Consider the following 53,937-nt stretch of genomic DNA (forward strand, 5'->3'; position numbering starts at 1 on the left):
CGACAGGGGCCTCGACGACGGAGGTCTCCGCGGCGGGGGCTTCCTCGGCCTCTTCCTCGGCCGGGGCGGTCTCGACGACCGGCTCCACGACCTCGGCGGCCCGCGGCGCACCCGCCGGAGCGGTCGCCTTACGCACCGCACGGCGACGGGCGCGCGCCGGGGGCGCGGCCTCGGCGGCGGGTTCGGGGGCTTCGTCGGCCGCGGCCGGTACGGCCGCCGTCACGTCCTCGGCGGCGACCGCGTCCGGCGCGCCGGACGGCGGGCCGGCGGGACGGGAAGCGGCGCGGCGCCTGCGGCGCGGCGGCAGCTTGTCCCCGGGGGCGTTGTTCTCTTCGGCGTTTCCGGTCGTGCCGGATTCGTTCTCGTGCATGCGGGCGGTTCTCCCGTCGCGCTCCCGGGCGCCACGCCTGATTCCGGTCCGACGCGATTCACACGATGTGCGCGAACCGCCGTCCGGGGCGCGGGCGCCGCACGGGAGCTGATGTCTGGCTCGCCGGTTCCGTACGCTCTGGGCACGGCCTGGCGAAAGTCTTATGGGGCGGTGCGCTGCCCGACCCAGGTGGCTCCCGAGTCCGAGGGCTGCGCTACGACGACCGCCTTACGCGGAACCTGCACCTTCAGGCGCCGTCGCGGCGGCGGCCGGATCGGCCGTGGAAACGGCCGGGGCTGCCTCGCGGTCGGGCCCGAGCGGGTCGGTCACCGTGCCGGACTCCTCGTCGAAGAGCCCCTGCGCCAGCCTGGTCACCGCTGCGGGGACCGGCGGCGTTAGGTCGGCCACAGCTCGGAGACCGGACAAGACGTCGTCGGGTCGCACGGCAGGTGTCACGTGCCGCACTACCAGCCGCAGTATCGCACAGGGCCGGTCCCCGGACCTATCAGGCTGTGGATCAAGGGCCTCCAGGCCGGCCACGGCCGCACGGGCGTCGAAGGTCCGCATGCCGTTCTTCGCACGGCGCTGGACCTCGACCACCTCGGCGTCCAGGAAGGCTGCCACGGCCTTCTCGGCGTCCTGCACGGCGACCCCGTCCAGCCGCATCTCCCATACGGAGGCGGTCAGCCGGTCGGCGAGGCCCGACGTGCGGGCCTCCACCGCGTCGATGACGTCGAGGCCCTCGGGCATCGACGCGTCGAGCAGTTCGCGCAGGGTGTCGGGGTCCCGCGCCTCGGTGAGGGCGATCTCGAGGAACTCGGCCTCGCTGCCCGTGCCCGTCGGGGCGGCGTTGGCGTACGACACCTTCGGGTGAGGGGTGAATCCCGCCGAGTAGGCCATGGGTACCTCGGAGCGGCGCAGCGCCCGCTCGAAGGCACGCTGGAAGTCACGGTGACTGGTGAACCGGAGGCGGCCCCGCTTGGTGTAGCGCAGTCGGATGCGCTGCACCGCCGGTGCGGGCGGCGGGCCTTCGGGCTGTCGCTTGCCCAGTGGTTCTTCTCCTCGGTGCGGGGCGGCCGCGGTGGCGGACCGCCCACGAAGTACAGGGGGTGCCCCGGGGTGCCCCTCCGGCTCACCCCCGTTCGACGTTTTCGACGTCGAGCAGGGAGATCTCGGATACGGGCGCCACGCTGGGGACAGTCGTTGTCCTACCCAGGGTACGCGCAGCGGACCCTTCGAGTTCCCGCGCGTCCGCGACCTGGGGCCTTCCCAGCAGGGCACGCCATGCGTCCCTGCGCGCCGCACGGAAGGTCTCGCGGGCCGAGGCCAGGGCGCCGCGGGCCGCGCGCCCCGCCTCGAGCGCGGCCTGCCTGGTGGGAGCCCAGACCGCGTCACGCAGGAAGTGCCCCACCGGGGTGCACACCGCGCGGTAGACCCAGGTCACCGGCGCACCGGCCAGGTGCCACGCCAGCCAGGCCAGCACGCGGCCGACGGCGCGCGAGATGAACCCGGCGATCCGCCAGGCGACACCGACGGCAGCCACGATTTCCCGCCCCAACGGGGCCAGGACACACCGGTACACCCACCCGAGAGGCAGCACGAACAGCGTCATGACCAGCCACACGACACCGGACCGGAGCCCCCGCCCGGCCGTCCGGAGCGTCCACGTGACGCCGTGCCCCACCGGCGTCAGCACATACCGGTACACCCACACGCCGGGCAGTACGAGGAGGTGCGTGACGAGCCAGTGCGCTCCGGTCCCGACCGGTTTCAGAAGGTACCGCCACACGCCGGCCGCCGGCCACACCAGGAGGACGGTGACGAGCGCGGTCACCGCGGGGACGAGCAGCCTGTCGTACAGCCACCGCAGACCGTGTCCGGCCGGGGTCAGCAGTGCCCGGTGGAGCCACACCAGCGGGACGACGACGCCGTAGCGGGCGACCGGGACGGCCACGTAGCGCCAGAGGCCCACCCAGGGCCGGACCAGGAGGGCCAAGGCCAGCCACACCAGAGCCCGTCCGACCGGGGCCAGCACCTGGTCGTACACCCACTGCAGCGCCCTCCCCAGGGGACGCAGCAGCACCCGCTCCAGGGCGCGGCCTCCCACGACGAGGAGATCCCACAGCATGCGGACCGGCAGGACGAGCACCAGCACCACGATCCGCACCGGCATCCTGACGAGGGTGGTCACGCAGCCCTCCCCGCCCTCGTGGGGCGGGGGCGGGCCGTGCTTCTCGAGGTCCATGCCTCCAACGACGCGGAACGCCCGGCCCGGAGTTGACCGGACCGGGCGTTCGTCACCGGGCTGTTACGCGGAAGGTCTACTTCACGACCGTCAGCGGGAGGAGCTTCTTGCCGGTCGGGCCGATCTGGATGTCCAGGTCCAGTTGCGGGCACACGCCGCAGTCGAAGCACGGAGTCCAGCGGCAGTCCTCCACCTCGGTCTCGTCGAGCGAGTCCTGCCAGTCCTCCCAGAGCCAGTCCTTGTCGAGGCCGGAGTCCAGGTGGTCCCAGGGCAGGACCTCCTCGTACGTCCGCTCACGGGTGGTGTACCAGTCGACGTCGACACCGAAGGCGGGGAGCGTCTTCTCCGCGCTCTTCATCCAGAGGTCGTAGCTGAAGTGCTCACGCCAGCCGTCGAAGCGGCCGCCGGACTCGTAGACCTCGCGGATGACCGCGCCGACCCGGCGGTCACCGCGCGAGAGCAGGCCCTCGACGATGCCGGGCTTGCCGTCGTGGTAGCGGAAGCCGATGGAGCGGCCGTACTTCTTGTCGTCGCGGATCTTGTCCCGGAGCTTCTTCAGCCGGGCGTCGGTGTCCTCGGCGCTGAGCTGCGGGGCCCACTGGAAGGGCGTGTGCGGCTTGGGCACGAAGCCGCCGATGGAGACGGTGCAGCGGATGTCGTTCTGCCCGGAGACCTCACGGCCCTTGGCGATCACGTTGACCGCCATGTCACCGATCTGGAGGACGTCCTCGTCGGTCTCGGTGGGCAGGCCGCACATGAAGTACAGCTTCACCTGTCGCCAGCCGTTGCCGTACGCGGTCGCGACCGTGCGGATCAGGTCCTCCTCCGAGACCATCTTGTTGATGACCTTGCGCATGCGCTCGGAGCCGCCCTCGGGGGCGAAGGTGAGACCGGACCTGCGGCCGTTGCGGGTCAGCTCGTTGGCCAGGTCCACGTTGAACGCGTCGACGCGGGTGGAGGGCAGCGAGAGACCGATCTTGTCCTCGGTGTACCGGTCGGCGAGGCCCTTCGCGATGTCGCCGATCTCGCTGTGGTCCGCGGAGGAGAGCGACAGCAGGCCGACCTCCTCGAAGCCCGTGGCCTTGAGCCCCTTCTCGACCATCTCGCCGATACCGGTGATGCTCCGCTCCCGCACCGGGCGCGTGATCATGCCGGCCTGGCAGAAGCGGCAGCCGCGGGTGCAGCCGCGGAAGATCTCCACGGACATCCGTTCGTGGACGGTCTCGGCGAGGGGGACGAGCGGCTGCTTGGGGTAGGGCCATTCGTCGAGGTCCATGACGGTGTGCTTGGACACCCGCCACGGGACACCGGACCTGTTGGGCACGACGCGGCCGATGCGGCCGTCGGGGAGGTACTCGACGTCGTAGAACCCGGGGACGTAGACGCCGCCCGTCCTCGCGAGGCGGAACAGCACCTCCTCGCGGCCGCCGGGCCGGCCCTCGGCCTTCCAGGCGCGGATGATCTCGGTGATCTCCAGGACCGCCTGCTCGCCGTCGCCGATGACCGCGCAGTCGATGAAGTCCGCGATCGGCTCGGGGTTGAACGCGGCGTGGCCGCCGGCAAGCACGATCGGGTGGTCGACGGTGCGGTCCTTGGCCTCCAGCGGGATGCCCGCGAGGTCCAGGGCCGTGAACATGTTGGTGTAGCCGAGCTCGGTGGAGAAGCTCAGGCCGAACACGTCGAAGGCTCCGACGGGGCGGTGGCTGTCCACGGTGAACTGGGGCACCTTGTGCTCGCGCATCAGCTCCTCGAGGTCCGGCCACACGCTGTACGTGCGCTCGGCGAGGACGCCCTCGCGCTCGTTGAGCACCTCATAAAGGATCATGACGCCCTGGTTGGGCAGCCCGACCTCGTAGGCGTCCGGGTACATGAGTGCCCAGCGGACGTCGCATTCGTCCCACGGTTTGACGGTGGAGTTCAGCTCACCGCCGACGTACTGGATGGGCTTCTGCACATGCGGGAGCAGAGCTTCGAGCTGTGGGAAGACCGACTCGGCAGACATCTGAGGACCTTCGTAGCTGGCAGGGGTGACCACCAAGCGTAACCCGGTGCTCAGCCCTTCAGTGCCGCGCGCAGTCCGGGGCGCGACGCCCGCGCCCAGACATCGGGCAGTTCGCGCTCCCGCGCCTCCGCCGCCGCTTCCTCCCGGCCGTACAGGAGTCCCCAGGTGAACGCGGACTCCCCCGCGCCGTGTGCCTGGACCGCCAGGGTGCGCAGGGCGTCCCGTGCGACGACGCTGTCCTGGTGGTCGCCGAGGAGCGACTGCACGGACTTCATCCGCTTGGCGAACCTCTTGGCGGGCTTCCCCAGGGCCGGCCTGGCGGCCTCGGCGGCGTAACGGACGCGTTTGGCGGCCTTGCGCGCCTCGTGCATGGCCGTGTCGCGCTCCTCGCCCGGCGGCTGTTCCAGGGCGTGGGAGACACGGGTGGCCAGGCGGTCGTAGTCCTTGAGCACGGCGCCGGCCAGGGTGTCCCGCGGTGCCCGCTTCGCGGCGGGGCGAAGGGGCGGCTCGGCGAGGAGGGCGTCCAGGGAGTCCAGCAGGGCCAGATAGCGCCCCCCGTCGAGCACGGAGACGACCCGCCGTCGCGATCCGGTGCGCCCGGCCACGGAGGTGAGCTGCAGCCGTGCGCTCACGGGGCCGAGCAGCAGGGTGTCGGGCAGTCCGGCGACGTGGGCGCGGAGCCGTGCGTCGAGGACCTCCCGGTCGCGCTCGACCCCGAGCTCGGCGGCGAGCCACTTCAGCTCGTCCCGGAGCGGGTCGGTGGCGGTCCGGTCGAGTATCGCGCGGTACGTCCTGAAGGCGCTGCGCAGCCGTCGGGTGGCGACCCGCATACGGTGCACGCTGTCGGGCAGGTCCCGGCGTACGGCGGGGTCGAGCTCGACGAGGGCCGCGACCTGGCGGCGCAGGTAGGCGAGTACGTGGTCACCCGCGGTGCGCGGCGGAGGTTCTTCCTTCTTCGTCCGCCGGCGCTTTTCCGGGGCGGTCTCGGCCAGGGCCCTGGAGAGCTTGGACGGCGCGGCCGAGGGCCGGACCCCGGCCTTGCGCAGCCGGCGTTCGACGGTGTCGAGGAAGGCGGGGTCGCCGTCGTCGGCCAGCTCGACCTCCATCTCCGTCCATGCCGAGGTCGTGCCGTGCCCGTCCTCGGTGAGGCGCTCCGCGAGGACCTCGTCGACGCTCAGCTCGGCGAGGAGTTCCCCGTCCTCGTCGAGGAGGTGGTGGACGTCCCGGGAGGAGAGGATCCGCACGACGGGGATCACCGGGGTGTCCCGTACTCGGGAACGGAGCAGCTCGCCGAGGGCCGGCGGCAGGGTGTCGGTGAGGGGGGCCTGGATCTCGTCGCGGACGCCGGCGGAGACCGGGATCTTGAGGTGCCATCCGGCGTCGTCCCCGCCCGTTCTGCGGCGGAGCGTGAGGGAGTCGGCGGCCAGCCGGAAATCCTCGGTGTCGTAGTAGACGGCGTCGAGCTCTCTGAGGCCGCGGTGGACGACGGCCGAGACCCCGGCCGCGCGGGTCAGGTCGGGCAGCCGGGTTTCGGGAGTCGCTTCGTACTTTCGCTCGACCTCACGTTTGGAGTCCGCCATAGGACGAATCTATCCGCGATGGGCGCGGATATGCAGGGCGGAGCGAAGTCCTCAGGCGGACATCGGGCGTTGGACCTTGATCGACTGCAGCAGTCCGACCGCCACCCACACGGCGAACATCGACGAGCCTCCGTACGACACGAACGGCAGCGGGAGTCCGGCCACCGGCATGATCCCGAGGGTCATCCCGATGTTCTCGAAGGACTGGAAGGCGAACCAGGCGATGATGCCGCTGGCCACGACCGTCCCGTACAGCTCGGTCGTCCCGTGGGCGATTCGGCAGGCGCGCCACATGACCACGCCGAGCAGGACGATGATCAGCCCGGCTCCGAGGAAGCCGAGCTCCTCGCCCGCGACGGTGAAGACGAAGTCGGTCTGCTGTTCGGGGACGAACTGGCCGGTCGTCTGGGATCCGTTGAAGAGCCCGGTGCCCGTGAGTCCGCCGGAGCCGATGGCGATACGCGCCTGGTTGGTGTTGTAGCCGACGCCTGCCGGGTCGAGTGCCGGGTTGGCGAAGGCCGCGAAGCGGGCGATCTGGTAGTCGTCGAGCACACCGAGCTGCCATACGGCCACCGCACCGGCCGTGCCCGCGCCGAGGAGCCCGAAGACCCACCGGTTGGACGCGCCGGAGGCGAGGAGGACACCGAGGACGATCACGGCCATGACCATGACGGAACCGAGGTCGGGCATGAGCATGACGACGGCCATGGGGACGACCGCGAGGCCCAGCGCCTTGGCGACGGTGCGATGGTCGGGATGGGGCTGGTCGCCCGCGTCCACTCGGGCGGCGAGCAGCATCGCCATGCCGAGGATGATCGTGATCTTGGTGAACTCGGAGGGCTGGATCGAGAAGCCGGCCGGAAGCTTGATCCACGCGTGGGCACCGTTGATCGTGGTGCCGAGCGGAGTGAGGACGGCCATGACCAGCAGCACCGAGATGCCGTAGAGGATCGGGACGGCACCGCGCAGCGTGCGGTGTCCGAGCCAGATCGTGCCGATCATCAGGGCGAGGCCGATGCCGGTGTTCATGGCGTGCCGGAAGAGGAAGAAGTACGGGTCGCCCTGGGTGAGGTGGTCGCGGTTGCGGGTCGCGGACCAGACGAGCAGCGAGCCGAGGAAGGAGAGCGCGAGAGCTGCTCCGAGCAGCGGCCAGTCCAGCCGCCGGGCGACGGAGTCGCGGGCGGTCAGTTTGGCCCAGGAGCCCTGCTCGGGGGCGTAGCGGGATACGGAGAATCCGCCTGCCATCAGGGCCGCCTCCCTGTCGTCGCCGGTGAACCGGTGAGCCCCGGCTGACCCGAGGGCTGCGGCAGCACGAACTCGGGACCGGCCTCCTGGCCTTCGGGCTGCGCCGGCCGCGGGTCGTAGGGCCTGACCTTCGGTGCGTAGATCGAGCCGTCGGGCTGGATCGTCGGCAGCGCCTTCTGGGGCTTGGGGAGCAGGGCCTTCTTCACATCCTGGTTCCCCTCTGCGTCGAGCCCGTAGATCGCGTCGTAGATCTTGCGGACGGCGGGCCCGGAGGCGCCCGACCCGGTGCCGCCCTGGGAGATCGTCATGACGATGGTGTAGTCGTCGGTGTAGGTCGCGAACCACGAGGTGGTCTGCTTGCCGTAGACCTGCGCGGTACCGGTCTTGGCGTGCATCGGGATCTTGTCCTGCGGCCAGCCGCCGAACCGCCAGGCTGCGGTGCCTCCGGGCTCGACGACCGAGCGCAGACCCTTGTCAAGGTCCTTGACGGTCTGGGCGTCGACCGGCAGCTTCCCCCGGGCCTTGGGCTTGATCTCCTGGACTGTCTTGCCGTCCGGGCTGATCACGGCCTTGCCGACGGTGGGCTCGTAGAGGGTGCCGCCGTTGCTGATCGCGGCGTAGGCGGTGGCCATCTGGATGGGGGTGACGAGGACGTCACCCTGGCCGATGGCGTAGTTGATGCTGTCGTACGCCTTCAACTGGTTGCCTTCGAGGCAGCTCTCATAGGCGATCTGCTGCACGTAGGTGCCTCCCTTCTTGCCCTCCTTGCACCAGGCGTCCTTGTTCGCCTTCCAGAAGTCCTGCTTCCAGTTCCGGTCGGGGATGCGGCCCTTGACCTCGTTCGGCAGGTCGATGCCGGTCTCGGCGCCCAGCCCGAAGTCACGGGCGGTCCGGTAGAACCAGTCCTTGGCGTCCTTCTTCGGCTTCATACCGCCGTCACGCGCCCACTGCTCGTGGCCGAGACGGTAGAAGACGGTATTGCAGGAGTACTTGAGCGCGTCGCCGAGGGTGATGGGGCCGTGTCCCTGGGACTCGAAGTTGGCGAAGGTCTGGCTGCCGAGGCTGTAGGAACTGCTGCAGTCGTAGAGGTCGTCGAAGTCGTGGCCGGCCCGCACGGCGGCGCTCGCCGAGACGACCTTGAAGATGGAACCGGCGGGTGCCTGACCCTGGATGCCCCGGTTGAGCAGCGGGTAGTTGGACTTCTTGCTGGTGAGCTTGGCGTACTGCTTGCCGGAGATGCCGCCGACCCAGTCGTTGGGGTCGTAGTCGGGCTGCGAGGCCATGGAGACGACGCGGCCGGTCTTCGACTCCATCACGACGACGGCACCGGAGTCGGCCTCGTACTTACGGCCGGTGATCTTGTCGGTCTCCTGGCGGACGGTCTTCATCGCCTGGGCGAGTTCGTACTCGGCCACCGCCTGGATCCGGGCGTCGAGGCTGGTGACGAGGTTGGAGCCGGGCACCGCCGGGTCGTTCTCCGCCTCACCCATGACGCGGCCGAGGTTGTCGACCTCGTAGCGGGTGACGCCGGCCTTGCCGCGCAGCTCCTTGTCGTACGTGCGCTCGAGGCCCGAGCGGCCGACCTGGTCGGAGCGCAGGTAGGGCGACGGGCCGTCCTGCGCCTTCTGGATCTCGTCGTCGGTGACGGGCGAGAGGTAGCCGAGGACCTGTGCGGTCTTCGCCTTGCCGGGTGCTGCGTAGCGGCGTACGGCGGTGGGTTCGGCGGTGATGCCTGGGAAGTCCTCGGCACGCTCCCGGATCGTGAGGGCCTGCTGGGTCGTGGCCTCGTCAGTGACCGGGATCGGCTGGTAGGGCGAGCCGTTCCAGCAGGGCTGGGGGGTCTTGGCGTCGCAGAGCCGGACCTTGTCCCGGACGTCCTGCGCCTTCATGTCCAGGACGTCGGCGAGCCGGGCCAGGACACCGACGCCGTCGTCCTTCATCTTCAGCAGCTCGGTGCGGCTGGCGGAGACGACGAGCCGGGTCTCGTTGTCGGCGAGCGGCACGCCCCGGGCGTCGAGGATCGAGCCTCGCACGGCGGGCTGGACGACCTGCTGCACTCCGTTGCCCGCCGCTTCGGCGGTGTACTCGTCGCCGTTGCGGATCTGGAGGTACCAGAGCCGGCCACCGAGCGTCAGGAGCAGGGAGAAGACGAGGACCTGGATGACGACGAGCCGGATCTGGACCCGCTGGGTCCGCCCCGTCTCCGGAATGTTGCTCACAGTCGCTTGACCCCCTTGATCCTTCCCGCGCGTGCCGCGCGGCTGCGGGCCGCCCTCAGGCGCATCCCGCCCCGCTGGCTGCCGATCCGCAGCCCGGTGCCGGAGGCCAGCCAGCCGGCGGCGACGTCACCGCCGGTGGAGCTCTCGGCGACCGGGTCGTTCTCGGTGCGTCTGGCGAGCGCCATGATCAGCGGGACGGTGAACGGCGCGAGGAGCAGGTCGTACACCACCGCGGTGAACAGCAGGCTGCCCAGCCCCACATGGCGTGCGGCCGTGTCGCCGACGAGGGAGCCGACACCGGCGTACAGCAGGGTCGATCCGACCGCCGCGGCGAAGACGAAGGCCATCGGGGTGAACGCCGACTTCAGCCGGCCGTTCTCGGGGCGGGCCATACCGGCGAGGTAGCCGATCAGGCAGAGCACCAGGGCGTAGCGCCCGGCGGCGTGGTCGGCGGGCGGGGCCAGGTCGGCGAGGAGCCCCGCGCAGAAGCCGATGAGGGCGCCGCTGACGGGCCCGTACACGAAGGCGAGTCCGAGGACGACGAGGAGCAGCAGGTCGGGGGTGGCGCCCGGGAGCTGGAGGCGGGCGAGGACGGAGACCTGGATGACGAGGGCGACCACGACGAGGGTGGCGGAGAGCAGAGTCCGGTTGAAGGGCATGGGGATCAGCTCAATTCCTGCTCGTTCGCCGCGTCACCGGCGGCCGTGTCGGCGTTGCCGGAGGCGTCCGGTGAGGCACCCGGGGAGGCGGATGCGCCGGGCTTCTCGTTGATGTTCCCGACGACCTTTCCGCTGCCGTCGACGAGGTCGCCGTTCGGCTGGACCATGACGGTGACGGTCGGAGTCGGCTTGGGCTTCTCGGGCTTCTTGGCCTGCTTCGGCAGGACCATGTCACGGGGGTCCTCGCGGGGCGCCTGGACGACGATGCCCACGATGTCCAGCTTGGTGAAACCGACGTACGGCCGGACGTGGACCGTCCGGGTCAGGTCGCCGCCGGACGGGTCGACGCGGACGACCTCGCCGACCGGCACGCCGGGGACGAAGGGTTTGTCCCCGCTGGAGCCGAAGGTGACCAGCCGGTCGCCCTTCTTCACGTCGGCCTTGCCGTTGAGGAACTGCACCGAGAGCGGCCGGGACCCCTGTCCGGTGGCGAAGCCGAGCTCGTCGGTCTTCTCCATCCGGGTGCCGACGGTGAAGTCGGGGTCGTTGGCCAGCAGGACGGTCGCGGTGTTCGGGCCAACGGTGGTGACGCGGCCGACGAGCCCCTCGCCGTTCAGTACGGTCATGTCGCGCTTGAGGCCGTCGTGGGCCCCCGCGTCGATCGTGATGGTCCAGGAGAAACCCTGGGCCGCTCCTATGGCGATGACTTCGGCACCCTTGATGCCGTACTGGCCGGCTCCGGCGCTCCTCAGCATGGTGTCGAGCTGACGGACCTTGCTGGCGTTGCGGTCGTCGCTGCCGAGCTTCGTCTTCAGCGCGGCGTTCTCCTGCTCCAGGGCCGCGATCCGGTCGTGCCGGTCACCGGAGTCCCGCACGGCGCCGATGGCGTTGCCCACCGGGTCCACCGCCGCCGCGACGCCGTTCTCGACCGGTCCGAGGACCGTGGCCGCTGCCTGCCGTGCTCCGTCCACCGGCGACTCCTCGCCGCCACGGATATCAACCGTGATCAGGGCGAATGCGATGGCGATCAGCAGCACCAGGAGCAGCCGGCTCTCTCGTGTGTCCCTCACGTGCGGCGGCCGTGCCTTCCTCGTCGGAATGTTCGTGCCTGTATACCAACGTTCCGCCGTACGGGACGGCAGTGCCCGTACGGCGGAACATCGTGTTCTACCGTCGGGGCTGGGCGTCCAGTACCTGCTGGAGTGCCTCGAACTCCTCGACGCACTTCCCGGATCCGAGCGCCACCGAGTCCAGCGGGTCCTCGGCGATGTGGATCGGCATGCCCGTCTCGTGGCGGAGCCGCTCGTCGAGTCCGCGCAGGAGCGCGCCGCCGCCGGTGAGGACGATGCCGCGGTCCATGACGTCGCCGGAGAGCTCCGGCGGGCACTTGTCGAGCGTCGTCTTCACGGCGTCGACGATCGCGTTGACCGGTTCCTCGATGGCCTTGCGGACCTCGGTCGCGGAGATGACGACGGTCTTGGGCAGGCCGGAGACCAGGTCTCGTCCGCGGATCTCCGTGTGCTCGTCCTTCTCCATCTCGAACGCAGAGCCGATCGTGATCTTGATCTGTTCGGCGGTGCGCTCACCGAGGAGGAGGGAGTACTCCTTCTTGATGTGCTGGATGATCGCGTTGTCCAGTTCGTCACCGGCGACCCGGATCGACTGGGCAGTGACGATTCCGCCGAGGGAGATCACGGCGACCTCGGTGGTGCCGCCACCGATGTCGACGACCATGTTGCCGGTGGCCTCGTGGACGGGCAGGCCGGAGCCGATGGCCGCGGCCATGGGCTCTTCGATGATGTGCACCTGGCGCGCGCCCGCCTGCGTCGACGCCTCGATGACGGCGCGTCGCTCGACCCCTGTGATGCCGGAGGGCACACAGACGACGACCCGCGGGCGGGCCAGGTAGCGACGCTTGTGGATCTTGAGGATGAAGTAGCGGAGCATGCGCTCCGTGATCTCGAAGTCGGCGATCACGCCGTCCTTCAGCGGCCGCACGGCAACGATGTTGCCGGGCGTACGCCCGATCATCTTCTTGGCCTCGGAGCCGACCGCCAGGATTCCGCCGGTGTTGGTGTTGATGGCCACGACGGACGGCTCGTTCAGAACGATGCCGCGCCCCCTGACGTACACCAGCGTGTTGGCAGTCCCGAGGTCGATAGCCATGTCACGGCCGATGAACGACATTGAGTTCCCCTTGTTCCCCATGAGGATGCGTCGGGCCTTCCCAAGAAGCGAAGAATGGCTTGTTTTGAGTAGGCGAGGTTGGCGCTGCGGGCGTGGAAGCTTCCATCGTAGTGCCGTATTCACCGACACAGCGCGAGGGTCCTTCGCCAGGCGGGCGGAACGGCTGCCCGTTCCACCCATGGTGACGTTACGTCGGAAGGATGGGTTCCCGCGATACGGAACCCTATGCCGAAGGGCGACCGAATTACTTCGGTCGCCCCAGGTCATGAGCGCTGTTTGGCGGAGCCGAAGTCAGGAGAGCCCGGGAAAGAAAAGCTTGATTTCTCGCTCTGCGGACTCCTCGGAGTCCGAGGCGTGGATGAGGTTCTCCCGGGTGATCGTGCCGAAGTCGCCGCGGATCGAGCCGGGCGCGGCGGCGATCGGGTCGGTGGGGCCGGCGAGGGCGCGGACGCCCTCGATGACCCGCTCGCCTTCGGCCACCAGAGCGACGACGGGGCCGGAGGCCATGAACTCGACGAGCGGCTCGTAGAACGGACGGCCCTTGTGCTCGCCGTAGTGCTGCTCCAGGGTCTCCTGGTCGAGCGTGCGCAGCTCCAGCGCGGTGATCGTCCAGCCGGCCTTGCGTTCGATGCGGCTGACGATCTCGCCGATCAGCCCACGCCGGACGGCGTCGGGCTTGAGAAGGACGAGGGTGCGCTGGGTCATGTGCGGCTCCTTGCAGACTTCCGGTGCGGGTGAGGGCGAGATTACAGGGACGGGCGGGCGGTCATGCGGCCGGGCTTACGCTGCGTCATCCCTGCGCCTGGACCTGGGCGCCGTCCTGCGCCTCGGCCTGGGCCGCCCATCGCGCCTTGGCCTCGTCGATCCGGCGGCCGTAGTGCACCGAGGCCCACCACAGGGCAGCGAAGGCCACGCCGAGGATGAACATCATCGGGACGAAGAAGCCGCTCAGCAACAGCATGACCTGGAGCACCCAGCCGAGCTGGATACCACCCGGTCGGGTGATCACACCGCAGAGCAGTACGGACAACAGCATGCCGATGCCGCAGACCGTCCAGACCGTGGCCATGGACATGTCCTCGGACTTCATGGCCACGAGTCCGGCGAAGCCGATGACGAAGAACTCGCCGATCAGCGTGGATGCACAGAGCGTACGCACAGGTCAGCGCCTTCCCAGGAGCAGCCGGGCCTCGCCGACCGTGATCACGGATCCGGTCACCAGGACTCCGGCGCCCGCGTATTCGGCCTCTTCCTCGGCGAGGGTGATCGCCGCCTCCAGCGCGTCGTCCAGGCGGGGCTCGACCTGGACCCGGTCGTTGCCGAAGACCTCGACGGCGACCGCGGCGAGCGCGTCCGCGTCCATGGCACGCGGGCTGGAGTTCTGGGTGACGACGACCTCGGCGAAGATCGGTTCGAAGGCTTCGAGGAGCCCGCGGACGTCCTTGCCGTCACTCGCGCCGACGACCCCGATCAGCCGGGAGAAGCTGAACGCCTCGGAGATCCCCTCGGAGGCGGCCAGACCTCCGGCCGGGTTGTGCGCCGCGTCCAGGACGACCGTCGGGCTGGACCGGACGACCTCCAGACGGCCCGGCGAGAGCACCGAGAGGAATGCCTTGCGGACCACTTCGACGTCGAGGCTGCGGGCCTGCTCCGCGCCGATGCCGAAGAACGCCTCGACGGCCGCGAGCGCCACCGCCGCGTTGTGCGCCTGGTGCGCCCCGTAGAGCGGAAGGAAGATGTTGTCGTACTCGCCGCCCAGTCCCCTCAGGGTCAGCAGCTGGCCGCCGACCGCGATCTCGCGGGAGACGATGCCGAACTCCATGCCCTCGCGGGCGACCGTGGCATCGACCTCGACCGCCTTCTTCAGCATGACCTGCGCGGCGTCGACCGGCTGCTGGGCGAGGATCACCGTCGCGCCCTCCTTGATGACGCCGGCTTTCTCCCCGGCGATCTCGGCGGCGGTGGAGCCCAGGCGGTCGGTGTGGTCCAGCGAGATGGGGGTGACCACGGCGACCGAGGCGTCGATGACGTTCGTAGCGTCCCAGGTGCCGCCCATGCCCACCTCGACGACCGCGACGTCGACCGGCGCGTCGGCGAAGGCCGCGTACGCCATGCCCGTCAGCACCTCGAAGAACGAGAGCCGGTAGGGCTGCTGGGCATCGACCATCTCGACGTACGGCTTGATGTCGTTGTACGTCTCGATGAAGCGCTCGGCCTCGATCGGGGCGCCGTCCAGGCTGATCCGCTCGGTGATCGACTGGACGTGCGGGGAGGTGTAGCGGCCGGTACGGAGCTCGAAGGCGCTCAGCAGCGCCTCGATCATGCGGGCCGTACTGGTCTTGCCGTTCGTCCCCGTGATGTGGATCGAGGGGTAGGCGCGCTGGGGCTCACCCAGCACGTCCATCAGGGCGGCGATACGGGTCACCGAGGGCTCGAGCTTGGTCTCGCCCCAGCGTCCGGCGAGCTCCTGCTCCACCTCGCGCAGCGCACGGTCGGTCTCGGGGTCGGCGGGGCGGTCGGGGACCGCCTCACCCTGGGGCGGACCCGACTGGGTGCGCAGCGTCCGGCTCCCGGCCTCGATCACCGCCAGGTCGGGGTCGCGGTGGGTCTCCTCGTCGACGATCTCCGCGAAGGTGTCGTCGGGATCGGACGCGTCGTGCCGGTCTGAAGGGCGGGGCTCACTCACAGGGCCAGTCTACGGATGGCCACGGACACCGCGCGCAGCGCCCGGCCCGGCGCCGGCCCCGGCACGGCGAAGCCCCCGCGCTCCCGGTCGGTCGGGGGGCGGGGGCTCCGGCTTCAGGCCATCAGCCCTTCGGCAGGTTCGCCAGCTGGGCGGTGATCCGTTCGATGTCGGTCTCCGCCTTGGCGAGGCGGCCACGGATCTTGTCGACCACGTTGTCCGGTGCCTTCCCCAGGAAGGCCTCGTTGCCGAGCTTCCCGTTGGCCTGGGCCTTCTCCTTCTCGGCGGCGCCCAGGTCCTTCGTGAGGCGCTTGCGCTCGGCCTCCACGTCGATGGTGCCGGAGAGGTCCAGCGCGACGGTGGCCCCGGCGACCGGGAGGGACGCGGTGGCGTGGAAGCCGTCCCCGGCGGGCTGGAGCCGCAGCAGCTGGCGGATGGCCGACTCGTGCGGGGCGAGCGCCGTGCCGGTCAGGGTCAGCTCGGCCGGGACCTTCTGGCCGGGCTGGAGGCCCTGGTCGTTGCGGAAGCGGCGGACCTCGGTGACGACCTGCTGGACGAGCTCGATCTCCTTCTCGGCAGCGTCGTCGCGGAAGCCGGAGTCGCCCGGCCACTCCGCGATGACGATGGACTCGCGCCCGGTGAGCGCGGTCCACAGCGCCTCCGTGACGAACGGGACGATCGGGTGCAGCAGTCGCAGCATCACGTCGAGGACCTCACCGAGGACCCGGCCCGAGATCTCGGCCGGACGGCCGCCCGCGAAGAAGGTGGTCTTGGAGAGCTCGACGTACCAGTCGAAGACCTCGTCCCACGCGAAGTGGCGCAGGGACTCACTGATCCTGGCGAACTGGAAGTCGTCGTAGAACGCGTCGACGTCCGCGACCGTCTTGTTGAGCCGGGACAGGATCCAGCGGTCGGTGACCGACATCTCCTCGACCGGGGGCAGTTCACCCTCGATCGTGGCGCCGTTCATCAGGGCGAAGCGGGTGGCGTTCCAGATCTTGTTGGAGAACTTCGCCGAGCCCTGGACCCACTCCTCCCCGATCGGCACGTCGGTGCCCGGGTTGGCGCCGCGCGCGAGGGTGAAGCGCAGGGCGTCGGAGCCGTACTTGTCCATCCAGTCCAGCGGATTGACCACGTTGCCGAAGGACTTCGACATCTTCTTGCCGTGCTCGTCGCGGACCATGCCGTGCAGGACGATGGTTCCGAACGGCGGGACGCCGTCGTTGACGTACAGGCCGAACATCATCATCCGGGCGACCCAGAAGAAGAGGATGTCGTAGCCGGTGACCAGGACGGAGTTCGGGTAGAACTTCGCGAGGCTGTCGGTCTGTTCGGGCCAGCCGAGCGTCGAGAACGGCCAGAGGCCCGAGGAGAACCAGGTGTCCAGGACGTCACTGTCCTGGGTCCAGCCCTCACCGGTGGGCGCCTCGTCGTCCGGTCCGACGCAGACGACCTCGCCGTTCGGCCCGTACCAGACGGGGATGCGGTGACCCCACCAGAGCTGGCGCGAGATCGTCCAGTCGTGGAGGTTGTCGACCCAGTCGAAGTACCGCTTCTCCATCTCCTGCGGGTGGATCTTGACGCTGCCGTCGCGGACGGCGTCACCGGCCGCCTTGGCGAGCGGGGCGACCTTGACCCACCACTGGAGGGACAGGCGCGGCTCGATGGTCGTCTTGCAGCGCGAGCAGTGGCCCACCGAGTGGACGTACGGGCGCTTCTCGGCGACGATCCGGCCCTCGGCACGCAGGGCGGCGACGATGGCGGAGCGCGCCTCCAGGCGGTCCAGGCCCTCGAAGGGGCCGGGGACGGTGATGACGGCCCGCTCGTCCATGACCGTGAGGAACGGCAGGTCGTGGCGCTTGCCGATCTCGAAGTCGTTCGGGTCGTGGGCGGGCGTCACCTTGACGGCGCCGGTGCCGAACTCCGGGTCGACGTGGTGATCGGCGACGACCGGGATCGTGCGGTCGGTGAGCGGCAGCCTGATCTGCCTGCCGACCAGGTGCTTGTAGCGCTCGTCGTCCGGGTGGACCGCGACCGCCGTGTCGCCGAGCATCGTCTCGGCGCGGGTGGTGGCGACCACGATCGTCTCGTCGCCCTCGCCGTACGTCATGGAGACGAGCTCGCCGTCGTCCTCCTGGTACTCGACCTCGATGTCGGAGATCGCGGTGAGGCAGCGGGGGCACCAGTTGATGATGCGCTCGGCGCGGTAGATCAGCCCGTCGTCGTACATCTGCTTGAAGACGGTCTGGACGGCCTTGGACAGGCCCTCGTCCATCGTGAAGCGCTCACGGGACCAGGCGACGCCCTCGCCGAGACGGCGCATCTGTCCGGCGATCTGGCCACCGGACTCGTTCTTCCACTGCCAGACGCGCTCGACGAATGCCTCGCGGCCCAGGTCGTGGCGGGACTTGCCCTCCTTGCCCAGCTCGCGCTCGACGACGTTCTGTGTGGCGATGCCGGCGTGGTCCATGCCCGGCTGGTAGAGCGCCTCGAAACCCTGCATCCGCTTACGGCGGACCAGGGCGTCGATCAGGGTGTGCTCGAAGGCATGGCCCAGGTGGAGCGATCCGGTGACGTTCGGCGGCGGGATGACGATGCTGTAGGGCGGCTTGTCGCTGTGCTCGTCGACTTCGAAGTACCCGCGCTCCACCCAGCGCTCGTACAGCTTCCCCTCTACCTCGGCCGGCGCGTACTGGGTCGGCAGTTCGGGGGTGCTGGCTGGCTGCTGCGCTGCGTTCTCGGTCACGGCACACAGTTTAGGGGCGTCACGGTCGTGCACTGAAACCGGTTTGCCTAGTAACGGTCTACGCCCGGATGCCCGGCGTGGACGCCGCTTCCGTCAGGATGTCGGCAACGCATAAGCATTCTGGAGGGGACAGCGCCATGAGCTACAACCAGCCGGGCCCGTACGGCGGGCAGCCGCCGCAGGGACAGCCCGGACCTTACGGGCAGCAGCCGGGCCCGTACGGCCAGCAGCCGGGGCCGTACGGCGGTCCGCCGCCGCAGGGCCAGCCCGGCTACGGCTACCCGCAGCAGGCCCCCCAGGGTGTCCCGCCGCAGCAGCAGCCCCCGCAGGGCTACGGATACCCGCAGGGCCAGCCGGGGCCGTACGCCCAGCAGCCGGGTCCGTACGGCCAGCAGCCCTACGGCGGCCAGGTCCCACCGCACCCGGGCGCCCCGAAGAAGAAGACGGGCCTGATCATCGGCGCGGCCGTGGTGGCGCTGGCGGTCGTCGCGGGAGGGGTCTACTTCCTGACGGCGGGCGGCGGCAGCGGCGACGTCGCCGACTCCACGAAGGGGTACAAGCTCACGCCTGCCGCCTCGGTGGACGACTACAAGCGGGCCACGCCGGCGAAGTCGACCGCCCTGACCGGCACGGCGAAGACCCAGGCAGAGGCCATGGGCATCCAGAACGCGAACAGGGTGAGCACCTCCTACCTGAGCGGTGACGCCCAGGAGGTGGAGAAGGCGCTCGGCTTCACGGGCTACTGGGGCGAGGTGAGCGACCCGGCGAAGACTCTCGACCTCGCCCTCTCCGATCCCAAGCAGACCGGGCAGGGCGATGACTTCACGTACGTCGGCGACGCCGAGGCCGTCGAGCCCGAGGGGTTCGAAGGCGCGCTGATGAAGTGCCGGACCGCCAAGGCGGTCAACAAGGCCGCCGACGGTTCGCCGGAGAACGGGCCCAAGGAGATCGTCACACCCGTCTGCGTGTGGGCCGACCACAGCACACTGGCCATCGTCGTGGGCGCCGACCGCGGCGCGATGATGGTCAACAAGTCCATGCCGCAGGACGAGTTGGCCCCCCTCGCCGCCAAGCTGTACAACACCTCGCGCACCAAGATCTGACCCGCACACACGTGAAGGGGCGCCCGGTGGCCGGGCGCCCCTTCGCGTGTGTGCCGCCTGCCGCTACGCGGACTTCTCGTGGCGGCCGCCGTCGTTCTTGCCGATCGTGCGCGGCTCGCGCGGGACCAGCGTCGGGTTGACGTTGTTGCGGACGACGTCCGGGGTGATGACGACGCGGGCCACGTCCTTGCGGGACGGGACTTCGTACATCACGGACTGCAGGACCTCTTCCATGATGGCGCGCAGACCGCGCGCGCCCGTCTGGCGGAGGATCGCCTGGTCGGCGATGGCTTCGAGCGCCTCGCGCTCGAACTCCAGCTCCACACCGTCGAGTTCGAACAGGCGCTGGTACTGCTTCACCAGTGCGTTGCGCGGCTCGATCAGGATCTGGAGCAGCGCCTCGCGGTCCAGGTTGTGGACCGAGGTCAGCACCGGGAGGCGGCCGATGAACTCGGGGATCATCCCGAACTTCACCAGGTCCTCCGGCATGACCTCCTGGAACTGGTCGCTCGCCTGGATCTCCAGCTTCGACCGGATCGTCGCGCCGAAGCCGATGCCCTTGGCGCCGGCCCGCGACTCGATGATCTTCTCCAGGCCCGAGAAGGCGCCGCCCACGATGAACAGGACGTTCGTCGTGTCGATCTGGATGAACTCCTGGTGCGGGTGCTTCCGTCCGCCCTGCGGCGGCACGGAGGCGGTGGTGCCCTCCAGGATCTTCAGCAGGGCCTGCTGGACGCCCTCGCCGGAGACATCGCGGGTGATCGACGGGTTCTCGCTCTTGCGGGCGACCTTGTCGATCTCGTCGATGTAGATGATCCCGGTCTCGGCCTTCTTGACGTCGTAGTCCGCGGCCTGGATCAGCTTCAGCAGGATGTTCTCGACGTCTTCGCCGACGTAGCCGGCCTCCGTCAGCGCCGTCGCGTCGGCGATGGCGAACGGGACGTTGAGCATGCGGGCCAGCGTCTGCGCGAGGAGCGTCTTGCCCGAGCCCGTGGGGCCCAGCAGCAGGATGTTCGACTTGGCGAGCTCGATCGCGTCGTCGCGATTCGCTCCGCCGCCGTTCTCTCCGGCCTGGACCCGCTTGTAGTGGTTGTACACAGCGACCGAGAGGGCCTTCTTCGCGGGCTCCTGCCCGACGACGTACCCCTCGAGGAACTCGTAGATCTCGCGCGGCTTGGGGAGCTCCTCCCACCGCACCTCGGAGGTCTCCGCGAGCTCCTCCTCGATGATCTCGTTGCAGAGATCGATGCACTCGTCGCAGATGTACACACCGGGTCCTGCGATGAGCTTCTTCACCTGCTTCTGGCTCTTTCCGCAGAACGAGCACTTGAGCAGGTCGCCGCCATCACCGATGCGTGCCACGAGGTGCTTCCCCTTCGCCTGGGAGCAGCCTGGTTCAGCGGCTCCTGGTGCCTCTATCCGACGGTACCTTGCCTGGCCCCCCGTTCGGGCCCCCCTTGGCACGGTTCACACGGCCGTGGCCGTGCTGATGGAATGTGCCAAGGGGAAAGACCGACGTCAGACGGACGCGCCGGCTGTGGTCTTACGGGTGGAGACAATCTGGTCCACCAGACCGTACGCGAGTGCGTCGTCGGCGGTAAGGATCTTGTCGCGCTCGATGTCCTCGCTGATCTTCTCCAGCGGGGTGGTGGAGTGCTTGGCCAGCATCTCCTCGAGCTGGGTGCGCATCCGCAGGATCTCGTTGGCCGCGATCTCCAGGTCGGAGAGCTGCTCACGGCCCGTCTGCGAGGACGGCTGGTGGATCAGGACACGGGCGTGCGGGAGCGCCATGCGCTTGCCCGGGGTGCCCGCGGCCAGCAGGACGGCGGCGGCGGAGGCGGCCTGGCCCATGCAGACCGTCTGGATGTCCGGCTTCACGAACTGCATCGTGTCGTAGATCGCGGTGAGCGCGGTGAACGAGCCGCCGGGGCTGTTGATGTAGATCGAGATGTCACGGTCCGGGTCCATCGACTCCAGGCACAGGAGCTGCGCCATGACGTCGTTGGCCGAGGCGTCGTCGATCTGGACGCCGAGGAAGATCACGCGCTCCTCGAAGAGCTTCGCGTAGGGGTCGTACTCACGCACACCCTGCGAGGTGCGCTCCACGAAGCGCGGGACGACGTAGCGGTTGTCCACCTGCGGGCCGGTGTAGAGGCCGCTCGCGGAGGCGCCGGAGAAGTTGTTCATGTGGGTGTTCACCATCCTGGTGGCGTATCTGTGGGCTGGAGGTCTCGGCGTACGAGAGGGTGCGGGGTGGTGCACGCCCGGATCAGGCGCCGGTGCCGCCGCCGCCCGGGATGCCCGACGCGACCGAGATGATCTCGTCGATGAGGCCGTAGTCCTTGGCCTCCTCGGCGGTGTACCAGCGGTCGCGGTCGCCGTCGCGGATGATCGTCTCCACGGTCTGGCCGGAGTGGTGGGCGGTGATCTCCGCCATCCGCGTCTTCGTGCGGAGCAGGTACTGCGCCTGGATCTTGATGTCCGAGGCGGTACCGCCGATGCCGGCCGAACCCTGGTGCATGAGGATGTCGGTGTTCGGGAGCGCGAAGCGCTTGCCCGCCGTGCCACCGGTGAGCAGGAACTGGCCCATCGAGGCCGCCATGCCCATACCGATGGTGACCACGTCGTTCGGGATGTACTGCATGGTGTCGTAGACCGCCATGCCTGCCGTCACCGAGCCGCCGGGGCTGTTGATGTAGAGGTAGATGTCCTTGTCGGGTTCCGCGGCAAGGAGCAGGAGCTGTGCGGTGATCTTGTTGGCGATGTCATCGTCGACCTGCTGACCGAGGAAGATGATGCGCTCGCCGAGCAGTCGGCTGTAGACCTGGTCACCGAGGCCTCCACCGAGGGACGGCTCTCCGGCGGCGTAGGGCATCAGATTCGTCACGTATCCACCTGCTCGTCTCTGACGGCTCCGGCCGTCTCAGCGTCTTCGTACCGGGTGGGCCGGGACTACCCGACCCTTCCTCTTCATGGACCCTAACGCGCAGGTGGGACAACGCCATCCCGGTTCCCCAACTGTTCGCTGGGAGCGCAAGGTGAGCAGTCCCCACAAGGGTTCCCGGGGGGTGCCGCCGGGGCGCGGGCCGATACGACGGCGGGCCCCGGACGCGATACGTCCGGGGCCCGCCGTGCGGATCAGATCAGCGATCGGAACGGGGCTCAGGCCTCGTTCTTCTCGTCCTTCTTCTCGTCGGTCGCCTCGGTGTCACCCTCGGCGGCCTCGACCGTCTCGGTGGCCTCTTCCACGACGTCCTCGTCGTCCTCGAGATCCACGACCTCACCGTTGGTGTCGATGACCTTGGCGGCCTCGACGACGACGGCGAGCGCCTTGCCGCGGGCGACCTCGCCGACGAGCATCGGCACCTGGCCGCCTTCGACGACGGCCTGGGCGAACTGGTCGGGGCTCATGCCGGAGGACTGCGCACGCCGCATGAGGTGCTCGGTGAGCTCCTCCTGGTTGACGTTCAGCTTCTCCTTGTTGACGAGCTCGTCAAGGATGAACTGGGTCTTGATGCCCTTGACGGCCTGCTCGGAGGTCTCGTTCTCGAACTCCTCCAGGGTCTTGCCCTGGATCTCGAGGTACTTCTCGAGGTCGAGACCCATCTGGCCGAGCTGGTGGTGCTCGAGGTTGTGCTTGCGGGTCTGGACCTCGTCCGCGAGAAGCTTCTCGGGGATCGGGACCTCGGCCAGCTTCAGCAGCTCCTCGAGGACGCGCTCCTGGGCCTGGGTGGCCTGGTCGTACTGCTTGGTGTTCTCGAGGCGCTTGCGGCTGTCCTCGCGGAGCTCGGCGAGCGTGTCGAACTCGCTCGCCATCTGCGCGAAGTCGTCGTCCAGCTCGGGCAGTTCGCGGGAGGCGACAGCGGTGACCTTGACGGTGACCTCCGCTTCCTTGCCCTCGGCGGAGCCGCCCTTCAGCTCGGAGGTGAAGGTGGCCTCGCCACCCGCCTCCAGGCCGGTCACGGCCTCGTCGATGCCTTCGAGGAGCTCGCCGGAGCCGATGGTGTACGAGACACCGGCGGCCACGCCGTCCTCGAGGACCTCTCCGTCGACCTTGGCCTCCAGGTCGATCGTCACGACGTCGCCCTCGGCGGCGGCACGCTCGACCGGGTTCGTCGAGGCGAAGCGCTCGCGGAGCTGCTCCACGGCCTTGTCGATTTCCTCGTCGGTGACTTCGAGTGCGTCCACGGTGACCTCGATGCCGGAGTAGTCCGGGATCTCGATCTCGGGACGGACATCCACCTCGGCGGTGAAGGCCAGCAGTTCGCCGTCCTTGAGCTCGGTGATGTCAACCTCGGGCTGGCCCAGAACGTTGAGCTCACCCTCGTTGACAGCCTCGGTGTAGAACTTCGGAAGGGCGTCGTTGACGGCCTCCTCCAGCACAGCACCACGGCCGAACCGCTGGTCGATGACGCGGTTGGGGATCTTGCCCTTACGGAAGCCCTTCACCGTGACCTGCTGGTTGATCTTCTTGTACGCCGCGTCGAGGCTGTCCTTGAGCTCCTCGAAGGGCACCTCAATGCTGAGCCGAACCCGGGTCGGGTTCAGGGTCTCCACGGCGCTCTTCACGGTTCGGTCTCCTTGGTGGCTGACTTCTTGGGGTTCTGCTGGGCCGCCGAGAGGCGGCTTCGCGGATCGAGCCCGGTACATCAGACACACGGGCACGCAATTTGCATAGTAACGGCAAGGTGGAGGACTCCCACAATGCGATCTTGCCGGTGGTCGGGGTGGCCGGATTCGAACCGACGACCTTCCGCTCCCAAAGCGGACGCGCTACCAAGCTGCGCCACACCCCGTCGGTGCGACACGTAGGGTACATGCACACGGGCGCCGCGTCGGCCGCTTTGCCCGTGCCGTCACCGAGGTCGCCCCGGGGGCGCGTCACAACGGGTGTGCGCGCACGCCCTCCGACCCGCTACGATGCTTCCCGTACCGCGGTCCACCGGACATGCGGTGCGGTGCTTGCGGGCGTAGCTCAATGGTAGAGCCCTAGTCTTCCAAACTAGCTACGCGGGTTCGATTCCCGTCGCCCGCTCCAACGGCTCAGGGCCGGGCGGAGGTTTCCCCTCCGCCCGGCCCTGACGTCTTTCGTGCGGCACCCCACCGTGCGCGCAGTGATCATTCGCCGCCCTGCGGCAGCGCGTCCCGCATGGCCTTCGCCGTGACCGCCGGGTCGTACCCCGCGGGGACGCCCTCGACCAGGATCACGTTGCCCTCGATGTGCCGCGAGCGCAGCGGCGCGATCTCCCGGTAGGCCGTCGAGTCCCACCAGGCCCGCGCCTCGCCGATCCCGGGGAAGCCGATCATCACGACGTGCCCGGGCCAGCTGCCCTCCTTCACCTCGTGCGGCGTCGCGTGGACGAGGTAGCGCCCGCCGTGCGCCTCGAAGGTGGCGGGGAGCCGCTCCACGTACTCGGCGATGTCCGGGTGCGGGGCGGCCTCTTGAAGGTGCGCTACGGCATAGGCGGGCATGGCGTCCTTCCGGTACGTGGAGTTCCGTTTGCCGGGAGCATCGCACGCCCGCGCACCGGGGGCGGTCACCTCCGGCCGGACGGCCGTGTCGGCCCGCGCTCCACGCCGAGGGCCCGGCCGGCGGTCAGCCTGCCGGGCCGGGCTCGCAGGTGCGGCCTCAGAAGCTGATCTGGTTGATCGTGTCAGCTATCGAGTTCATGAATCTGTTGATCGACGGCGCCATGCCGGTCGATGCCAGGAAGAAGCCGAAGAGCACGGCGACGACCGCCGGCCCGCCCTTGAGGGATCCGCCGCGGATCAGCACCACCAGGACGATCCCCAGCATCAGCACCACAGACAGTGAAATGGCCACGACTGATCACACCCTTGGTCGGTCCGCCTTGCCGGCCCGGTGGCATGCGGCCGGCACACCTCCGTCGCGTCCATCGTGCCACCAACTGCCCTGTGCCTGCTGCCGGGTGATGGAGAGGTACGGAGAAGGGCGGCCGGATCGCGCCATCCTCGCGCCCCGCGTGCGCCCGGGCGCGACCCGCCGCGCACACAGCCCCGCGGGGGAAGCGCGGGGCCGCGCGGGGAAGCTGTGCGCCCGCTGTGCGCGGGGTAGTTCGAATATGGGCCGCCGTGATCGTTTCCATATCCCCACAGTTCGTCCACAGCGATACGGCAGGAGTTGGTGCGACGAAATTCACGCCCCTTCAATCGGCCGCCGATATGCCCCATTTAAGCGGTATGAATCATCATGTAACGGTCAGTTGTCGGTGGTTTTACTTTCGAATGACCGGGAAGACGCGTTACCTCTTGTGGGTTTTACGCATACCGATTGACGGGTCTAAGGTGCATGAGATGTCCAAAGCTCCGAGCGAAATTCAGCGGGCCCCGATCACCCCGGAGAGCCGGGAGTCGGAGCCGAGACACCAGCAGACCCTGACGGCCCCGCAGGTCCGCCCGCCGGCCGCCGAGGCCGCCTCGGGCCGTACCGGCGCGCCCGCGCCGGCGAAGCGTCGCGACGCTTACTTCGACAACGTGAAGTACCTCGCCATCGTGCTCGTCGCCGTGGCGCACGCGTGGGAACCGGTGATGGACGGCAGTCGCACGGCGCGAGCGCTGTACATGGTCGTGTACACGTTCCACATGCCGGCGTTCATCCTCGTCTCCGGCTATTTCTCCCGGTCCTTCGACATGAGCTCGCCGAAGGTGAAGCGCCTCGTCACCAGCGTGGTGGTGCCCTATGTGCTCTTCGAGACGGCGTACTCGCTCTTCAAGCGGTTCATCGGTGGTGCGGAGGACTTCCCCATCACCCTGCTCGACCCGTTCTTCCTCACCTGGTTCCTGATCGCCCTGTTCATCTGGCGCGTCACCACACCCATCTGGCAGTCCCTGCGCCACCCGCTGCCCGTCGCGCTCGCCATCGCCGTGCTCGCCTCGGTGACGCCGGGCATCGGCAACGACCTGGACCTTCAGCGTGTCTGCCAGCTGCTGCCGTTCTTCGTGCTCGGCCTGCTGATGAAGCCCGAGCACTTCCAGCTGGTCAGGCGGCGCGAGGTGCGGCTGCTTTCCCTTCCGCTGATCGCCGGGGCCCTGGTCTTCGCCTACTGGCTCGAGCCGCGTATGCGTCTCGGCTGGTTCTACCGCAGCAACAGCGCCCAGGAGATGGACGCCCCCTGGTGGTCCGGCGCCGTGATGACTCTGGCGATGTTCGGCTGCGCGCTGCTTCTCACGGTCGCGTTCCTCGCCTGGGTGCCGCGCCGCCACATGTGGTTCACCGTGCTCGGCGCCGGGACGATCTGCGGCTACCTGCTGCACGGCTTCCTGGTGAAGGGCGCCGACTACTACGACGTGTTCGACCACTACAAGTGGCTCTCGGGACCCGTGGGGCTGGTCGTCGTCTCCGTCGTCGCGGCCGCCGCCGTGACCCTGCTGTGCACACCACCGGTCCGGCGCGTGCTGCGCTTCGCCACCGAGCCGGACATGAACTGGGCGTTCCGTCGGAACGCCGTCAAGCGCTGAGCCTGTCCGGATCGGCCCCTTTCCCCCGGGGCCGGTCCCGGCCGCGGGTCAGCCCGTGACAGGGTTGGCTTGATCCCGCCGTTCGACGGGCCCCGCACCCCCGTCGAGCCCCAACAGGCCCCGCACCTGCGCATATTTCTCAGTCAGCCGGGTACGCGTCGCCGGTTCCAGGACCGCGAGCCGGTCCGGGTCCGCGTTGTGCGCCAGATCCGACTCCTTGATCAGCAGCGCGCCGGGCGTGGCGAGAATCCGCCCGGTGTACGCGAAGAGGTCCTCGCCGTCCCGCTTGGTGACGGCGAGGACCATTTCCTTTACCCGCCGGGGCAGCGCGGCCTCCTCCAGCCACTGCCGCGACAGGGCGCCGTCCTCGACCGCGTCGTGCAGCCAGGCGGCGGCCATCTGCTCCTCGCCGCCGCCCCGGATCCGTACGCCCTCGGCAACCGCGGCCAGATGCTCGGCGTACGGGCGCCCCGCCTTGTCGGTCTGTTCGCGATGGGCCTCGCGGGCGATCGCCTCCACCTGGGACAAGGTCAGATACGGGTTCGGCATGGGCCGACTGTACGCCGGGGACCGTCGCACTTCGAAGGGTTCACGTGTGCGACCCGAATCGTTCGGTAAACTAATTACTGACGATTCCTTGACGCGCTCTTGACCTACAGAAGGAGACAGGCTCATCGGACACGCAGACACGCTCATCGCCATGGGGGGCGCGTTCCTCGCCGCGGCCGTCCTCGCCCGCGTCGGCGGCCGCATCGGACTGCCGACCATCCCCCTGTTCATCCTCGCCGGGATCCTTCTCGGCCCGTACACCCCCGGGGTCGTCCTCCTCGACGATCCGCATGACCTCGAGATGCTCTCCGCACTCGGTCTCGTACTGCTGCTCTTCTACCTCGGCCTCGAATTCCATCTGGACGACCTGAAGACGGGCGGGCGCAAGATGGCGCTCGCCGGCGGCACCTATCTCGCCCTGAACGTCGGCGCGGGTCTCGGCTTCGGCTTCGCGCTCGGCTGGGGCACCTCGGAAGCGCTGGTGCTCGCGGGGGTGCTCGGCATCTCGTCGTCGGCCATCGTCACGAAGGTCCTGGTCGACCTCGGCCGGATCGGCAACCCGGAGACACGGCCGATCCTCGGCATCATCGTCGTCGAGGACGTCTTCCTCGCCCTCTACCTGGCCGCGCTCCAGCCGATCCTGTCCGGGGCGGACAGCCTCGGGGCAGCGGTGCTCGACGGCGGCAAGGCCTTCGGCTTCCTGCTGCTGCTCGCCCTGGCTGCCCGGTTCGGCACGAAGCTCATCGGCAAGCTGATGAACACCAAGGACGACGAGCTGCTCGTCATCTCCTTCCTCGGCGTCGCCGTCTTCGTGGCCGGGGTCTCGGAGTGGTTCGGGGTCGCCGACGCGATCGGCGCGTTCATGGTCGGCCTGATGCTGGGAAGCACCACGTCCGGCCCCCGCATCCTGAAGCTGGTGCATCCCCTGCGGGACGCGTTCGGCGCGATCTTCTTCTTCGCCTTCGGACTGTCCATCGACCCCGGCGACCTGCCGAGCGTGCTGTGGCCGGTGCTGGCGGCCGTCGCGGTGACCGTCCTGATGAACGTGTTCGCCGGGATGGCCACGGCCAGGATCTACGCCTTCGGCCCGAAGGCCACGGCGAACGTCTCCACCACCCTGCTCGCGCGCGGCGAGTTCGCGCTGATCCTCGCCACGATGGCGGCGGGAGCGGGTCTGGACGAGCGGCTCTCGCCGTTCATCGCCGGGTACGTGCTCCTGCTCGCGGTCCTCTCACCGCTGGCGGCCGGCCGCTCGCACTGGCTCGCGCGGATCCTGCCGGGCGGGCGTACGCGGGACCCCGAGACGGAGAAAGAGGCGGTACCGGTCTGAGGCGCGGACGACCCGGGTGCGGGGGCGTCGTACCGCGCACCCGGGATGACGCGTCCGTGATGCCGCACCGGGTGTCGCACCCCGGATGCGGCGCCGGGGTGTCGCACCGTGGAGCCGTTTCCTCGTTCGGGTGGCGACCGGGTGCCCTGATTGACACTCGTACCCTTTCAGGTGATTTCGTACGGTTCAGGCGTGACGGGACAACAGCAGCAGTGCGCGGTCGTCGTTGACGTCCTTCGCGCAGGCCTCGATCAGATGCCAGGCCGCACCCTCGAAGCCCGTCGCGACGTAGCGGTCGGCCTCACCGGTCAGCCGGTCGATGCCCTCGGCCATGTCCCGGTCGGACGCCTCGACCAGACCGTCGGTGAAGAGCATCAGGACGTCCCCGGGCGCCAGCGAGCCCTTCACCGCATCGAACTCCGCTCCGTCGTACACCCCGAGCAGCGGGCCCTCGGCCGCCATCTCCTCCCACCGGCCGCTGCCCGCGTGCAACTGGAGTGCCGGAGGGTGGCCGGCCGAGAGGAGTTCGTAGTCGCCGGAGTCCAGGTCCAGGACGAGATGGATCGAGGTGGCGAAGCCCTCGTCCCAGTCCTGGCGCAGCAGATAGCCGTTGGCCGCGGGCAGGAAGCCGTGCGGCGGCAGGGAACCCAGGAGTCCGCCGAAGGCGCCGGACAGCAGCAGGGCACGGGAACCCGCGTCCATGCCCTTGCCGGAGACGTCGGTGAGTACGACTTCCAGGGTGCGTCCGCCGTTGGTGCGGGCGGCGACGACGAAGTCTCCGGAGAAGGACTGGCCGCCCGCCGGGCGCAGGGCCATCTCGCGGTGCCAGCCCTCGGGCAGCCGGGGCAGGGCGCTCTGGACCCGGATCCGCTCGCGCAGGTCGAAGAGCATCGTGCCGCCGCGTCGCCACGGCACCCCGACCCTGGCCCGGAACTGGGCGAGGACCAGTCCGAAGAAGCCGCAGGCCGCGACGACCAGGACGGTGCCCGGTGTGACCCGGGCAGGCCCGTCCGCATAGGGGCCGAGGGCGATCGACTCCACGATCAGGGCGGCGGCGGCGGTCGCGTACAGACTCAGCAGGCTGGCCGGCCTCAGCAGCAGACCGCCCGCGACGATCGGCAGCGCCAGGGCGGCCGGTGAGGACCAGACCGGGTTGATCAGTGTGGTGCAGGTGATGACCGGAATGACGATCAGCAGACCGGCCAGGGCTATCCAGTCGGAGCCGTCGCCGCGGAAGTAGTCGACGCCGGACCTGCGCAGCGCGATGCGCGCCCGGTGCGCCGATCTTCGCCACCGGGCGGTGTAGGTGTCTGCTCCTGCGCGTCGGGCCATTGTCGGGACCTTATCCACCCGACGGCCTCCGGTGCAGGGGGACCCGGTGACAATGTGTTCGAAAGTGGGTCGCCCGGGTGGCGGGGCCCTGATAAGCAGGGCTCATGAACACGGATCTGCGGGTGTTGTCCGCCCCGGAATGGGACTCCTGGCTCAGCTGTGTCGAGTTGGCGTTCGGAGGCGTGCCCATCTCCCCGGAGACCCGGGAGATGTACGCCGCGCTCTCCGAGCCGCGACGGGCGCTGGGGCACTGGGACGGTGCCGAATGCGTGGGGACGGCCGGGGCGCACAGCTTCCGGCTGACCGTCCCCGGCGGGGCCCCGGTGCCGGCAGCGGGGATCTCGATGGTGAGCGTCGCCTCGACGCACCGCAGGCAGGGGCTGCTGACGTCCATGATGCGGCGCCAACTGGACGACGTCCGCTCGTGGGGTGAACCGCTCGCGGTGCTGATGGCGTCGGAGCCCGGCATCTACGGCCGGTTCGGCTACGGCGCGGCATCGGCGGAGACGAAGCTGCGGATCGACACCTCCCAGGTGCGCCTCGCGCTGCCCCCCGGCACGGACGGGGTGCGGGTACGCCGGTCGTCCCCCGGGGAGGCGCTCGGTGCCTGCGAGGCCGTGTACGCACGTCTCGCCCCGCTCCGGCCCGGCACTCCGGTCCGGCAGCCGGGCTGGGAGCGGGTGCCGGTGAACGACCCGGAGAGCGCCCGGGACGGCGGCTCGCCGCTCCAGTGCGTCCTCGCCGAGCGGGACGGCGAGGTCACGGGGTACGTCACGTTCCACCTGCGGCCCGCCTGGGAGGGCGCCGTACCCAGGGGTACGGTCGCGGTGCGTGACCTGGCGGCGCTGGACCCCGCGTCGTACGCGGCGCTGTGGCGCTTCCTGTTCGGCATCGACCTGACCTCGGTGGTCGAGTGCGGCAACCGGCCGGTGGACGACGCGGTGCTCCGGCTGGTCTCGGACGTCCGGCGCTGCGAGGTGCGGGTGCGGGACGGGCTGTACGTGCGGCTGGTCGAGCTGGGCGCGGCGCTGGGCGCCCGTGCCTACCGGGCCCCGGTCGACGTGGTGATGGAGGTGGAGGACACCTTCTGCCCGTGGAACGCCGGGCGTTGGCGGCTGACCGCCGACGCGAAGGGCGCGGCCATCTGTCGGCGGACGGATGACGAACCCGAACTGGCCCTTTCCGTGAACGAGTTGGGCGCCGCCTATCTGGGCGGGGTGTCGCTGACGACGCTGGCGGCGGCCGGGATGGTGCGCGAGCTGCGTGAGGGCGCGCTGGCCGGGGCCTCGCTGGCGTTCTCCTCGGACACACAGCCGTGGTGCCCGCACGGTTTCTGATCCGGGCGTTCCCCGGCCTGCCTAACGACCCGCCGTGGACGGCTGGCAGGACGGGCACCAGAAGAGGTTGCGGGCCGCCAGGTCCGCCGTGCGGACCTCGGTGCCGCAGATGTGGCAGCCCTGCCTGGCCCGGCGGTAGACGTACACCTCGCCGCCGTGGTCGTCGACCCGCGGAGGGCGGCCCATGGCCTCCGGCAGGTGCTCGGGGCGGACGGTGTCGATGCGGTTGTTCCGGACGCCCTCACGCATCAGCTCGGCGAGGTCGGCCCAGAGCGCGTCCCACTCACCCCGTGCGAGGTCCCTGCCCGGGCGGTACGGGTCGATGCCGTGCCGGAAGAGGACCTCCGCGCGGTAGACGTTGCCGACGCCCGCGACGACCTTCTGGTCCATCAGCAGGGCGGCTACCGTGACGCGGCTGCGGGAGATCCGCTGCCAGGCCCGCTCGCCGTCCTCGCCGGCGCGCAGCGGGTCCGGGCCCAGCCTGTCGTGTATCGCGCGCTTCTCGGGGCCCGTGATCAGGGCGCAGGTGGTGGGGCCGCGCAGGTCCGCGTGATGGGCGTCATTGAGGAGGCGCAGCCGGACCGTGTCGGTGGGCGGCGGCGCCGGGGCCGTACCGAAGCCGAGCTTGCCGAAGAGGCCGAGGTGGATGTGGACCCAGACCGATCCCTCGAAGCCCAGGAAGAGGTGTTTCCCGTGGGCGTCGACCCCGGTGAAGAGGCGGCCGTCCAGCAGTGCCGCGCTGTCGGAGAACTTGCCCTGGGGACTGCTCACCCGCACAGGGCGTCCGGTGAACCGCTCGTGGTGGTCGGCGGCGAGGCGGTGGATCGTATGCCCCTCGGGCACGGCGTGTCTCCTGGTAACGCGCTTGTGCCGCCGGGTGTGGCCCGGCGGCACAAGGGAGGCGGGTGCGGGCGGTTCAGCCCTGCTGCGGGTGGTGGGCCGGGACCGGGGGGAGCTCGCCGGTGTTCTCGTAGGCCGAGAGCATCTCGATGCGGCGGGTGTGGCGCTCCTCACCCGAGTACGGGGTGGCCAGGAAGATCTCGACGAACTTCGTGGACTCCTCCACCGTGTGCATCCGGCCGCCGATGGCGACCACGTTGGCGTCGTTGTGCTCACGGCCGAGCGCGGCGGTCTGCTCGCTCCAGGCGAGCGCGGCACGGACGCCCTTGACCTTGTTCGCGGCGATCTGCTCGCCGTTGCCGGAGCCGCCGATGACGATGCCGAGGGCCTCCTTGTCGGCGGCTGTCCGCTCGGCGGCGCGGAGGCAGAACGGCGGGTAGTCGTCCTGGGCGTCGTAGATGTGGGGACCGCAGTCGACGGCCTCGTGGCCGTGGGCCGTGAGCCACTCGACGAGGTGGTTCTTCAGTTCGAAGCCGGCATGGTCGGAGCCGAGGTACACGCGCATGGTGCGAAGTGTGGCACGGACGGGGCGGGGTAACCGTCAGCGGGGTCGGGACCCACCGGGCTCTGCCGAGCTCCGGTTCAGGTCCGGCGTCTGTGTGCAAAGCCACTCGGGCAACGATCGGGTCAAGGAACCGGATGAAGGGGTTCCGTTTTCTGTGCCGATCGGGCTTGAATGCGTGGCCTTGCCTTCGCACCACCCCCGCCGAGGCAACACCGACACGCGTGATCAGAAAACGTGAGGATTCGATCCATGACGTCGCAGACGACTCTGGCCGGACCGGGCCGACAGCCCGGCGAGCCGGGTAAGCCGGACTCCCCGGACGGGCTCCAGGCCGGTCTCAAGAACCGTCATCTCTCGATGATCGCCATCGGTGGCGTGATCGGGGCGGGCCTCTTCGTCGGCTCCGGCGCCGGCATCGCCGCTGCGGGACCGGCCATTCTCCTGTCGTACGCGCTGGTCGGCCTGATGGTCGTCTTCGTCATGCGGATGCTCGGCGAGATGGCCGTAGCCCGGCCGAGCTCCGGTTCCTTCTCCGCCTACGCCGACCAGGCCCTGGGCCGCTGGGCCGGCTTCTCCATCGGCTGGCTGTACTGGTTCTTCTGGGTCGTGGTGCTCGCCGTCGAGGCCACGGCGGGTGCCAAGATCCTGGAGGGCTGGGTCCCCGGCGTACCGCAGTGGGCGTGGGCCCTGATCGTCATGGTGGTCCTCACGGCGACCAACCTGGTCTCCGTCGGTTCCTACGGCGAGTTCGAGTTCTGGTTCGCCGGGATCAAGGTCGTGGCGATCGGCGCTTTCGTCGTCGTCGGGCTGCTCGCCGTGTTCGGCATCCTGCCGGGTTCGGACAACGCGGGGTCGGGCCTCGCCCACCTCACGGACACCGGCGGGTTCTTCCCCGAAGGGCCGGGGGCCATCCTCACGGGTGTGCTGATGGTCGTCTTCTCCTTCATGGGCAGCGAGATCGTGACCCTGGCGGCCGGTGAGTCCGAGGACCCGCAGCGTGCCGTCTCCAAGGCCACCAACAGCGTGATCTGGCGTATCGCCATCTTCTACCTGGGCTCGATCTTCGTCGTCCTGACCCTGCTGCCGTGGAACGACCCGTCGATCGTCAAGGACGGCTCGTACGTCGCCGCGCTGAACGTCATCGGTATCCCGCACGCCGGCCAGGTCATGGACGTCATCGTGCTGACGGCCGTGCTGTCCTGCCTCAACTCCGGCCTCTACACGGCCTCGCGCATGGCCTTCTCGCTGGGACAGCGCGGTGACGCCCCCAAGGTGTTCACCAAGGTGAACAAGCGCGGCGTGCCGCAGGTGGCGATCCTCTCGTCCGTCGTGTTCGGCTTCGTCGCCGTGTTCTTCAACTACCAGTGGCCCGACACGGTGTTCGCGTTCCTGCTGAACTCCTCCGGCGCGGTCGCCCTGTTCGTCTGGCTGGTGATCTGCTTCACCCAGCTCAGGATGCGCGGCATCATCCTGCGCGAGTCGCCCGAGAAGCTCGTCGTACGGATGTGGCTCTTCCCGTACCTGACGTGGGCGACGATCGCGATGATCTCCTTCGTCCTCGTCTACATGCTGACCGACGACGCCGGGCGCGAGCAGGTGCTGCTCTCGCTGCTGGTGGCCGCCCTGGTCGTGGGGATCTCTCTGGTGCGCGACGCCCGCAGCCGGAAGGCGGAGGCGGCGGCGCCCGCCGAGTGACCGCTGCGCGTGCCTGACGGCCGATGTCAGGTCCACCAGGAAGGCTCTCCCCCCGCCCGCGACCGCGGGTGGGGGGAGAGCCTTCCTGCATGACCGGGCCACCACGGGGCCCACCGAACGCGAGAGGCCCGCCGGTCCGGTGTTCGTCACACCATCCGGCGAGCCTCTTCGGTGGTACCTGCGGCGTCAGCCGCGACGCCCGACGAGCTTCCAGGAGGCGGGCAGCGCGCCCATGGCCAGCGCGGCCTTGAGGGCGTCGCCGATCAGGAACGGCACCAGGCCGGCCGCGACGGCGGCGCTCATCGACATGCCGGTGGAGAGCGCCAGGTACGGCACGCCGACCGCGTAGATGATGAGGGAGCCGACCGCCATCGTGCCCGCGGTGCGCAGGACGGAGCGGTCGCCGCCCCGGCGGGCCAGGCCGCCGACGACGGTGGCGGCGAGCAGCATGCCGAGGACGTAGCCGAACGACGCACCGCCCGGGCCGGAGGTGCCCCCGGAGAACCAGGGCATGCCGGCCATGCCGACGAGCGCGTACAGGGCGAGGGAGAGGAAGCCGCGGCGGGCGCCGAGCGCGGTGCCGATGAGCAGCGCGGCGAAGGTCTGGCCGGTCACGGGGACCGGGGAGCCGGGGACGGGCACGGCGATCTGGGCCGCGATGCCGGTGAGCGCGGCGCCACCGACGACCAGCGCCGTGTCCACGGCGTAGCGGTGCCGGGCTGCGGGCAGCAGGTCGGCGAGGACCGCTCCGGAACGGACGGGGGCGGCAGCAGTGCTCATCGGGACTCCGCGGGTGAGGTAGGCAGGGACGGACTGAGGCTGACGTTAGCCGACGGAATATCGCCCGATCACCATCAGCCGCCCACAAAGCGCTGGTTGAGGGGTTAGTCGGGTTCACACAAAGAGCATTGCGCAATCACTCACCGACGTGATGCTGGTCACTGAGGCCGGGGTGCACCCGGCCCTCCATTCGGAGAGGGGCGTCGCACCGTGAGACTGTAGGTTCCCCATAAATGATCCGAGAGTGACCGCAGCTCATGCACGACGTGCCCCCCACGCACTCACCCGTTCCGTCCGAGCCCCTGGCCCACGGTCTGAAGCAGCGCCATCTGACGATGCTCGGCCTCGGCGGGGTGATCGGTGCCGGTCTCTTCGTCGGGTCGGGCGCCGGCATCGCGGTCGCCGGGCCCGCCGTCGTCGTCTCGTATCTGATCGCGGGCACGCTCGCGATGCTCGTGATGCGGATGCTCGGCGAGATGTCGGCGGCCATGCCCGCGTCCGGGTCCTTCTCCGTCCACGCGGAGCGCGCGCTGGGCCGCTGGGCCGGCTTCAGCGTGGGCTGGCTCTACTGGTTCCTGCTGGTCGTGGTGCTCGCCGTGGAGGCTACGGCCGCCGCGCAGATCGCCCACGCCTGGGTGCCCGCGGTGGACCAGTGGCTCTGGGTGCTGCTGTTCATGGTGGTGTTCACCGTGACCAACCTGACGGCCGTGAAGAACTTCGGCGAGTTCGAGTTCTGGTTCGCCGCGCTGAAGGTGGCCGCGATCGTGGTCTTCCTGGCACTGGGTCTGCTGGCCGTGTTCGGCATCCTCCCCGACACCGGTCCGGTGGGGCTGACGAACCTCGTCGGGCAGGGCGGTTTCCTGCCGCACGGCTGGGACGGCGTGGTCTCCGGAGTCCTCACCGTGGTGTTCGCCTTCGGCGGGCTCGAGGTCGTGACGATCGCGGCGGCCGAGACCGACGATCCGGCCCGTGCCGTGGGGCGTGCGGTGCGCAGCGCGGTGGTGCGCATCCTCTTCTTCTACGTCGGCTCGATGCTGGTGATCGTGACCGTGCTGCCGTGGACCGCGCAGCAGGCCGGCCTCAGCCCGTACGTGAAGGTGCTGGACTCGATCGGGGTGCCGTCGGCCGGGCAGATCATGAACATCGTGGTGTTCGTGGCGCTGCTGTCGGCGCTCAACGCCAACCTGTACGGCTCCTCCCGGATGGTCTTCTCGCTGGCCGAACGCGGCGAGGCGCCGCGGGGGCTGCTCAAGGTGTCGGGCGCACAGGGCGGCGGGGGCGGGGTGCCCCGCCGGGCGGTGCTGGCCTCGGTCGCCTTCGGCTTCGTCTCGGTACTGCTCAATCTCCGCTGGCCCGACACCGTGTTCCTCTACATGCTCAACTCGGTCGGCGCGGTCCTGCTGTTCGTCTGGGGCCTGATCGCCGCCTCGCAGCTGCGGCTGCGACGCCGGCTGGAGCGGGAGGCTCCGGGCGCGCTGGGCCTGCGGATGTGGTGCTTCCCCTATCTGACCTGGGCGACCCTGGCCGGTCTGCTGGCCGTCCTGCTCCTCATGCTCACCGATGACGCGGCACGTCCGCAGGTGCTGTGGTCGGCGGGCGCCACCGGACTCGTGCTCCTCGTCGCGGTCGTACGGGAGCTGCGCGCGCGGCCGTAGGCGGGTGAGCACCTTGTGTGAGCCTGGTGACCGTATAGCGGACAGCTGTTCCCCGTGGGCGGGGCCCGTAGCCAGACTGTGGGCCGTCCCCCCGCCCGACCAGTGAACAGAGCCTGTCCATGTCCCGGACCTCCGCGCCGCCCCCCACGGACGCCGCCGCCCCCGCCGCCGACTCCGCGCTCACCCACGGACTCAAGCAGCGCCACCTCTCGATGATCGCCCTGGGAGGTGTGATCGGGGCCGGGCTGTTCGTGGGCTCCGGTGCGGGCATCGCCGCGGCCGGTCCCTCGATCGTCGTCGCGTACGGCATCTCCGGACTGCTGGTCATGTTCGTGATGCGGATGCTCGGCGAGATGTCGGCGGCCAATCCCGCGTCCGGCTCCTTCTCCGTCCACGCGGAACGTGCGATCGGGCCGTGGGCCGGCTTCACCGCCGGGTGGTCGTTCTGGGTGCTGCTCTGTGTCGCCGTCGGGCTGGAGGGCATCGGCGCCGCGCAGATCGTCACGGGCTGGCTGCCCGGTACGCCGGAGTGGGCCTGGGTGGCCCTGTTCATGGTGATCTTCCTCGGCACGAATCTCGCCGCCGTGAAGAACTTCGGCGAGTTCGAGTTCTGGTTCGCCGCGCTCAAAGTCATCGCGATCACGCTCTTCCTGGTGCTGGGCCTCCTCGCGATCCTCGGCGTGCTGCCCGGCACCGACTCCCCCGGTACCTCGAACCTCACCGGGGACGGCGGCTTCATGCCGAACGGCTCCGAAGGTCTGATCGTCGGCCTGCTCGCGTCCGTCTTCGCGTACGGCGGTCTGGAGACCGTCACCATCGCGGCGGCCGAGTCCGAGAACCCCGTGCAGGGCGTCGCCAAGGCGGTGCGTACGGCGATGTGGCGCATCGCCGTCTTCTACATCGGCTCGATGGCGGTCATCGTGACCCTTGTGCCGTGGGACGACCCCCAGGTCGCCGAGGTGGGACCGTTCTACGCGATGCTCGACCACCTCGGCATCAGCGGTGCGGCGGAGATCATGAACGTGGTCATCCTGGTCGCCCTGCTCTCCGCGATGAACGCCAACATCTACGGCTCCTCACGGATGGCCTTCTCCCTCGTCGCCCGCGGCCAGGGCCCGAAGGTGCTCGGCAGGATCTCCTCGGGCGTCCCGCGCAACGCGGTGCTCGCCTCGTCGGTCTTCGGCTTCCTGTGCGTGCTGCTCAGCTACTGGCGCCCCGACGACGTCTTCCCGTGGCTCCTCAACATGATCGGCGCGGTGATCCTGGTCGTCTGGATCTTCATCGCCGTCTCCCAGCTGATCCTGCGCAGGCGGACGGAGCGGGAGGCCCCGGAGCGGCTCGTCGTACGGATGTGGCTCTTCCCGGTCCTGACGATCGTGGCGCTGGCGGCCATGGTCGGCATCTTCGTCCTGATGCTGCGGCAGCCCGACACGCGGGACCAGCTGCTGGCGACCGGGGTGCTGACCACGCTGCTGATCGTGATCGGCCTGGTGCGGCAGAAGCGGGCGGAGCGCGGCACGCCGGCCGAAAACTGAGTGCATGAGGCACGGTCCTCTGCGAGGGTGCCCCCATGAATCCCCTCCCCGCAGATCCGGCCGTGCTGCACCCGATGCCCGGACAGCCGCGGGTGGTACAGCTCCAGCCGCTCGTCACGTCCCCGCTCATCGAGGTCGGCGCGTACTCGTACTACGACGACCCCGATGACGCGACGGCGTTCGAGACCCGCAACGTGCTGTACCACTACGGCCCCGAGAAGCTCGTCATCGGCCGTTTCTGCGCGCTGGGCACCGGGGTGCGGTTCATCATGAACGGCGCCAACCACCGCATGGACGGCCCCTCCACGTTTCCCTTCCCCACCATGGGCGGCTCCTGGGCCGACCACTTCGACCTGCTGACCGGGCTGCCCGGCCGGGGCGACACCGTGGTCGGCCACGACGTGTGGTTCGGCTACCGGGTGACGGTGATGCCGGGCGTGCGGATCGGGAACGGCGCGATCATCGCCGCCGGTTCCGTCGTCACGTCCGACGTGCCGGACTACGGCATCGTCGGCGGCAACCCCGCGAAGCTGCTCCGCACCCGCTACGACGACGCGGACATCGCCCGGCTCCTGGCCGTCGCCTGGTGGGACTGGCCGGCCGAGCACATCACCGAGCACGTCCGCACCCTCATGTCCGGCTCGGTCGACGACCTGGAGGCGGCCGCGCCTCAGCCGGGCTGAGCGCCGAACTCGATTCTGAGCAGCGGAAGTTCGCGCCCGGGGATGGAGCCCGACGGGGTGGCGCCGATCCGGACCGCGCCCATCGCCGTGTAGAACGGCTCGGCGTTCGGGTCGGCGTCGATCGTGAGCGCCGCGAAGCCGAGGCGGCGGGCCTGTCCCACGGCGTGCTCGAACAGGAGCCGCCCCACGCCCCTGCCGATGGCGTCCGGCTCGACGAACATCATGCCGAGTGCGCCCTCGGGCGGCTCCCCGGACAGGGCGGCGAAGCCCAGGAGACCGCCGTCCTCCTCCGCGACCACCGTGCGCCCGTCCTCCATGTCGCCCGCCCGGACCGTCAGTTCGTCACGGCAGGCGGCCAGGAACGCGGCGTCGTAACCCCAGTGGGCCTTGGACCGCAGGGCCAGCGCGGTCAGCGCGGCGGCCTCGTGGGGCCGCCCCGGTCGTAGCTTCACATGTCCCTCCTCCGTCGCCTGCCGAGAACCGTACCCATGGCCGTACGGGAGGTGCCAAGGTTGCCTCGGACCCTGACGTGAACCCGTGGGGCTTCGGTGGTTGCCCCGCGCCTACCGAGGAGACCGCATGTCCTTCCCACGCCCGCGACGCCGCTCGATCCTGCTGGCCGCGGCGGCCGTCTCCGCCGCCTCGGCGGTACCGGCCGTCGCCTCCGAACCGTACGGCGGCGCGAGGGGGCCGGTCGTCATCGGCCACCGGGGCGCCGCCGGGTGGCGGCCCGAACACACCGCCTCCGCCTACACCTTCGCGGTGCGCGCGGGGGCCGACTGGATCGAGCCCGACCTGGTCCCGACGAAGGACCACGTCCTGGTGGTGCGCCACGAGAACGAGATCTCCGGCACCACGGATGTGGCCGGACACCCGGAGTTCGCCGGCCGTCGCACGACGAAGACGGTGGACGGCCGTGCCGTCACCGGCTGGTTCACCGAGGACTTCACCCTCGCCGAGCTGAAGACCCTGCGCGCGGTGGAGCGGCTCCCCCTGGTCCGCAACCGCAACACGGTCTTCGACGGCCGCGAGCAGATCATGACCTTCCAGGAGGTGATCGACCTGGCCCGCTCTCTCTCGAAGGAGCACGGCCGCAGGATCACGGTCTTCCCGGAGACGAAGCACCCGGCATACTTCCGCTCCGCCGGCCTGCCCCTGGAGCCGGAACTCATCAGGCTCGTCCGCCGCAACCGGCTGACCGCACGCGACTGCGTCGTCCAGTCCTTCGATCCGTCCAGCCTCCGTGAGGTGTCGGCGGCGCGCCTCGGCCTCCCGCTGTGGCAGGCGCTGGGGACGAGCGGCGGTCCGTACGGCCACCCGGTGACGTACAAGGAGATGATGACGCCTGCGGGGCTGCGCGAGATCGCCTCGTACGCCGGGTGGATAGGCCCGGACAAATCGTCACTCATGCCTCCGCTGACCCTGCTGGACGACGCGCACGCGGCCGGGCTGAAGGTCGGTGCGTACACCTTCCGCGCCGAGAACCAGTTCCTCCCGGCCGAGTACCGCAAGGGCACCGCGCCGAACGACTTCGGTGACGCGTTCGCCGAATACGCCTTCCACTTCGGCCGGGGCGTGGACGCCGTCGTGACGGACTTCCCCGACCTGGCCGCGATCGCACGCGACAGCCACCGGTCGTAGGACCAACGACTGATCACCTCCGGCCCCTCCTCCTGCTAGCCTGCAATTGCGCATTGCTTGCAATAACAACCAGGTAGCAGTTGGAGGGTTCGATCCCATGGCCACGTACACGCTTCCGGAACTCCCGTACGACTACGCGGCGCTCGAACCGGTCATCAGCCCGCAGATCGTCGAGCTCCACCACGACAAGCACCACGCGGCGTACGTCAAGGGCGCGAACGACACCCTGGAGCAGCTGGAAGAGGCCCGCGACAAAGGGGCCTGGGGCGCGGTCAACGGCCTCCAGAAGAACCTCGCCTTTCATCTTTCCGGCCACATCCTGCACTCGGTCTACTGGCACAACATGACCGGCGACGGCGGCGGCGAGCCTCTCGCCGCGGACGGTGTGGGCGAGCTGGCGGACGCGATCGCGGAGTCCTTCGGTTCGTACGCCGGCTTCAAGTCCCAGCTGACGAAGGCCGCGGCGACCACGCAGGGTTCCGGCTGGGGCGTCCTCGCCTACGAACCGGTCAGCGGCAGGCTGATCGTCGAGCAGGTCTACGACCACCAGGGCAACGTCGGGCAGGGCTCGGTCCCGGTCCTGGTCTTCGACGCCTGGGAGCACGCTTTCTACCTGCAGTACAAGAACCAGAAGGTGGACTTCATCGAGGCGATGTGGCGCGTCGTCAACTGGCAGGACGTGGCGAAGCGCTACGCCGCCGCCAAGGAGCGCGCGGACGTGCTGCTGCTCGCGCCCTGACGGGAGCCCCGGGCGTCCTGCCTCGTGATCGTCTTCTCAGCCTTCACCGGGCAGGCGGATGAACGGAGAGCCCCCGCGAGGACATGACTCGCGGGGGCTCTCCCATGGGCGGACGCGCCCGCCGCCGGGACCGCTGCAGGTGGCCGCCCATGCCCCGGGGCCCGCCGGGGGCGGGATATCGCCGCGGTGGCCCATGTCCTGCGTTCCCGTCGCCGCCGGTGCGAGACTTGCGGGGTGACGGACATCGAACGGCAGACGGAACGTCGCTTGGAGCGAGCCATTGTCGAGCTGCTGGAGCAGCGTGGGCCGACCGCGACGATCTGCCCCTCCGATGCCGCGCGGGCGGTCTACGAAGGGGACGACGACGGCTGGCGGGCGCTCATGGAACCCGCCCGCAGCGCGGCCCGGCGGCTGGTCACGGCCGGCGAGGTGGAGATCACCCAGGGCGGCCACGTCGTCGAACCCGCCGAGGCCCGCGGTCCGATCCGCATCCGCCGGGCCGGCTGACACGCCCGCCGGCGCACCCGGTGCGGAGCTGGTTCCCGAAAGCCCGCACCAGCCGGGCCGGTCAGTCGAAGACCGGGCCCTGCGTGCGGGTCCGCTTGATCTCGTAGAAGCCGGGGACCGAGGCGACCAGCAGCGTGCCGTCCCAGAGCTTCGCGGCCTCCTCGCCCTTGGGGGCGGGGGTGACCACCGGGCCGAAGAAGGCGATCTGGCCACCGTCGGCGCCGGGCACGGCGATGACCGGGGTGCCGACGTCCTGGCCGACCTTGTCGATGCCCTCCTGGTGGGAGGCGCGCAGCTCCTTGTCGTAGGCGTCGGAGTCGGCGTACTCCAGCAGGTCGGCCGGCAGGCCGACGTCCGCCAGCGCGCCTGCGATCGCCTCGCGGGTCGGGCCCTCTCCCTTGTTGTGGAAGCGGGTCCCCATGGCCGTGTACAGCGGGCCGACGATCTCGTCCCCGTGCTTCTCCCGGGCGGCGACGACGACACGCACCGGCGCCCACGCCTGGGTGCGCATCATGTCCTGGTACTCCTCGGGCAGCTCGTCGAGCCGGGGCTCGTTGAGGACTGCCAGGCTCATCACGTGCCAGCGGACCTCCACGTCGCGGACCTTCTCCACCTCCAGCATCCAGCGGGAGGTCATCCAGGCCCAGGGACAGAGCGGGTCGAACCAGAAGTCGGCCGGGATCTTGACGCCGGCCGTGCTGTTCTCGGGCATGTCTCTCCTCATGAGGTCGGTCTCTGCTCCTGGGCGTCAGAACACCGTGGGGCGCGCCCGCCATTCCCGTGTGTGGGCGCCGACGGCCGCATGCGAGTATCAAAGTTGTTCGAATGAGACACGAAGGAGTGTTCCGTGCCTGGTGAAAACCTGTCCCGCGACGAGGCCCGCCAGAGGGCCGAGCTGCTGACCGTCGACGGTTACGAGGTCGCCCTCGACCTGCGTTCCGCGGTCGGTGAGCCCGACGGGGGCGACGAGGCCGGTCCGCGCACCTTCCGCTCGCAGACCACGATCCGCTTCCGCGCGGCCCGGGCCGGGGCCTCGTCCTTCGCCGATCTGGTGGCCCCGTCCGTGAGCGCCGTGACGCTGAACGGCAAGGACCTGGACCCCGCGGTCGTCTTCGACGGTACACGGATCGCGCTGGACGACCTCGCCGGCGGCGACAACGTCCTCGTGGTCGACGCACAGTGCGCCTACAGCCGGACCGGCGAGGGCATGCACCGTTTCGTCGACCCGGAGGACGGCGAGGTCTACCTCTACACGCAGTACGAACCGGCCGACGCCCGGCGCGTCTACGCCAACTTCGAGCAGCCCGACCTGAAGGCGCCCTACCGCTTCGAGGTGACGGCGCCGGACGGATGGCGGGTCTGGAGCAACGGCGCGGAGGAGTCCCAGGAGGGCGAGGTCCACCGGTTCGCGGAGACCCTGCCGATCTCCACGTACATCACGGTGGTCGTCGCGGGCCCGTACCACTACGTGAGCGACCGCTACACCCGTACGTTCGACGACGGCACGAAGCTGGAGATCCCGCTCGGCGCGATGTGCCGCAAGGGGCTCGCGCGCCACTTCGACGCGGACGACGTCTTCCTGATCACCAAGCAGGGCCTGGACTTCTTCCACGACAACTTCGACTACCCGTACCCCTTCGGGAAGTACGACCAGGCGTTCGTGCCCGAGTACAACCTCGGCGCGATGGAGAACCCGGGGCTCGTCACCTTCCGCGAGGAGTACATCTACCGCGGCAAGGTCACCTCGGCCTCCTACGAGCGCCGCGCCAACGTCATCCTGCACGAGATGGCACACATGTGGTTCGGCGACCTGGTCACCATGCAGTGGTGGGACGACCTGTGGCTGAAGGAGTCCTTCGCCGACTTCATGGGGACGTTCTCGATGGTGGAGGCGACCCGCTTCACCAACGGCTGGATCACCTTCGCCAACAACCGCAAGGCATGGGCCTACCGCGCCGACCAGCTGCCGTCCACCCACCCGATCACGGCCGACATCCGTGACCTGGAGGACGCCAAGCTGAACTTCGACGGCATCACGTACGCCAAGGGCGCCTCGGTGCTCAAGCAGCTCGTGGCGTACGTGGGACGGGACGCGTTCCTGGAGGGCGCGCGCCGCTACTTCAAGCAGCACGCCTACGGCAACACGCAGCTGGGAGACCTTCTCTCGGTGCTGGCCGAGACGTCCGGGCGCGACATGACGGCCTGGTCGCGCGCATGGCTGCAGACGGCGGGGGTCAACGTCCTGACCCCGGTCGTGATGTACGACGGGGAGGGCCGGATCGCGGAGCTCGCCGTGACCCAGGAGGCCGCCGCCTCCCACCCGGAGCTGCGGCCGCACAGGGTCGCGGTGGGCCTGTACCGGCTCGCCCCGGAGGGCGGGCTGGTGCGGTACGCCCGCGCCGAGACGGATGTCGCGGGCGCGCGGACCGTGGTCGCGGAGCTGGCCGGGGCCGAGAAGCCCGATCTGGTCCTGGTCAACGACGACGACCTCACCTACTGCAAGGTCCGCTTCGACGAGGTGTCCCTGGCCACCCTTCGCGAGCACCTCGGTGACATCACCGACCCGCTGGCGCGGGCGTTGTGCTGGTCCGCGCTGTGGAACCTGACGCGGGACGCAGCTCTGCCGGCGCGGGACTTCGTGTCCCTGGTGCTGTCGTTCGCCGGCGGGGAGTCGGACATCGGCGTCCTGCAGATGCTGCACGCCTGGGCCCGGTCGGCGCTGACGCACTACGCCGCGCCCGCCTGGCGGGAGGAGGGCGGCCGGGCGCTGGCCGAGGGCGCGCTGGCGGAGCTGCGACGCGCCGAGCCGGGCAGCCAGCACCAGCTGACGTGGGCCCGGTTCTTCGCCGCGGTCGCCGCGTCGGACGCGGACTTCCAGCTGCTGGGCGGACTGCTCGACGGTTCGGCCGTGATCGACGGGCTGGACGTCGACCAGGAGCTGCGATGGGCGTTCCTCTCCCCGCTGGTCGCGCACGGCAAGGCCGGTGAGGCGGCCGTGGACGACGAACTCGCCAGGGACGACACGGCGTCCGGCAAGCGGCACCACGTGCGGTGCCTGGCCGCACGCCCCTCGGCGGCGGTCAAGGCACAGGCGTGGGCGACGGTCGTGGAGTCGGACAAGCTGTCCAACGCGCTCGTCGAGGCGACGATCGACGGCTTCGGGCAGCCCTCGCAGCGGGAGCTGCTCGCCCCGTACACGGCCTCGTACTTCGAGGCGATCGAGCGGGTGTGGGCCGAGCGTTCCATCCAGATCGGCATGGACGTGGTCAAGGGGCTGTTCCCCGAGCTGCAGGACGACCCCGCGACCCTGAGCGCGACGGACGCGTGGCTGACCTCGCACCCGGACGCGGCACCGGCGCTCCGGCGGCTGGTCCTGGAGGCGCGGGACGATCTGGCGCGGGCACTGCGGGGTCAGGCCCGCGACGCGGGAGCCTGATCACCCGGCGCGCGCCCCGCACGCAGGTGCGGGGCGCGCGCCGCGCATGCCCCGGAACGTCCCCTCCCCCGCGCTCCGTTCACCCCCTGCCTCCGGCCATGTACGCGGTGGTCCTGCCCCGGTAGGTGGCGTAATGGCACCGGTGGCGGATCTACGCCATGTCCCGTTCTCGTCCTCGTCAGCTCTCCACAAACCCCTGTCTTCTAAGCAAGGCTGAGCGGTCATCGGGTACCGAATTCCGGACTCTCTCTTTCTTTCACATTCAGGGATGCTGATGACCAAGGAATCCCCCGGCTCCATACCCGGGGCGAGACGCGCGGCGCGTATCGCGGCCGCGGCCGGTCTGGCGGCCGCACTGGCCGCCTCCGGCGCCGCCCCGGTCCTCGCAGCCGACGACCCGGCGACCTCCCCGGTGAAGCCCGCCGCCTCGAGCGCGAAGGGCGACAAGCTGGGCGAGGCGGACGCCGATGTGCTGGCGAAGGCCGAGGCCAAGGGCGAGAAGAACATCACCATGATGGTCGCCACCACCCCGGGTGCGACCGAGAAGGTCGCCGCACAGCTGGACTCCGTCAAGGGGTCCGTGCTGGGGCAGACGTACGACAAGCTCGGCTACGTCCGGGCGACCGTGCCGACCGCGACCGCCGAGACCACCATCAAGGCGGCGCAGAAGCTCTCCTCCGTCCAGGGCATCGATCTCAAGCAGGAGATCAAGCTGGACGACCCGACGCCCGCGGGCGACCGGGCCACCGGTGCGAAGCAGCAGAAGGTCACGGGCAGTTACCCGGCACCTGGCAAGAACACCCCGGCGAAGAACCCGTACAACCCGTCTTTCGAGACGGGCGCGGTCGACTTCGTCAAGCAGCACCCGAAGGCCGACGGCCGAGGGATCACCATCGGCGTCCTGGACTCCGGTGTGGACCTCGGCCACCCCGCGCTTCAGAAGACCACCACCGGCGAGCGCAAGATCGTCGACTGGGTGACGGCCACCGACCCCGTCAACGACGGTGACGGCACCTGGCTGCGGATGGACCAGCGCGTGGCGGGTCCGACGTTCACGAGTGGCGGCAAGACGTACTCCGCTCCGAACGGCTCGTACGGCTTCAAGCTCTTCAAGGAGTCGGCCACCCGTGGCGGCGACATGGCGGGCGACCTCAACCGCGACGGTGACATCACCGACGAGTGGGGCGTGCTCTACGACGCGGCCTCCGGGACGACGCGCGTCGACCTGAACGGCAACGCGGACTTCGGCGACGACGCCGTCCTGAAGCCGTACAAGGACGAGCACCAGGTCTCCTACTTCGGTACGGACGACCCGGCGACGCAGATCGTCGAGCGCATCCCGTTCGTCGTCGAGACCCGTAAGGGCGTCGTCTACGACGCGGCCGGCGCGAAGGCCGACTACGTCAACATAGGTGTCATCGAGAGCGAGCACGGCACCCACGTCGCGGGTATCACCGCGGCCAACGGCCTGTTCGGCGGCAAGATGAACGGCGCGGCGCCCGGCGCCAAGGTCGTCTCCTCGCGTGCCTGCACCTGGTCCGGCGGCTGCACCAACATCGCCCTGACCGAAGGCATGATCGACCTCGTCGTCAACCGCGGCGTCGACGTCGTCAACATGTCGATCGGCGGCCTGCCGCCGCTCAACGACGGCAACAACGCGCGCGCCGAGCTCTACAAGCGGCTCATCGACATCTACGGCGTCCAGCTGGTCATCTCGGCCGGCAACGAGGGCCCGGGTGTGAACACCATCGGTGACCCCGGCCTCGCCGACCACGTCATCTCGGTGGGCGCGTCCGTCTCCAAGGAGACCTGGGCAGCCAACTACGGCTCGAACGTCACCAAGAAGTACGACATGCTGCCCTTCTCCTCGCGCGGTCCGCGTGAGGACGGCGGCTTCACCCCGACCCTGACGGCCCCGGGTGCGTCGATCAACACCACGCAGACCTGGTTCCCCGGTGGTCCGGTCAAGGAGGCGGGCTACTCCCTCCCCGCCGGTTACTCCATGCTGCAGGGCACCTCGATGTCCTCGCCGCAGGCCGCCGGTGCGACGGCGCTCCTCCTGTCCGCCGCGAAGCAGAAGCACATCGAGCTGCCGCCGGCCGACCTGCGGACCGCGCTGACCAGCACCGCCACCCACATCGACGGTGTGCCCGCGCACGCCCAGGGTGCCGGTCTGATCGACATCGTCGGCGCCTGGAAGCAGATCGCGAAGCAGGGCACCCCGGCGCACGAGTACTCGGTGAAGGCCCCGGTCGACACCGCGATCGACTTCGCGCTGAAGGACCCGGGCTTCGGCACCGGCCTGTACGACCGTGAGGGCGGCCTGAAGGCCGGCCAGAAGAAGTCGTACGACGTCACCGTCACCCGCACCACGGGTCCGGACCGCGACGTCGCGCACAAGCTGTCCTGGAAGAACAACGATGGCACCTTCGCCCTGACGGGTTCGAGCAGTGTCTCGCTGCCGCTCGGCAAGCCGGTGACCGTCAAGGTCCAGGCGAAGCCCCGCACGGCGGGCGTCCACAGCGCGATCCTGCAGGTGGACGACGCGCGGACCAGCGGCGTCGACCAGCAGATCCTCTCCACGGTGGTCGTCGCCAAGGACCTGGTGAAGCCGGGTTACGCGTTCTCGACGACCGGCTCGGTGCAGCGCAACGGCACCACGTCGTACTTCGTGAACGTCCCGGAGGGCGCCAAGACCCTCGAGGTCGCGATGAGCGCCCTGCGCTCGGGCAGCCAGACCCGGTTCATCTCCCTGCACCCCTACGGGGTCGCGGTGGAGGACAGCTCCACGGTCTACTGCTACCCGAACTACGAGAACCCGGCCAACACCTGCCGCCCGGACACGCGCTCCTACAAGGACCCGCAGCCCGGTGTCTGGGAGATCGAGGTCGAGTCCCGCCGTACGTCGCCGCTGCTGGACAACCCGTACAAGCTGGACGTCTCGCTGCTCGGCGCCACCTTCGACCCGGCGGTGCGGACCATCCCCGAGGCGAAGATCGGTGCTCCGGCCGCGGTGGACTGGACGGTCACCAACAACGCGGGCGACCTGGAGGGCAAGCTCAAGGGCGGCTCGCTGGGCTCGGCCGACGTCGAGCGTCCGTCGATCTCCACCGGCGTGAAGTACACCAAGACGGTCACCATCGGTGAGGGTGTCGAGAAGCTCGACGTCGCCATCGGCAACACGTCGGACGCCAACGCCGACATCGACCTGTACGTGTACAAGGGCGCCACCGAGGTCGGCACCTCGACCACGGCGGGCTCCGAGGAGTCCGTCAGCCTGGTGAAGCCGGCGGCCGGCACGTACACCGTCGTCATCGACGGCTACTCGGTCCCGGCCGGGACCACCGAGTACGACTACCGGGACGTGTACTACGCCCCGTCGCTCGGCGAGATCAAGGTCGACGAGTCCAAGGCCGTGAACCTGGCCAACGGCGCGTCCGCCCAGGTCGGCGCCGAGGTCCTGGTCGCCGGAGCGGCTCCCGAGGGCCGTCAGTTCTTCGGTGAGGTCCAGCTGGTGAACGCCCGCGGCACCGCGGCGGGCACCGGCAGCGTCGTGATCGAGAAGGTCGCGCCGTAGCCGTCACCACCGTGTGATCCGTACGACACCTCATGACTGTGGGGCGGGTGCTCTCAAGGGCTCCCGCCCCACAGCTCTGCGCGCGGCCCGTCCGCCTGCCGGACAATGGATTGGACAAGGGGGCCATGGACATAAGCATCATGGACCGGCAACCCGTGCCCGTTCGCATCCGTGAGGGAGTCCCAGTGAAGGTCGGAATCGTCGGCGCCACCGGTCAGGTCGGCACAGTCATGCGCAGCATCCTGGCCGAGCGGAAGTTCCCCGTCGCCGAACTGCGGCTCTTCGCCTCCGCGCGCTCCGCGGGATCCACCCTCACGTACGAGGGCACGGACATCACCGTGGAGGACGCCTCGACGGCGGACTACTCCGGGCTCGACATCGTGCTGTTCTCCGCGGGCGGCGCCACCTCGAAGGCGCTGGCCGAGAAGGTCGCCTCCCAGGGCGCCGTGGTGATCGACAACTCCTCCGCATGGCGTAAGGACCCCGAGGTACCGCTGGTCGTCTCCGAGGTCAACGCGCACGCGATCGCGAACCGCCCCAAGGGCATCATCGCCAACCCGAACTGCACCACGATGGCGGCCATGCCCGTGCTGCGTCCCCTGCACGACGAGGCGGGGCTCGACGCGCTCACCGTGGCCACCTACCAGGCGGTGTCCGGCTCCGGGGTCGCCGGTGTCGCCGAGCTGCACGGCCAGGCGTCGAAGGTCGTGGCCGACGCGGACAAGCTGACGCACGACGGGGACGCGGTCGACTTCCCCGAGCCCGCCGTCTACAAGCGCCCGATCGCCTTCAACGTGCTGCCGCTCGCCGGTTCGATCGTCGACGACGGCTCCTTCGAGACGGACGAGGAGCAGAAGCTCCGCAACGAGTCCCGCAAGATCCTGGAGATCCCGGAGCTCAAGGTGTCCGGCACCTGCGTCCGGGTCCCGGTCTTCTCCGGTCACTCCCTCCAGATCAACGCCCGTTTCGCCCGTCCGATCAGCGTCGAGCGCGCCCACGAACTGCTGAAGGACGCCGAGGGCGTCGAGCTCTCCGAGATCCCGACCCCGCTCCAGGCGGCCGGCAAGGACGCCTCGTACGTGGGCCGCATCCGCGTCGACGAGACCGTCGAGCACGGCCTGGCGCTGTTCGTCTCCAACGACAACCTCCGCAAGGGCGCCGCGCTGAACGCGGTCCAGATCGCGGAGCTGGTGGCTGCGGAGCTCAAGGGCTGACCCCACTCATCCACGAAAGGGCGGCCCCGGGATCCGGGGCCGCCCTTTCGCATGCCTCAGAGGGCGAGGTGCCGCCTCAGCGCGGCATCGATGTCGCTCATGCGCTGACGCGGGACGGTCCCGATGCGCTTCAGTACGCGCTCCGGAGAAACAGCCCGCACCTGCTCGCACTGCACCTTCGAGTCCCTCGGCAGCCCGCTCCCGGCGGCCTGGAGCAACACCTGGAACGTGAGGACGCGGGCGGTGTTCGATGTCAGGGGCACCACCGTGATCACCCCGCGGCCGTTCGACGCGACCGACTGATTGGCCGCGTTGTTGGACACGATCACGGCCGGCCTGACCTTGTTGGCCTCGCTGCCCCGGGCGGGTTCCAGGTCGACCAGGTGGATATCGCCTCTACGCATCGACGATTCCGTCCCCGACCGTGCGGTCCCACAGGACGGCGTCCTCGCTCGCGTCCCACTCCTCGAAGGCCTCGGTGTACTCCGCTTCGAGCCCCGCCTCGCGCAGCAACTCGATGGCGGCGTGTATGACCGCCGACCGCGAGTCCGCCTCGGTCTTCGCGGCGTACTCGTCGACGAAGGCGACATCCTCCTGCGGCAAGCTCACGCTGATCTTCATGCCCTCCATCCTACCTGAGGTAGGAAGGAGTGCCTACCCGAGCACTACCTCCCGGCCCTGTTCGGTAGCACCTCGAAGAGGAAGCACCCGTACTCCACCGCCCGCACGTGCACCAGCGCCACCTCCGGGTCGGCGAAAGCCTCCGCGAAGGCCTCGTCACAGCCCTGCTCCCCGTCGGCCGGGATCTCCAGCAGCCGGCCTCCTACGATCTCGCCGTCCGCGTTGTAGCGCCGGACCGTGCGCAGGGCGCCCGCGCGTGAGAAGGGATAGCCGCTCCGGCCGGGCGCGGGCCCCTCGCACTCGTCGGCGTGGATGAAGACGGGACCCTGTTCGTCGTACGCCCCCGGGCGCGCCCAGGTCTCCGCCGCCCAGCGCCGCAGCGGCGCGTACGAGACGAGCGCGACCCGCTCCCCCGACCCGATGCCACGCAGGCAGCAACGCAGGGGATCGCCGTCCTCCGTGGGCGTGTACGGGACGCAGGGACGTCCGGCGTCGTCGGCCGTCCGGAGCTCTTTCAGGGCGCTTGGCCCGATGGGCCGGGCCTCGTATGCGGTCATGGTCCGAGGGTGGCCCGGACGCCCGCGCAGGTCCGGCGGAAAACGGACATCGCGCTGCGCCCGTTCCACGTGGAAGGATGGCCAAAAACGTCGTATAGCAAGGAGATGACCGCGTGCCTGGCACGAATCTGACCCGCGAAGAGGCACAGGAGCGGGCGCGCCTGCTGACCGTGGACGCGTACGAGATCGATCTCGACCTCTCCGGCGCGCAGGAAGGTGGCACCTACCGGTCCGTCACCACCGTGCGCTTCGACTCCGCCGAGGCCGGTGCGGAGACCTTCATCGATCTGGTCGCGCCGGCGGTGCACGACATCGTGCTGAACGGCAAGGACCTGGACATCGCCGCCGTCTTCCGGGACTCCCGGATCGCGCTGAAGCACCTCAGGGCGGGTTCCAACGAGCTCAAGGTCGTCGCCGACTGCTCGTACACGAACACCGGCGAGGGCCTGCACCGCTTCGTCGACCCGGTCGACGAACAGGCCTACCTCTACACCCAGTTCGAGGTCCCGGACGCCCGCCGGGTGTTCGCCAGCTTCGAGCAGCCCGACCTGAAGGCGACCTTCCGGTTCACCGTGAAGGCACCGCCCGGCTGGACGGTGATCTCCAACTCGCCGACGCCCGAGCCTGCGGGCGACGTCTGGTCCTTCGAGCCGACGCCGCGCATCTCCAGCTACATCACGGCCCTGATCGCCGGCCCGTACCACTCGGTGCACAGCAGCTACGAGAAGGACGGCCGGTCCGTGCCGCTCGGCATCTACTGCCGGCCGTCGCTCGCCGAGTACCTCGACGCGGACGACATCTTCGCGGTCACCCGGCAGGGCTTCGAGTGGTTCGAGGAGAAGTTCGACTTCGCTTACCCCTTCGCCAAGTACGACCAGCTCTTCGTCCCGGAGTTCAACGCCGGGGCCATGGAGAACGCCGGCGCGGTCACCCTCCGCGACCAGTACGTGTTCCGTTCGAAGGTCACGGACGCGGCGTACGAGACGCGGGCCGCCACCATCCTCCACGAGCTGGCCCACATGTGGTTCGGCGACCTCGTGACCATGGAGTGGTGGAACGACCTCTGGCTGAACGAGTCGTTCGCCACGTACGCCGAAGCCGCCTGCCAGGCGGACGCCGAGGGCTCGAAGTGGCCGCACTCGTGGACCACCTTCGCCAACTCCATGAAGACGTGGGCGTACCGGCAGGACCAGTTGCCGTCCACGCACCCGATCATGGCGGACATCCGGGACCTCGACGACGTCCTGGTGAACTTCGACGGGATCACGTACGCGAAGGGCGCCTCGGTCCTGAAGCAGCTCGTGGCGTACGTCGGCGAGGATGCCTTCTTCAAGGGCGTGCAGGCGTACTTCAAGGCGCACGCTTTCGGGAACACGCGCCTCTCCGACCTGCTGGGCGCGCTGGAGGAGACCTCCGGGCGTGACCTGAAGGCCTGGTCGAAGGCGTGGCTGGAGACGGCAGGCATCAACATCCTGCGCCCGGAGATCGAGACCGACGAGAACGGCCACGTCACTTCGTTCACCGTGGTCCAGGAGGCCCCGGCCCTGCCCGACGGCGCCAAGGGCGAGCCCACGCTGCGCCCGCACCGGATCGCCATCGGCTGCTACGACCTCGACGCGGCCGGGAAGCTGGTCCGCACGGACCGGATCGAGCTGGACGTCGACGGCGAGCGCACCACCGTGCCGTACCCGTCCGGCACGGCGCGCCCGGCGGTCGTCCTGCTCAACGACGACGACCTGTCGTACGCGAAGGTCCGCCTCGACGAGGAGTCCCTGCGGGTCGTCACCGCGCACCTCGGCGACTTCTCCGAGTCTTTGCCCCGTGCCCTGAGCTGGGCCTCGGCCTGGGACATGACGCGCGACGGCGAGCTGGCGACGCGCGACTACCTGGCGCTGGTCCTCTCCGGGATCGGCAAGGAGTCGGACATCGGCGTCGTGCAGTCGCTGCACCGCCAGGTGAAGCTGGCCCTCGACCTCTACGCCGCCCCGGAGTGGCGCGAGGCGGGTCTGAACCAGTGGACCGAGGCGACGCTGGCGCACCTGCGCGCGGCGGAGCCGGCCGGCGACCACCAGCTGGCCTGGGCACGCGCGTTCGCCGCGACGGCGCGCAGCCCGCTGCACCTCGACGTGCTGCAGTCGCTGCTGGACGGCACCCAGGTGATCGAGGGGCTGGCCGTCGACACGGAGCTGCGCTGGGCGTTCGTGCACCGCCTGGCCGCGACGGGCCTCCTGGACGAGGAGGAGATCGCCGCCGAGTACGAGCGCGACAGGACGGCCGCGGGTGAGCGCCACGCGGCGTCCGCACGCGCCGCCCAGCCCACCGAGGGCGCGAAGGCCGAGGCGTGGGCGTCGGTCGTCGAGTCGGACAAGCTGCCGAACTCCCTCCAGGAGGCGGTCATCGGCGGTTTCGTGCAGACCGACCAGCGTGAGCTGCTGACTCCGTACACGGAGAGGTTCTTCACGGCGGTCAAGGACGTCTGGGACACGCGGAGCCACGAGATGGCCCAGCAGATCGCGGTCGGTCTGTACCCGGCCCTCCAGGTCTCGCAGGAGACTCTGGACGCCACGGACGCCTGGCTGGAATCGGCGCAGCCGAGCGCGGCTCTGCGCCGGCTGATGTCGGAGTCCCGCTCGGGCGTGGAGCGTGCGCTGAAGGCGCAGGCGGCGGACGCGGCGGCGGCCACCGCCTAGCGGTCCGGCACGCGGACGAAGGGGGCGCTTCCCGGTGGGGCGCCCCCTTTCGCGCGCTTCCCGGCGAAGGCGCCCCCTTCCGCGTCGGCCGGGCGGCGGGCACCTCGGCCCCGGGCGGGCGGCGGGCACCTCGGCC

At 69.7% G+C, this 53,937-nt stretch carries 45 protein-coding genes and 2 tRNA genes; 16 read left to right on the plus strand and 31 right to left on the minus strand.

The window, feature by feature from the left end:
- The 14 genes from BFF76_RS03715 to BFF76_RS03780 all read right to left on the minus strand — a co-directional run.
- A partial coding sequence (locus tag BFF76_RS03715) for a hypothetical protein (protein WP_167359465.1) occupies positions 1–370 on the minus strand: 370 nt, incomplete at its 3' end.
- 228 nt (positions 371–598) lie between these two features.
- Positions 599–1,378 carry a TIGR03936 family radical SAM-associated protein gene (locus BFF76_RS03720; protein WP_053928591.1) on the minus strand — a complete coding sequence of 260 codons (780 nt, stop codon included), beginning with the start codon at positions 1,376–1,378 and terminating at the stop codon, positions 599–601.
- A 124-nt stretch (positions 1,379–1,502) separates the two neighbouring features.
- On the minus strand, positions 1,503–2,615 hold the full coding sequence (locus tag BFF76_RS03725) for a hypothetical protein (RefSeq protein WP_065847162.1): 1,113 nt from the start codon (positions 2,613–2,615) through the stop codon (positions 1,503–1,505).
- Positions 2,616–2,691: 76 nt separating this feature from the next.
- Positions 2,692–4,617: a TIGR03960 family B12-binding radical SAM protein gene (locus BFF76_RS03730; protein WP_053928592.1), complete on the minus strand. Its 1,926-nt coding sequence runs from the start codon at positions 4,615–4,617 to the stop codon at positions 2,692–2,694.
- 50 nt (positions 4,618–4,667) lie between these two features.
- Positions 4,668–6,197, minus strand: a complete 1,530-nt coding sequence (locus BFF76_RS03735; RefSeq protein WP_031091944.1) for a CYTH and CHAD domain-containing protein — start codon at positions 6,195–6,197, stop codon at positions 4,668–4,670.
- A gap of 51 nt (positions 6,198–6,248) precedes the next feature.
- Positions 6,249–7,442 carry a rod shape-determining protein RodA gene (gene rodA, locus BFF76_RS03740; RefSeq protein ID WP_031091946.1) on the minus strand — a complete coding sequence of 398 codons (1,194 nt, stop codon included), beginning with the start codon at positions 7,440–7,442 and terminating at the stop codon, positions 6,249–6,251.
- Positions 7,442–9,661, minus strand: a complete 2,220-nt coding sequence (mrdA, locus tag BFF76_RS03745) for a penicillin-binding protein 2 (protein WP_031091948.1) — start codon at positions 9,659–9,661, stop codon at positions 7,442–7,444. The genes rodA and mrdA overlap by 1 nt, the downstream gene beginning before the upstream one ends.
- Positions 9,658–10,320 (minus strand): rod shape-determining protein MreD, encoded by a 663-nt coding sequence (mreD, locus tag BFF76_RS03750; RefSeq protein WP_053928595.1) that lies wholly within the window; start codon positions 10,318–10,320, stop codon positions 9,658–9,660. Before mreD ends, mrdA begins: the two co-directional genes overlap by 4 nt.
- A 5-nt stretch (positions 10,321–10,325) precedes the next feature.
- Positions 10,326–11,390 carry a rod shape-determining protein MreC gene (mreC, locus tag BFF76_RS03755; RefSeq protein ID WP_031091953.1) on the minus strand — a complete coding sequence of 355 codons (1,065 nt, stop codon included), beginning with the start codon at positions 11,388–11,390 and terminating at the stop codon, positions 10,326–10,328.
- A gap of 97 nt (positions 11,391–11,487) precedes the next feature.
- Positions 11,488–12,507 carry a rod shape-determining protein gene (locus BFF76_RS03760; RefSeq protein WP_031091955.1) on the minus strand — a complete coding sequence of 340 codons (1,020 nt, stop codon included), beginning with the start codon at positions 12,505–12,507 and terminating at the stop codon, positions 11,488–11,490.
- A 291-nt stretch (positions 12,508–12,798) separates the two neighbouring features.
- Entirely contained in the window at positions 12,799–13,212 is a 414-nt protein-coding gene (gene ndk / locus BFF76_RS03765; protein ID WP_031091956.1) for a nucleoside-diphosphate kinase, read from the minus strand.
- An 85-nt stretch (positions 13,213–13,297) separates the two neighbouring features.
- Positions 13,298–13,666 carry a DUF4233 domain-containing protein gene (locus tag BFF76_RS03770; RefSeq protein ID WP_031091958.1) on the minus strand — a complete coding sequence of 123 codons (369 nt, stop codon included), beginning with the start codon at positions 13,664–13,666 and terminating at the stop codon, positions 13,298–13,300.
- Between the two features lie 3 nt (positions 13,667–13,669).
- Complete coding sequence (gene folC, locus BFF76_RS03775; protein WP_031091960.1) at positions 13,670–15,193, minus strand: bifunctional tetrahydrofolate synthase/dihydrofolate synthase; 1,524 nt, start codon at positions 15,191–15,193, stop codon at positions 13,670–13,672.
- 121 nt (positions 15,194–15,314) lie between these two features.
- Positions 15,315–17,936: a valine--tRNA ligase gene (locus BFF76_RS03780; protein ID WP_031091962.1), complete on the minus strand. Its 2,622-nt coding sequence runs from the start codon at positions 17,934–17,936 to the stop codon at positions 15,315–15,317.
- A gap of 137 nt (positions 17,937–18,073) precedes the next feature.
- On the opposite strand from BFF76_RS03780, the gene BFF76_RS03785 reads away from it, so the two are divergent.
- Positions 18,074–19,039: a hypothetical protein gene (locus tag BFF76_RS03785; RefSeq protein ID WP_065847163.1), complete on the plus strand. Its 966-nt coding sequence runs from the start codon at positions 18,074–18,076 to the stop codon at positions 19,037–19,039.
- Between the two features lie 63 nt (positions 19,040–19,102).
- Here the strand turns inward: BFF76_RS03785 and clpX are convergent, their stop codons facing one another.
- The 5 genes from clpX to BFF76_RS03810 form a co-directional block, all read right to left on the minus strand.
- Positions 19,103–20,401, minus strand: a complete 1,299-nt coding sequence (clpX, locus tag BFF76_RS03790; RefSeq protein ID WP_031091965.1) for an ATP-dependent Clp protease ATP-binding subunit ClpX — start codon at positions 20,399–20,401, stop codon at positions 19,103–19,105.
- 156 nt (positions 20,402–20,557) lie between these two features.
- Entirely contained in the window at positions 20,558–21,241 is a 684-nt protein-coding gene (locus tag BFF76_RS03795) for an ATP-dependent Clp protease proteolytic subunit (protein ID WP_031091966.1), read from the minus strand.
- 67 nt (positions 21,242–21,308) lie between these two features.
- Positions 21,309–21,914: an ATP-dependent Clp protease proteolytic subunit gene (locus BFF76_RS03800; RefSeq protein WP_031091967.1), complete on the minus strand. Its 606-nt coding sequence runs from the start codon at positions 21,912–21,914 to the stop codon at positions 21,309–21,311.
- 287 nt (positions 21,915–22,201) lie between these two features.
- Entirely contained in the window at positions 22,202–23,608 is a 1,407-nt protein-coding gene (gene tig / locus BFF76_RS03805; protein ID WP_031091969.1) for a trigger factor, read from the minus strand.
- 150 nt (positions 23,609–23,758) lie between these two features.
- Positions 23,759–23,835: transfer RNA gene (locus BFF76_RS03810), tRNA-Pro, on the minus strand.
- A 168-nt stretch (positions 23,836–24,003) separates the two neighbouring features.
- On the opposite strand from BFF76_RS03810, the gene BFF76_RS03815 reads away from it, so the two are divergent.
- A tRNA-Gly gene (locus BFF76_RS03815) sits at positions 24,004–24,077 on the plus strand.
- A gap of 80 nt (positions 24,078–24,157) precedes the next feature.
- Here the strand turns inward: BFF76_RS03815 and BFF76_RS03820 are convergent.
- Together BFF76_RS03820 and BFF76_RS03825 are read right to left on the minus strand one after the other, a co-directional pair.
- Positions 24,158–24,511: a DUF1330 domain-containing protein gene (locus tag BFF76_RS03820; protein ID WP_031091971.1), complete on the minus strand. Its 354-nt coding sequence runs from the start codon at positions 24,509–24,511 to the stop codon at positions 24,158–24,160.
- A 157-nt stretch (positions 24,512–24,668) separates the two neighbouring features.
- Positions 24,669–24,863: a hypothetical protein gene (locus BFF76_RS03825; RefSeq protein WP_031091973.1), complete on the minus strand. Its 195-nt coding sequence runs from the start codon at positions 24,861–24,863 to the stop codon at positions 24,669–24,671.
- Positions 24,864–25,354: 491 nt separating this feature from the next.
- Between BFF76_RS03825 and BFF76_RS03830 the strand changes: the two genes are divergently transcribed.
- Positions 25,355–26,518 (plus strand): acyltransferase family protein, encoded by a 1,164-nt coding sequence (locus BFF76_RS03830; RefSeq protein ID WP_167359466.1) that lies wholly within the window; start codon positions 25,355–25,357, stop codon positions 26,516–26,518.
- A gap of 48 nt (positions 26,519–26,566) precedes the next feature.
- On the opposite strand, the gene BFF76_RS03835 is transcribed toward BFF76_RS03830, so the two are convergent.
- Entirely contained in the window at positions 26,567–27,067 is a 501-nt protein-coding gene (locus tag BFF76_RS03835) for an HD domain-containing protein (protein WP_053928598.1), read from the minus strand.
- Between the two features lie 151 nt (positions 27,068–27,218).
- On the opposite strand from BFF76_RS03835, the gene BFF76_RS03840 reads away from it, so the two are divergent.
- Entirely contained in the window at positions 27,219–28,397 is a 1,179-nt protein-coding gene (locus BFF76_RS03840; protein ID WP_053928599.1) for a cation:proton antiporter, read from the plus strand.
- A 186-nt stretch (positions 28,398–28,583) separates the two neighbouring features.
- On the opposite strand, the gene BFF76_RS03845 is transcribed toward BFF76_RS03840, so the two are convergent.
- The gene (locus BFF76_RS03845; protein ID WP_031091979.1) at positions 28,584–29,729 is read right to left on the minus strand and encodes a PP2C family protein-serine/threonine phosphatase; all 1,146 of its coding nucleotides are present in this window, start codon (positions 29,727–29,729) and stop codon (positions 28,584–28,586) included.
- Between the two features lie 104 nt (positions 29,730–29,833).
- On the opposite strand from BFF76_RS03845, the gene BFF76_RS03850 reads away from it, so the two are divergent.
- On the plus strand, positions 29,834–31,066 hold the full coding sequence (locus BFF76_RS03850; protein WP_065847165.1) for a GNAT family N-acetyltransferase: 1,233 nt from the start codon (positions 29,834–29,836) through the stop codon (positions 31,064–31,066).
- Between the two features lie 21 nt (positions 31,067–31,087).
- Here the strand turns inward: BFF76_RS03850 and BFF76_RS03855 are convergent, their stop codons facing one another.
- Both BFF76_RS03855 and BFF76_RS03860 read right to left on the minus strand, forming a co-directional pair.
- Positions 31,088–31,909: an Fpg/Nei family DNA glycosylase gene (locus BFF76_RS03855; protein WP_031091983.1), complete on the minus strand. Its 822-nt coding sequence runs from the start codon at positions 31,907–31,909 to the stop codon at positions 31,088–31,090.
- Between the two features lie 73 nt (positions 31,910–31,982).
- A complete protein-coding gene (locus tag BFF76_RS03860; RefSeq protein WP_031091986.1) occupies positions 31,983–32,471 on the minus strand; it encodes a ribose-5-phosphate isomerase in 489 nt (162 codons plus the stop codon).
- Between the two features lie 249 nt (positions 32,472–32,720).
- Between BFF76_RS03860 and BFF76_RS03865 the strand changes: the two genes are divergently transcribed.
- Positions 32,721–34,166, plus strand: a complete 1,446-nt coding sequence (locus BFF76_RS03865; protein ID WP_031091988.1) for an amino acid permease — start codon at positions 32,721–32,723, stop codon at positions 34,164–34,166.
- A gap of 186 nt (positions 34,167–34,352) precedes the next feature.
- Here the strand turns inward: BFF76_RS03865 and BFF76_RS03870 are convergent, their stop codons facing one another.
- Positions 34,353–34,946: a biotin transporter BioY gene (locus BFF76_RS03870; RefSeq protein WP_053928601.1), complete on the minus strand. Its 594-nt coding sequence runs from the start codon at positions 34,944–34,946 to the stop codon at positions 34,353–34,355.
- A 257-nt stretch (positions 34,947–35,203) separates the two neighbouring features.
- On the opposite strand from BFF76_RS03870, the gene BFF76_RS03875 reads away from it, so the two are divergent.
- From BFF76_RS03875 to BFF76_RS03885, 3 genes are all read left to right on the plus strand, one after another.
- The gene (locus BFF76_RS03875) at positions 35,204–36,601 is read left to right on the plus strand and encodes an amino acid permease (RefSeq protein ID WP_065847167.1); all 1,398 of its coding nucleotides are present in this window, start codon (positions 35,204–35,206) and stop codon (positions 36,599–36,601) included.
- Between the two features lie 119 nt (positions 36,602–36,720).
- Positions 36,721–38,136, plus strand: coding sequence for an amino acid permease (locus tag BFF76_RS03880; protein WP_031091993.1), 1,416 nt, complete (start codon positions 36,721–36,723; stop codon positions 38,134–38,136).
- Positions 38,137–38,171: 35 nt separating this feature from the next.
- A complete protein-coding gene (locus tag BFF76_RS03885; RefSeq protein WP_031091996.1) occupies positions 38,172–38,819 on the plus strand; it encodes a CatB-related O-acetyltransferase in 648 nt (215 codons plus the stop codon).
- Here the strand turns inward: BFF76_RS03885 and BFF76_RS03890 are convergent.
- A complete protein-coding gene (locus BFF76_RS03890; RefSeq protein ID WP_031091999.1) occupies positions 38,807–39,271 on the minus strand; it encodes a GNAT family N-acetyltransferase in 465 nt (154 codons plus the stop codon). The two genes, BFF76_RS03885 and BFF76_RS03890, sit on opposite strands and share 13 nt — an antisense overlap.
- Before the next feature lie 127 nt (positions 39,272–39,398).
- Here BFF76_RS03890 and BFF76_RS03895 point away from each other — a divergent pair, with 127 nt between their 5' ends.
- The 3 genes from BFF76_RS03895 (at position 39,399) to BFF76_RS03905 (ending at position 41,706) form a co-directional block, all read left to right on the plus strand.
- A complete protein-coding gene (locus tag BFF76_RS03895) occupies positions 39,399–40,460 on the plus strand; it encodes a glycerophosphodiester phosphodiesterase family protein (protein WP_053928603.1) in 1,062 nt (353 codons plus the stop codon).
- Between the two features lie 97 nt (positions 40,461–40,557).
- Entirely contained in the window at positions 40,558–41,199 is a 642-nt protein-coding gene (locus BFF76_RS03900; protein WP_053928604.1) for a superoxide dismutase, read from the plus strand.
- 234 nt (positions 41,200–41,433) lie between these two features.
- Complete coding sequence (locus tag BFF76_RS03905; RefSeq protein ID WP_031092003.1) at positions 41,434–41,706, plus strand: DUF3253 domain-containing protein; 273 nt, start codon at positions 41,434–41,436, stop codon at positions 41,704–41,706.
- Between the two features lie 61 nt (positions 41,707–41,767).
- On the opposite strand, the gene BFF76_RS03910 is transcribed toward BFF76_RS03905, so the two are convergent.
- A complete protein-coding gene (locus tag BFF76_RS03910; protein WP_031092005.1) occupies positions 41,768–42,418 on the minus strand; it encodes a mycothiol-dependent nitroreductase Rv2466c family protein in 651 nt (216 codons plus the stop codon).
- Positions 42,419–42,553: 135 nt separating this feature from the next.
- Between BFF76_RS03910 and pepN (BFF76_RS03915) the strand changes: the two genes are divergently transcribed.
- The 3 genes from pepN (BFF76_RS03915) to BFF76_RS03925 all read left to right on the plus strand — a co-directional run bounded on the left by pepN (BFF76_RS03915) (position 42,554) and on the right by BFF76_RS03925 (position 49,933).
- The gene (gene pepN / locus BFF76_RS03915) at positions 42,554–45,142 is read left to right on the plus strand and encodes an aminopeptidase N (RefSeq protein WP_053928605.1); all 2,589 of its coding nucleotides are present in this window, start codon (positions 42,554–42,556) and stop codon (positions 45,140–45,142) included.
- A gap of 268 nt (positions 45,143–45,410) precedes the next feature.
- A complete protein-coding gene (locus tag BFF76_RS03920) occupies positions 45,411–48,719 on the plus strand; it encodes a S8 family serine peptidase (RefSeq protein ID WP_244167206.1) in 3,309 nt (1,102 codons plus the stop codon).
- Positions 48,720–48,904: 185 nt separating this feature from the next.
- Positions 48,905–49,933, plus strand: a complete 1,029-nt coding sequence (locus tag BFF76_RS03925; RefSeq protein WP_031092013.1) for an aspartate-semialdehyde dehydrogenase — start codon at positions 48,905–48,907, stop codon at positions 49,931–49,933.
- Positions 49,934–49,989: 56 nt separating this feature from the next.
- Here BFF76_RS03925 and BFF76_RS03930 read toward each other — a convergent pair whose 3' ends face one another.
- The 3 genes from BFF76_RS03930 to BFF76_RS03940 are packed head-to-tail and all read right to left on the minus strand — an operon-like array spanning position 49,990 to position 51,111.
- The gene (locus tag BFF76_RS03930) at positions 49,990–50,337 is read right to left on the minus strand and encodes a type II toxin-antitoxin system PemK/MazF family toxin (RefSeq protein ID WP_031092014.1); all 348 of its coding nucleotides are present in this window, start codon (positions 50,335–50,337) and stop codon (positions 49,990–49,992) included.
- Positions 50,330–50,554: a ribbon-helix-helix domain-containing protein gene (locus BFF76_RS03935; protein ID WP_031092016.1), complete on the minus strand. Its 225-nt coding sequence runs from the start codon at positions 50,552–50,554 to the stop codon at positions 50,330–50,332. Before BFF76_RS03935 ends, BFF76_RS03930 begins: the two co-directional genes overlap by 8 nt.
- A gap of 44 nt (positions 50,555–50,598) precedes the next feature.
- Positions 50,599–51,111 (minus strand): DUF1203 domain-containing protein, encoded by a 513-nt coding sequence (locus BFF76_RS03940; protein WP_065847169.1) that lies wholly within the window; start codon positions 51,109–51,111, stop codon positions 50,599–50,601.
- Between the two features lie 113 nt (positions 51,112–51,224).
- On the opposite strand from BFF76_RS03940, the gene pepN (BFF76_RS03945) reads away from it, so the two are divergent.
- Positions 51,225–53,801 carry an aminopeptidase N gene (gene pepN / locus BFF76_RS03945; RefSeq protein ID WP_031092020.1) on the plus strand — a complete coding sequence of 859 codons (2,577 nt, stop codon included), beginning with the start codon at positions 51,225–51,227 and terminating at the stop codon, positions 53,799–53,801.
- Positions 53,802–53,937 lie beyond the last annotated feature (136 nt).

The sequence above is a fragment of the Streptomyces mutomycini genome (genome assembly GCF_001700505.1).
Taxonomy (GTDB): domain Bacteria; phylum Actinomycetota; class Actinomycetes; order Streptomycetales; family Streptomycetaceae; genus Streptomyces; species Streptomyces mutomycini.

Coding starts and splice junctions, on each gene's coding strand:
- BFF76_RS03725 (WP_065847162.1), bottom strand. CDS start 2,615: ATGGACCTCGAGAAGCACGGCCCGCCCCCGCCCCACGAGGGCGGGGAG.
- BFF76_RS03730 (WP_053928592.1), bottom strand. CDS start 4,617: ATGTCTGCCGAGTCGGTCTTCCCACAGCTCGAAGCTCTGCTCCCGCAT.
- BFF76_RS03735 (WP_031091944.1), bottom strand. CDS start 6,197: ATGGCGGACTCCAAACGTGAGGTCGAGCGAAAGTACGAAGCGACTCCC.
- rodA (WP_031091946.1), bottom strand. CDS start 7,442: ATGGCAGGCGGATTCTCCGTATCCCGCTACGCCCCCGAGCAGGGCTCC.
- mreD (WP_053928595.1), bottom strand. CDS start 10,320: ATGCCCTTCAACCGGACTCTGCTCTCCGCCACCCTCGTCGTGGTCGCC.
- BFF76_RS03760 (WP_031091955.1), bottom strand. CDS start 12,507: ATGTCGTTCATCGGCCGTGACATGGCTATCGACCTCGGGACTGCCAAC.
- ndk (WP_031091956.1), bottom strand. CDS start 13,212: ATGACCCAGCGCACCCTCGTCCTTCTCAAGCCCGACGCCGTCCGGCGT.
- BFF76_RS03785 (WP_065847163.1), top strand. CDS start 18,074: ATGAGCTACAACCAGCCGGGCCCGTACGGCGGGCAGCCGCCGCAGGGA.
- BFF76_RS03795 (WP_031091966.1), bottom strand. CDS start 21,241: ATGGTGAACACCCACATGAACAACTTCTCCGGCGCCTCCGCGAGCGGC.
- BFF76_RS03800 (WP_031091967.1), bottom strand. CDS start 21,914: ATGCCCTACGCCGCCGGAGAGCCGTCCCTCGGTGGAGGCCTCGGTGAC.
- BFF76_RS03820 (WP_031091971.1), bottom strand. CDS start 24,511: ATGCCCGCCTATGCCGTAGCGCACCTTCAAGAGGCCGCCCCGCACCCG.
- BFF76_RS03830 (WP_167359466.1), top strand. CDS start 25,355: ATGTCCAAAGCTCCGAGCGAAATTCAGCGGGCCCCGATCACCCCGGAG.
- BFF76_RS03835 (WP_053928598.1), bottom strand. CDS start 27,067: ATGCCGAACCCGTATCTGACCTTGTCCCAGGTGGAGGCGATCGCCCGC.
- BFF76_RS03840 (WP_053928599.1), top strand. CDS start 27,219: ATGGGGGGCGCGTTCCTCGCCGCGGCCGTCCTCGCCCGCGTCGGCGGC.
- BFF76_RS03845 (WP_031091979.1), bottom strand. CDS start 29,729: ATGGCCCGACGCGCAGGAGCAGACACCTACACCGCCCGGTGGCGAAGA.
- BFF76_RS03850 (WP_065847165.1), top strand. CDS start 29,834: ATGAACACGGATCTGCGGGTGTTGTCCGCCCCGGAATGGGACTCCTGG.
- BFF76_RS03860 (WP_031091986.1), bottom strand. CDS start 32,471: ATGCGCGTGTACCTCGGCTCCGACCATGCCGGCTTCGAACTGAAGAAC.
- BFF76_RS03865 (WP_031091988.1), top strand. CDS start 32,721: ATGACGTCGCAGACGACTCTGGCCGGACCGGGCCGACAGCCCGGCGAG.
- BFF76_RS03870 (WP_053928601.1), bottom strand. CDS start 34,946: ATGAGCACTGCTGCCGCCCCCGTCCGTTCCGGAGCGGTCCTCGCCGAC.
- BFF76_RS03875 (WP_065847167.1), top strand. CDS start 35,204: ATGCACGACGTGCCCCCCACGCACTCACCCGTTCCGTCCGAGCCCCTG.
- BFF76_RS03880 (WP_031091993.1), top strand. CDS start 36,721: ATGTCCCGGACCTCCGCGCCGCCCCCCACGGACGCCGCCGCCCCCGCC.
- BFF76_RS03885 (WP_031091996.1), top strand. CDS start 38,172: ATGAATCCCCTCCCCGCAGATCCGGCCGTGCTGCACCCGATGCCCGGA.
- BFF76_RS03895 (WP_053928603.1), top strand. CDS start 39,399: ATGTCCTTCCCACGCCCGCGACGCCGCTCGATCCTGCTGGCCGCGGCG.
- BFF76_RS03900 (WP_053928604.1), top strand. CDS start 40,558: ATGGCCACGTACACGCTTCCGGAACTCCCGTACGACTACGCGGCGCTC.
- BFF76_RS03910 (WP_031092005.1), bottom strand. CDS start 42,418: ATGCCCGAGAACAGCACGGCCGGCGTCAAGATCCCGGCCGACTTCTGG.
- BFF76_RS03920 (WP_244167206.1), top strand. CDS start 45,411: ATGCTGATGACCAAGGAATCCCCCGGCTCCATACCCGGGGCGAGACGC.
- BFF76_RS03930 (WP_031092014.1), bottom strand. CDS start 50,337: ATGCGTAGAGGCGATATCCACCTGGTCGACCTGGAACCCGCCCGGGGC.
- BFF76_RS03935 (WP_031092016.1), bottom strand. CDS start 50,554: ATGAAGATCAGCGTGAGCTTGCCGCAGGAGGATGTCGCCTTCGTCGAC.
- BFF76_RS03940 (WP_065847169.1), bottom strand. CDS start 51,111: ATGACCGCATACGAGGCCCGGCCCATCGGGCCAAGCGCCCTGAAAGAG.